The sequence below is a fragment of the Halalkalibacter alkaliphilus genome, assembly GCF_023555415.1.
Lineage (GTDB): Bacteria > Bacillota > Bacilli > Bacillales > Bacillaceae_D > Halalkalibacter > Halalkalibacter alkaliphilus.
Genome location: NZ_JAKRYL010000014.1, coordinates 1 through 57,671 on the forward strand (window position 1 = coordinate 1; position 57,671 = coordinate 57,671).

55 protein-coding genes (1 of these 55 running past the window's edge) are annotated in these 57,671 nt (G+C 37.7%); 43 read left to right on the plus strand and 12 right to left on the minus strand.

Annotated elements, in window-relative coordinates; translation table 11 throughout:
- Positions 1-271: 271 nt before the first annotated feature.
- The 4 genes from deoD to MF646_RS13825 form a co-directional block, all read right to left on the minus strand.
- A complete protein-coding gene (gene deoD / locus MF646_RS13810) occupies positions 272-976 on the minus strand; it encodes a purine-nucleoside phosphorylase (RefSeq protein ID WP_250097095.1) in 705 nt (234 codons plus the stop codon).
- Positions 977-1,142: 166 nt separating this feature from the next.
- Positions 1,143-1,670 (minus strand): carbonic anhydrase, encoded by a 528-nt coding sequence (locus tag MF646_RS13815; protein ID WP_250097096.1) that lies wholly within the window; start codon positions 1,668-1,670, stop codon positions 1,143-1,145.
- Between the two features lie 12 nt (positions 1,671-1,682).
- Positions 1,683-2,699: a sodium-dependent bicarbonate transport family permease gene (locus MF646_RS13820; RefSeq protein ID WP_250097097.1), complete on the minus strand. Its 1,017-nt coding sequence runs from the start codon at positions 2,697-2,699 to the stop codon at positions 1,683-1,685.
- 146 nt (positions 2,700-2,845) lie between these two features.
- A complete protein-coding gene (locus tag MF646_RS13825) occupies positions 2,846-3,211 on the minus strand; it encodes a Na-translocating system protein MpsC family protein (protein WP_250097098.1) in 366 nt (121 codons plus the stop codon).
- Between the two features lie 443 nt (positions 3,212-3,654).
- Here MF646_RS13825 and MF646_RS13830 point away from each other — a divergent pair, with 443 nt between their 5' ends.
- The 5 genes from MF646_RS13830 (at position 3,655) to MF646_RS13850 (ending at position 8,450) form a co-directional block, all read left to right on the plus strand.
- Entirely contained in the window at positions 3,655-4,740 is a 1,086-nt protein-coding gene (locus MF646_RS13830) for an iron-containing alcohol dehydrogenase family protein (protein ID WP_250097099.1), read from the plus strand.
- 22 nt (positions 4,741-4,762) lie between these two features.
- Positions 4,763-5,578, plus strand: coding sequence for a MetQ/NlpA family ABC transporter substrate-binding protein (locus MF646_RS13835; RefSeq protein ID WP_250097100.1), 816 nt, complete (start codon positions 4,763-4,765; stop codon positions 5,576-5,578).
- 61 nt (positions 5,579-5,639) lie between these two features.
- Positions 5,640-6,653 carry a methionine ABC transporter ATP-binding protein gene (locus MF646_RS13840; RefSeq protein WP_250097101.1) on the plus strand — a complete coding sequence of 338 codons (1,014 nt, stop codon included), beginning with the start codon at positions 5,640-5,642 and terminating at the stop codon, positions 6,651-6,653.
- 1 nt (position 6,654) lies between these two features.
- Positions 6,655-7,326: a methionine ABC transporter permease gene (locus MF646_RS13845; protein WP_250097102.1), complete on the plus strand. Its 672-nt coding sequence runs from the start codon at positions 6,655-6,657 to the stop codon at positions 7,324-7,326.
- Between the two features lie 17 nt (positions 7,327-7,343).
- On the plus strand, positions 7,344-8,450 hold the full coding sequence (locus MF646_RS13850) for an alpha-hydroxy-acid oxidizing protein (protein ID WP_250097103.1): 1,107 nt from the start codon (positions 7,344-7,346) through the stop codon (positions 8,448-8,450).
- A 277-nt stretch (positions 8,451-8,727) separates the two neighbouring features.
- Here MF646_RS13850 and MF646_RS13855 read toward each other — a convergent pair whose 3' ends face one another.
- Together MF646_RS13855 and MF646_RS13860 are read right to left on the minus strand one after the other, a co-directional pair.
- Entirely contained in the window at positions 8,728-9,879 is a 1,152-nt protein-coding gene (locus MF646_RS13855; protein ID WP_250097104.1) for an acyl-CoA dehydrogenase family protein, read from the minus strand.
- A 127-nt stretch (positions 9,880-10,006) separates the two neighbouring features.
- On the minus strand, positions 10,007-10,501 hold the full coding sequence (locus tag MF646_RS13860) for a L,D-transpeptidase family protein (RefSeq protein WP_250097105.1): 495 nt from the start codon (positions 10,499-10,501) through the stop codon (positions 10,007-10,009).
- A gap of 150 nt (positions 10,502-10,651) precedes the next feature.
- On the opposite strand from MF646_RS13860, the gene MF646_RS13865 reads away from it, so the two are divergent.
- Positions 10,652-10,798 (plus strand): YycC family protein, encoded by a 147-nt coding sequence (locus MF646_RS13865; protein WP_070808098.1) that lies wholly within the window; start codon positions 10,652-10,654, stop codon positions 10,796-10,798.
- Between the two features lie 57 nt (positions 10,799-10,855).
- Here the strand turns inward: MF646_RS13865 and MF646_RS13870 are convergent, their stop codons facing one another.
- From MF646_RS13870 to MF646_RS13880, 3 genes are all read right to left on the minus strand, one after another.
- The gene (locus MF646_RS13870; RefSeq protein WP_250097106.1) at positions 10,856-12,688 is read right to left on the minus strand and encodes a dihydroorotate dehydrogenase; all 1,833 of its coding nucleotides are present in this window, start codon (positions 12,686-12,688) and stop codon (positions 10,856-10,858) included.
- A 127-nt stretch (positions 12,689-12,815) separates the two neighbouring features.
- Complete coding sequence (locus MF646_RS13875) at positions 12,816-13,781, minus strand: D-2-hydroxyacid dehydrogenase (protein ID WP_250097107.1); 966 nt, start codon at positions 13,779-13,781, stop codon at positions 12,816-12,818.
- A gap of 139 nt (positions 13,782-13,920) precedes the next feature.
- Positions 13,921-14,781 carry an MBL fold metallo-hydrolase gene (locus tag MF646_RS13880; RefSeq protein WP_250097108.1) on the minus strand — a complete coding sequence of 287 codons (861 nt, stop codon included), beginning with the start codon at positions 14,779-14,781 and terminating at the stop codon, positions 13,921-13,923.
- Between the two features lie 191 nt (positions 14,782-14,972).
- Here MF646_RS13880 and gloA2 point away from each other — a divergent pair, with 191 nt between their 5' ends.
- Both gloA2 and MF646_RS13890 read left to right on the plus strand, forming a co-directional pair.
- Positions 14,973-15,371 carry an SMU1112c/YaeR family gloxylase I-like metalloprotein gene (gloA2, locus tag MF646_RS13885; RefSeq protein WP_250097231.1) on the plus strand — a complete coding sequence of 133 codons (399 nt, stop codon included), beginning with the start codon at positions 14,973-14,975 and terminating at the stop codon, positions 15,369-15,371.
- An 84-nt stretch (positions 15,372-15,455) separates the two neighbouring features.
- Positions 15,456-15,662 carry an alpha/beta-type small acid-soluble spore protein gene (locus tag MF646_RS13890; protein ID WP_250097109.1) on the plus strand — a complete coding sequence of 69 codons (207 nt, stop codon included), beginning with the start codon at positions 15,456-15,458 and terminating at the stop codon, positions 15,660-15,662.
- 49 nt (positions 15,663-15,711) lie between these two features.
- Here MF646_RS13890 and MF646_RS13895 read toward each other — a convergent pair whose 3' ends face one another.
- Positions 15,712-16,500, minus strand: a complete 789-nt coding sequence (locus tag MF646_RS13895) for an alpha/beta hydrolase family protein (RefSeq protein ID WP_250097110.1) — start codon at positions 16,498-16,500, stop codon at positions 15,712-15,714.
- Positions 16,501-16,647: 147 nt separating this feature from the next.
- On the minus strand, positions 16,648-17,418 hold the full coding sequence (locus MF646_RS13900) for a hypothetical protein (RefSeq protein ID WP_250097111.1): 771 nt from the start codon (positions 17,416-17,418) through the stop codon (positions 16,648-16,650).
- Between the two features lie 549 nt (positions 17,419-17,967).
- Between MF646_RS13900 and MF646_RS13905 the strand changes: the two genes are divergently transcribed.
- From MF646_RS13905 to MF646_RS14075, 35 genes are all read left to right on the plus strand, one after another.
- Entirely contained in the window at positions 17,968-19,131 is a 1,164-nt protein-coding gene (locus MF646_RS13905; protein WP_250097232.1) for a D-alanyl-D-alanine carboxypeptidase family protein, read from the plus strand.
- Positions 19,132-19,294: 163 nt separating this feature from the next.
- Positions 19,295-19,645: an anti-sigma F factor antagonist gene (gene spoIIAA / locus MF646_RS13910; protein ID WP_250097112.1), complete on the plus strand. Its 351-nt coding sequence runs from the start codon at positions 19,295-19,297 to the stop codon at positions 19,643-19,645.
- 3 nt (positions 19,646-19,648) lie between these two features.
- Positions 19,649-20,089 (plus strand): anti-sigma F factor, encoded by a 441-nt coding sequence (gene spoIIAB, locus MF646_RS13915; RefSeq protein ID WP_250097113.1) that lies wholly within the window; start codon positions 19,649-19,651, stop codon positions 20,087-20,089.
- A gap of 12 nt (positions 20,090-20,101) precedes the next feature.
- Positions 20,102-20,866 carry an RNA polymerase sporulation sigma factor SigF gene (sigF, locus tag MF646_RS13920; RefSeq protein ID WP_250097114.1) on the plus strand — a complete coding sequence of 255 codons (765 nt, stop codon included), beginning with the start codon at positions 20,102-20,104 and terminating at the stop codon, positions 20,864-20,866.
- Between the two features lie 236 nt (positions 20,867-21,102).
- On the plus strand, positions 21,103-23,001 hold the full coding sequence (asnB, locus tag MF646_RS13925) for an asparagine synthase (glutamine-hydrolyzing) (RefSeq protein ID WP_250097115.1): 1,899 nt from the start codon (positions 21,103-21,105) through the stop codon (positions 22,999-23,001).
- Positions 23,002-23,224: 223 nt separating this feature from the next.
- Positions 23,225-23,689 carry a stage V sporulation protein AC gene (gene spoVAC, locus MF646_RS13930; protein ID WP_250097116.1) on the plus strand — a complete coding sequence of 155 codons (465 nt, stop codon included), beginning with the start codon at positions 23,225-23,227 and terminating at the stop codon, positions 23,687-23,689.
- 15 nt (positions 23,690-23,704) lie between these two features.
- Entirely contained in the window at positions 23,705-24,709 is a 1,005-nt protein-coding gene (gene spoVAD, locus MF646_RS13935; RefSeq protein ID WP_250097117.1) for a stage V sporulation protein AD, read from the plus strand.
- Positions 24,710-24,711: 2 nt separating this feature from the next.
- Positions 24,712-25,065 carry a stage V sporulation protein AE gene (gene spoVAE, locus MF646_RS13940; protein ID WP_250097118.1) on the plus strand — a complete coding sequence of 118 codons (354 nt, stop codon included), beginning with the start codon at positions 24,712-24,714 and terminating at the stop codon, positions 25,063-25,065.
- Between the two features lie 7 nt (positions 25,066-25,072).
- Complete coding sequence (spoVAEA, locus tag MF646_RS13945; RefSeq protein ID WP_275980317.1) at positions 25,073-25,648, plus strand: stage V sporulation protein SpoVABEA; 576 nt, start codon at positions 25,073-25,075, stop codon at positions 25,646-25,648.
- Positions 25,632-27,119 (plus strand): spore germination protein, encoded by a 1,488-nt coding sequence (locus tag MF646_RS13950; protein WP_250097119.1) that lies wholly within the window; start codon positions 25,632-25,634, stop codon positions 27,117-27,119. Before spoVAEA ends, MF646_RS13950 begins: the two co-directional genes overlap by 17 nt.
- Positions 27,120-27,412: 293 nt before the next feature.
- A complete protein-coding gene (lysA, locus tag MF646_RS13955; protein ID WP_250097120.1) occupies positions 27,413-28,732 on the plus strand; it encodes a diaminopimelate decarboxylase in 1,320 nt (439 codons plus the stop codon).
- A 141-nt stretch (positions 28,733-28,873) separates the two neighbouring features.
- Complete coding sequence (locus MF646_RS13960) at positions 28,874-29,647, plus strand: DeoR/GlpR family DNA-binding transcription regulator (protein ID WP_250097121.1); 774 nt, start codon at positions 28,874-28,876, stop codon at positions 29,645-29,647.
- A gap of 108 nt (positions 29,648-29,755) precedes the next feature.
- Positions 29,756-30,514: a 2-dehydro-3-deoxy-D-gluconate 5-dehydrogenase KduD gene (gene kduD / locus MF646_RS13965; protein ID WP_250097122.1), complete on the plus strand. Its 759-nt coding sequence runs from the start codon at positions 29,756-29,758 to the stop codon at positions 30,512-30,514.
- 22 nt (positions 30,515-30,536) lie between these two features.
- Entirely contained in the window at positions 30,537-31,367 is an 831-nt protein-coding gene (kduI, locus tag MF646_RS13970; RefSeq protein WP_250097123.1) for a 5-dehydro-4-deoxy-D-glucuronate isomerase, read from the plus strand.
- 54 nt (positions 31,368-31,421) lie between these two features.
- The gene (gene uxaC / locus MF646_RS13975) at positions 31,422-32,825 is read left to right on the plus strand and encodes a glucuronate isomerase (protein ID WP_250097124.1); all 1,404 of its coding nucleotides are present in this window, start codon (positions 31,422-31,424) and stop codon (positions 32,823-32,825) included.
- A 167-nt stretch (positions 32,826-32,992) separates the two neighbouring features.
- A complete protein-coding gene (locus tag MF646_RS13980; RefSeq protein ID WP_250097125.1) occupies positions 32,993-33,733 on the plus strand; it encodes an NAD-dependent epimerase/dehydratase family protein in 741 nt (246 codons plus the stop codon).
- A 206-nt stretch (positions 33,734-33,939) separates the two neighbouring features.
- Entirely contained in the window at positions 33,940-34,611 is a 672-nt protein-coding gene (locus MF646_RS13985) for a rhamnogalacturonan acetylesterase (RefSeq protein WP_250097126.1), read from the plus strand.
- 14 nt (positions 34,612-34,625) lie between these two features.
- Positions 34,626-36,179, plus strand: a complete 1,554-nt coding sequence (locus MF646_RS13990; protein WP_250097127.1) for a glycoside hydrolase family 28 protein — start codon at positions 34,626-34,628, stop codon at positions 36,177-36,179.
- A 33-nt stretch (positions 36,180-36,212) separates the two neighbouring features.
- On the plus strand, positions 36,213-37,049 hold the full coding sequence (locus MF646_RS13995) for a sugar phosphate isomerase/epimerase family protein (RefSeq protein WP_250097128.1): 837 nt from the start codon (positions 36,213-36,215) through the stop codon (positions 37,047-37,049).
- A gap of 303 nt (positions 37,050-37,352) precedes the next feature.
- Positions 37,353-39,656, plus strand: a complete 2,304-nt coding sequence (locus tag MF646_RS14000; protein ID WP_250097129.1) for an AraC family transcriptional regulator — start codon at positions 37,353-37,355, stop codon at positions 39,654-39,656.
- A 422-nt stretch (positions 39,657-40,078) separates the two neighbouring features.
- Positions 40,079-41,617, plus strand: a complete 1,539-nt coding sequence (locus tag MF646_RS14005) for an extracellular solute-binding protein (RefSeq protein ID WP_250097130.1) — start codon at positions 40,079-40,081, stop codon at positions 41,615-41,617.
- Positions 41,618-42,207: 590 nt separating this feature from the next.
- The gene (locus MF646_RS14010) at positions 42,208-43,101 is read left to right on the plus strand and encodes an ABC transporter permease (RefSeq protein ID WP_420842511.1); all 894 of its coding nucleotides are present in this window, start codon (positions 42,208-42,210) and stop codon (positions 43,099-43,101) included.
- Positions 43,102-43,206: 105 nt separating this feature from the next.
- The gene (locus tag MF646_RS14015) at positions 43,207-44,082 is read left to right on the plus strand and encodes a carbohydrate ABC transporter permease (protein ID WP_250097132.1); all 876 of its coding nucleotides are present in this window, start codon (positions 43,207-43,209) and stop codon (positions 44,080-44,082) included.
- A 47-nt stretch (positions 44,083-44,129) separates the two neighbouring features.
- A complete protein-coding gene (locus MF646_RS14020) occupies positions 44,130-45,239 on the plus strand; it encodes a prenyltransferase/squalene oxidase repeat-containing protein (RefSeq protein ID WP_250097133.1) in 1,110 nt (369 codons plus the stop codon).
- A 22-nt stretch (positions 45,240-45,261) separates the two neighbouring features.
- Positions 45,262-46,461 (plus strand): MFS transporter, encoded by a 1,200-nt coding sequence (locus MF646_RS14025; RefSeq protein ID WP_250097134.1) that lies wholly within the window; start codon positions 45,262-45,264, stop codon positions 46,459-46,461.
- Between the two features lie 15 nt (positions 46,462-46,476).
- Complete coding sequence (locus MF646_RS14030; protein WP_250097135.1) at positions 46,477-46,791, plus strand: cupin domain-containing protein; 315 nt, start codon at positions 46,477-46,479, stop codon at positions 46,789-46,791.
- 26 nt (positions 46,792-46,817) lie between these two features.
- Positions 46,818-48,350 (plus strand): glycoside hydrolase family 28 protein, encoded by a 1,533-nt coding sequence (locus MF646_RS14035; RefSeq protein WP_250097136.1) that lies wholly within the window; start codon positions 46,818-46,820, stop codon positions 48,348-48,350.
- Positions 48,351-48,383: 33 nt separating this feature from the next.
- A complete protein-coding gene (locus tag MF646_RS14040; protein ID WP_250097137.1) occupies positions 48,384-49,388 on the plus strand; it encodes a dienelactone hydrolase family protein in 1,005 nt (334 codons plus the stop codon).
- Between the two features lie 13 nt (positions 49,389-49,401).
- Entirely contained in the window at positions 49,402-50,976 is a 1,575-nt protein-coding gene (locus MF646_RS14045) for a glycoside hydrolase family 43 protein (protein WP_250097138.1), read from the plus strand.
- Positions 50,977-52,542 (plus strand): glycoside hydrolase family 43 protein, encoded by a 1,566-nt coding sequence (locus MF646_RS14050; protein ID WP_250097139.1) that lies wholly within the window; start codon positions 50,977-50,979, stop codon positions 52,540-52,542.
- Between the two features lie 30 nt (positions 52,543-52,572).
- Entirely contained in the window at positions 52,573-53,682 is a 1,110-nt protein-coding gene (locus tag MF646_RS14055; protein WP_250097140.1) for a glycoside hydrolase family 88/105 protein, read from the plus strand.
- A 117-nt stretch (positions 53,683-53,799) separates the two neighbouring features.
- Entirely contained in the window at positions 53,800-54,333 is a 534-nt protein-coding gene (locus MF646_RS14060) for a hypothetical protein (RefSeq protein ID WP_250097141.1), read from the plus strand.
- 27 nt (positions 54,334-54,360) lie between these two features.
- The gene (locus MF646_RS14065; protein ID WP_250097142.1) at positions 54,361-55,020 is read left to right on the plus strand and encodes a YesL family protein; all 660 of its coding nucleotides are present in this window, start codon (positions 54,361-54,363) and stop codon (positions 55,018-55,020) included.
- Between the two features lie 77 nt (positions 55,021-55,097).
- Complete coding sequence (locus MF646_RS14070; RefSeq protein WP_250097143.1) at positions 55,098-56,381, plus strand: Gfo/Idh/MocA family protein; 1,284 nt, start codon at positions 55,098-55,100, stop codon at positions 56,379-56,381.
- A gap of 29 nt (positions 56,382-56,410) precedes the next feature.
- The gene (locus tag MF646_RS14075) at positions 56,411-57,364 is read left to right on the plus strand and encodes a sugar kinase (RefSeq protein ID WP_250097144.1); all 954 of its coding nucleotides are present in this window, start codon (positions 56,411-56,413) and stop codon (positions 57,362-57,364) included.
- A 166-nt stretch (positions 57,365-57,530) separates the two neighbouring features.
- On the opposite strand, the gene MF646_RS14080 is transcribed toward MF646_RS14075, so the two are convergent.
- Positions 57,531-57,671 carry the 3' end of a LacI family DNA-binding transcriptional regulator gene (locus tag MF646_RS14080; RefSeq protein ID WP_250097145.1) on the minus strand. 855 nt of this gene lie beyond the right edge of the window, so 141 of the gene's 996 nt are visible here — the last part of the coding sequence; its start codon lies beyond the right edge, outside the window; the stop codon is at positions 57,531-57,533.

A 57,671-nucleotide genomic window follows, 5' to 3' on the forward strand; every position in this document is an offset into this window, starting at 1 on the left:
CTATTTCCTAATTAAGAGAAATTCCTCCGCTTATTTATCAAATTTGCTTTAGTGTCAGCGTCTAATGAACTTGTACAATCGGAAGCTTTAGATTAATAAGTACATTACATTAAAGAAAAAAAGCTTGAGGGCTGTAAAATTCTCTCAAGCTTTTTTGTTGCGGGGAGTATATCTAGCGCGTTGACGTGTAGGAAGAAAGTTACGGCGAGTAACCTTCATAATAATCAAATAGGCATAAAGAGGGAAGCCCGCTTTATGCCTAAGAAATAGATTATTTTTTTGTGACAGCTTCAAGTGCAACTTCCATCATGTCACTAAATGTTGTTTGGCGTTCTTCAGAAGTAGTTTCTTCACCAGTTAAGATATGATCACTTACTGTAAGGACAGAAAGTGCTCTTCTGCCAAATTTAGAAGCAAGGGTGTATAGAGCAGCCGATTCCATCTCAACAGCTAAAATACCGTATTTCGCCCACTTCTCTAACTCTGCATTGTCATTATAAAACATATCTGCAGTAAAGACATTCCCTACTTTTAAATTTAACCCTTTTTCAAGGCCGGCATCATACGCTTGTTTAAGTAAATCAAAATTAGCAGTAGGAGCGAAGTCTACTCCACCAAATGTTAAACGATTCATTTGCGAATCGGTCGAAGCGCTCATTGCTAAAATGACATCCCTTACTTTAACATCCTTTTGAATCGCTCCACAAGTTCCAACACGTACTAAGTTTTGAACATTGTATTCTTGCATAAGTTCATTAATGTATATAGAAATGGAAGGAACACCCATTCCTGTTCCTTGAACCGAGATACGCTCACCTTTATATGTACCGGTAAATCCTAACATGCCTCTTACTTCATTATAGCAAACAGCATCTTCTAAAAATGTTTCAGCTATATATTTCGCTCGTAGTGGATCCCCTGGAAGGAGAATCGTTTCTGCTATTTCACCTTGTTTTGCTCCGATATGTACGCTCATTTTTATGCCTCCTATGACCTCTGGAAGGTAGGTTAGTTTCCTCATTACTATAACATAAACAAGCTCCATCTCAAATTTTAGGATTCGATAAGGAAATCACCTTTTTCTTTTTTGAAATAAAAAAGCCTGCAATTAGGATAGTTCCTAATTGCAGGTACGCGTCGTGTTAACAAATACCTTCTTCCGTCTCAGGAGAAATGGACGTGAAATGTCCAGTATTTGTATTTACTGTAAAAGCTTCAATTTTTACACGCTTAGGGATGAGAGGATGTTTTTTTAGTAATGTAACACTTGCTTTTAACGTTTCTTCTACACACTCTTTTGGTCCCTTAAGCCATGAAAGAATATCTTCATTTAATATACGACTATATTCAATTGTATCTAGGAGGTCCTGGTCAATCTCATCGTTTTTAAACTTGTCAAGTAAGATCTTTTGATTAAAGTTAGGTCTAGTTTGTGCTTCGGGGGCAATCAAATATATATCATCAACCCCTTGCTCATATATAGCTAAAATAATATTCCGTATCAAGCAACCATAAGGCTGAGTTACTGCAGCGCCTTCGCTTGAAAGAACAAGCAATTGACTAGATTCTATGTTGAGCCATTGTGGAAGTCGTTGCGTGAATTCATGTTCACAATGAGCTATAACTAGTACTTTATTGCTTGTAACCTGCCGGTTCAACCTTTTCATCATCTGGATTCCCCCTTAGAAATGAATTAACCACTGAGCAAATTGATAATATAGTGGAATTCCAATGATCAGATTAAATGGAAAAGTAATACCAAGTGCAAGACCTAAATAGACAGAAGGATTGGCTTCGGGTACGGAAGTACGTAAGGCAGCAGGGGCAGCAATATAGGAAGCACTACCAGCAAGGACTCCCATTAAAGTCATTCCACCAAGAGATAATCCGATAACATTTCCAACAAGTACCCCTAAAATTCCACCTACAATCGGCATGATAATTCCAAAAAGAAAAAGCTGTGGACCTTGTTTGCGAACTTCAGGTAACCTTGCACCAGCAGTTAACCCCATGCTAAGGAGAAATAGAATAAGCACACTGCCATATAGATCAATAAACAATGGCTGGACTGTCGGAAGTGCCTGCTCTCCAGCAATGAGACCAATGAGAAGGGCACCGAGCAATAGCAAAATACTTTTTCCAAATAAAGCTTCTTTTAATACTTCTTTATCTATCCAAGCTGTTGCAGGTGAGGCAAAAGCAACAGTTTTTGGTGAATAGCTCTGCGTTTCTGATTTCTTTTGTTCCATCACTTTCAAGAGAATTAATGACACGATAATAGCTGGACTTTCCATTAAAACAACCATGGCATTCATGAATCCTTCATATGTCGTCCCGATTTGATCAAGGAAGGAAATAGCAGCTCCATATGTGACAATACTTACTGAGCCATATGTCGCTGCAAGAGCAATGGCATTCTTTTTATCAATTTTGATTGTTTTCAATAGAAGCAACGTCACAATAGGCAAAGTAGAACCTAGGAATAATGTGCCAATTACAGGTGAGATGACCTCTTCTAATGAATATTTGGATAACTCAATCCCTCCTTTCAACCCAATCGCAACAAGTAAAAAAATGCTTAGTGTTTCACTGAGTGCGCTTGGAAACTTTAAGTCAGACTTAACGAGAGCGGCGAATAAGCCTAGGACAAAGAACAAAACAACAGGTGACAATATGTTTTGAATCATAATTTCATACATCGTTTGAATCCTCCTTTATGACTATTTAAATATAAAAAAACCGCCGATTAGGAAGTCAGTTTCATCCGTTAGACGCTACTGCTTTCATAATTGGCGGTTTATCTTTAACGAGCCATTAACGCTTTTTAAAGATCTCCCTTATTCATTTAAGTTAAAGTTTTCTCTAAGTCGGTTGCTAATTTAAAAACCATTAATCGTTCGCCTGTTTTTGTACTAATATCTGTATGAAGCGTAATGACTTCAATCCCTACAATTTCTTGGATTAGCTCACCTAATGCATCGCGACCAGACTCTACAAGTTCACAGCGGACTTTTTTGATCGATAATCGACCTTCATCTTTTTGACAAAGTGCATATTCAGCAGGGGTTAACACCCCTTTAAGTGTCACGATAATCATGTCACGCAGGATATCGGTTTTTACAGAAACGGATCCTCGTCCTAAGAAATCCTTTTCCCATTGGGTTAGAGATTTTGAGATTGACGCTTCTAATGATCCTTTTGTTCGTATCATTTAAGATACCTCCTAAAATGTGTAGACGAGAATGATACAAAAAAGGCATATTTCTTCATGGGATAAGAAGAAATACGCCGATTTACCATAAATGTTTAAGTTAGAAGTTGTTTCGACTTTTTCATCTTATCGATTACATCAATAAAACGCTAAAGAGAACAAGACTTCTTCACTTCTCCATTTGATCTCTCGGAATCTAATGTTACTTAAATCATAGCTTGATATTAATAAGGTGTCAATTCTTTTTTCTTAAGAAAGGCAGATTTTTCAGAATGTTGCGGGGAAAGAATGACACGATTTCTTTTTGTGAAATATTTTTTTCGAAAAACAATTGTCTAAATAGTAAATATTCATTATAATGATGAACAATGAGTTAAAACCAACTTGTTTTCTTGGTTTTTTCTGCTAAAGAAACGGAATGAATGGATAGGGGGAATCCAACGGTGAAGCAAATTAAAGTACAGGCCTCTCCTAGTTACTATGCTTGTGAAGTAGGAGCATACGACCGCCTACCATCTCTCATGGTTGAGGGAAAAGTAGGGAGAGCTTTGTTGGTTCATGGACAAAGATCATTTGAAGCTGCTAAAAGTTTCTTACCTTCTTTTGATCAGATAGATGTTTATTTCGAACAATACGTTGGTGAATGTTCACTAACGGAAATTGAACGTTTAGCAAAGCTTGGAAACGAAAAAGGCTGTGATGTCATTATCGGGTTAGGCGGCGGAAAAGTGATGGATCTAGCCAAATCCGTAGCGAATGAGATGAATGTGCCAGTCGTTTTGCTTCCTACTCTTGCCTCACAATGTGCAGCTTGGACACCGTTGAGTGTGATCTATACAGATACAGGAGATTATATAAAATATACTACTTTTGTGAAGAATCCATGGGTTGTGCTAGTTGAGCCAACCATTATTGCTTCCTCACCTATCTCATACCTTCGTGCGGGAATAGGGGATACATTAGCCAAGTGGTACGAAGCTAAGGCTCTAACAAAAGAATTAGACTACATGCGAGTACCAGTAAAGTTATCGATTCAAACTGCGAATCTATGCAAAGAGCTAATTTTGATAGAAAGCGAAAAAGCATTACATGCCCTAACGCATAAAGAAGTGACACCATCGTTGCTAACCATTATAGAAACAAATATAATGGCGGGAGGTTTAGTAGGCGGATTGGGTGATGAATTTGGTAGAATAGCTGCAGCGCATTCTATTCATAATGCTCTAACACAATTCGAAGAAACTCATCATTTCCTTCACGGTGAAAAAGTAGCTTATGGTATACTTGTTCAACTTGCACTTGAAGGTGAGCTAGAGGAGATAGAGAAGTTGCTTCCTTTCTATGAAAAAGTTGGCTTGCCAGTTTCCTTAAAGGAATTAGGCTTAAAACTAAATGATGAAGTCTTAGAAGCAATATCAAAAAAAACATTGCATCCAAATGAATCGATTCATTTTATGAGTCAGTCATTCACAACAACTCAGGTTGTTCACGGAATTCAAACCGTTGAAACATATAAAAATAAAAGATAAAAAAAGGGTAGGAGAGAGAAAAATGAAAAAAGTATTAATTTCTGCGTTAACAGCTTTATCGATGATCGGTCTTGCAGCTTGCGGTGGGGGTGGAGACACTGGTACTGGTGAATTAGCTGAAGATCAATTAAAAGTAGGGGTAACTGCTGGTCCTCACGAACAAATTATGGAAAAAGTAATTGAATTAGCAGCTGAAGAAGGTCTTGAGATTGATATGACCGTTTTTACAGAGTATGTAATGCCAAATGTAGCGCTTGATGAAGGTGAATTGGATCTAAACAGCTTCCAACATAAGCCATATCTAGATAACTTTAAGGAAGAGCGTAACCTTGATTTAATTGATGTTGCCACAACAGTTAACTTCCCAATGGGAATCTACTCTATTGCAGTAACTGATGTAGCAGAATTGCAAGAAGGAGATAAAGTTGGATTACCGAATGACCCAACAAATGGAGCTCGTGCGTTAATTTTATTTGAACAAGCTGGTCTACTTACACTTGATCCTGATGCTGGCGTTACTGCAACAGTAAATGATATTACAGATAACCCATATAATTTAGAGTTTATTGAGCTTGAAGCATCACAAATCCCAAGACAATTAGATGAGTTAGCTGCAGCTGCTATTAATACAAACTTTGCAATTGAGCACGGGTATGTACCGACAGAAGATTCTATCTTTATTGAGCCAAGTGATTCTCCTTGGGTAAACGTACTTGCTGTTCGTACAGAGAATGAAAGTGATGCTGTGATTCAAAAATTTATTGAAATTTACCAATCTGAAGAAGTGAAACAATTTATTGAGGAAGAATTTGCCGGTTCAGTTGTAGCTTCATGGTAAGGTAATATATGAGAGTGGGTGACAATTGTCACCCTCTTTTTCTATTAAGGAGTTGACGAATATGATCGAATTAAAGCATGTGTCAAAAACATTTACGTCAAAGAAAACCAACGTTAAGGCACTAGATGACGTTTCTATTCATGTAAAAAAAGGTGAAATATATGGAGTAATTGGATATAGTGGTGCTGGTAAGAGTACACTCATTCGATGTGTAAATTTGCTTGAAAAGCCGAGTGAGGGAGAAATCGTCGTTAATGGGGTGTCAATAACTAATTTATCGACAAATAAACTCCGTGAAGCAAGACAAAACATTGGGATGATCTTTCAAGGATTTAACCTTTTAAAAACAGCTACTGTCTATGATAATATTGCAATTCCATTAAAGTTAACAGGAATACCTAAAGCGGAAATTAATGATAGAGTTAAAAAGTACTTAGCGGTAGTTGGCCTAGAAGCGAAAGCTGATTCATTTCCTAGTCAGTTATCAGGTGGTCAGAAGCAACGTGTAGCAATTGCACGAGCTTTGTCCCATGAACCAGATGTATTGTTAAGTGATGAAGCAACAAGCGCCCTAGACCCAGAAACGACTGAATCAATTTTATCTTTACTATTAAAAATTAATAAAGAGTTTGGAATTACAATCTTATTAATAACTCACGAAATGCATGTCGTTCAAAAGATTTGCGATCGAGTAGCTGTAATGGAGAATGGAAAAGTTATTGAAGAAGGAAAGGTCATTGATATCTTTTCTAAATCGACTACAGATACAACGAAGAAATTCATTAATAGTCTGTTTCCAGAAGATATTCCAACTGAAGTTATTAATTCATTACGTGAACAAGGTCCAGTCATTCGTTTGTCCTTTGTTGGGCAATCAACTGGTAAACCAGCTCTTGCTGAAGTATCTAAGAAATTTGAAGTGTACACAAATATTTTATCTGGAAACATCGTTCAATTGAAAAATGAGCCTTATGGCCGAATGGTTATTCACCTACAAGGAACAAAAGAACAAACAGAGGCGGCCATTACGTATTTAGAAGCAGAGGGTGTACATGTAGAAAGGGTGAATTTGTAGCATGTTTCAAGTAACTGAATTTTTAGATCGTTGGGGAGATCCGATTTGGAAGGCGACCATTGAAACATTTCAGATGGTATCCATCTCATTATTAATATCAATTATCATTGCTTTGCCTTTAGGAACACTACTTGTTTTAACAAGACCAAATAAAAGTTTAGAAAATAAATATGTTTATCAAGTGTTAAATATTGTAATCAATATTACACGTTCAATTCCATTCATTATCTTACTATTCTTTATTTTACCTTTTACAAAATTTATAGTTGGAACGTCAATGGGTGTTAAAGGGGTAATTGTGCCACTAGTTGTTTACACTGCTCCTTACATTGCAAGATTAATGGAATCCGCTCTACTTGAAGTCGATAAAGGGGTACTAGAAGCCTATGAAGCAATGGGAATCAAGACAAGACATATCATTTGGCATGTTATGGTAAGAGAAGCACGTCCTTCTCTTATTCTAGGTTTAACCATTGCAACAATCGGGTTGATTGGTGCAACTGCAATGGCAGGGCTAGTTGGTGCTGGTGGTCTAGGAGACTTAGCATATCGTTTCGGTCATTTACGTTATGAACCAGAAGTTATGTACGCAACAGTCATTATCCTAATTATTCTTGTACAAGGTATTCAATCAATAGGTAATCGCGTGGCAGCTAGATTGAAGAAAGATTAAGAGAGGCAGGGGCAATTATGTCACAAACGATCGGTTTTAGATCTCCTGAGCAGTGGGAGCAAGTTGCAAAAGAACATTTAGATAAAGGTGCCTTTGAATACATTCAAAGTGGCGCTGGTGTGGAAGAAACTCTTCAGGCAAATATCGAAGGATTTAGGAGATTGAAAATTGTTCCTCGCGTTCTACGTGACGTGTCAAAAGTTGACGTGTCAAAAACCATTTTGGGAACTTCTACTCCGGTCCCATTTGCTCTAGCCCCAGTAGGATTTCAAACGATCATCCATCAAGAAGGGGAGCTAGCTGCAGCAAAGGCTGCTGCTGCCCACCAAGTTCCGTTTACAGTTAGTACGGTGTCTACAAGTTCACTGGAAGAAATAGCTGAAGTAATGGGAGACGCTCTACGCTTCTTTCAATTGTATTGGCCAAGTGATGCAGACATTGCTCTAAGCTTTGTAAGACGAGCAGAGCGAAGTGGCTACTCAGCAATTTTTGTTACAGTAGATACTCCGATGCTTGGTTGGAGAGAGCAGGACAAACAAAATCAATACTTTCCATTAAGGGATGGACAAGGTTTAGGAAACTATTTAACGGATCCTGTATTCAATGAGAAGGCAAAGATCATTTCAAGTGTACGAGAAAAAGAAGTGGTTACAGAAGTAGCTGCTCGCTTGTTTAACCCATCATTGACATGGGAAAATCTAAAATGGTTACGAACGAAAACTAATTTACCGATTGTCGTAAAAGGGATCGTTCATCCAGCCGATGCTAAGTTAGCAGTTGATTATGGAATGGATGGGATTGTTGTTTCAAACCATGGGGGAAGGCAATTAGACGGTTCAATAAGCAGTATTGAATCATTACCTATTATTGTTGATGCGGTAAAAGGCCAAATCGAAATCATTTTTGACGGTGGGATTCGTCGAGGTACAGATATAATAAAAGCCCTAGCCTTAGGTGCTGATAGTGTCTTAATTGGTCGGCTGTATGCTTATGGTCTTATAGATGGCCAAGAAGGGGTAGAAACAGTCATTACACAGTTGAAAGCTGAATTACAAACAGCTCTAGCTTTAACAGGTGAAACAGAACTGTCTTATCTACAACAGATAAAATTGATAAAAGTATAAATACAAAAAAAAGATTGCCTTTTTATTAATCAATTAATGACGTGTTGTAAGAGTCATGGTTGAATAGTAAACAGGCACTTTTTTAGGAAATATGAAAGTATTATAATTGTCTAGATTGGTAGTATAATGATATTTTCTGGGGAATAATAAAAAGAGAGTGGAGTCTCACCGAAGTACGGAAAGAAGCTATTTATTGAGGGGGGTGTCTCAAAAGGTCTGTAATTTGATCTTTTGAGACCCCCCTCTTTAGTTTGAAGTCCACTCTCTTAACATGCTATTATTCAGTGCGTTCAAAAGCTTTTGAAGCAAGTGAGACTAGTGTTCGATCATCCATTGGAGGATTATGTAGACCAGCACGAACATCGCGATAATAGCGCTGGATTGGGTTTTCTTTAAATAAACTTTGCGCGCCAACTACTCGCATTGCGCGGTCGACAATGTTTACCGCACTGTTAACAACATGATATTTTACCGAACTTAATTCAGATTGCATCTCGAGGCGTTCATTTTGAGAACTTGTATCCCATTTTTTTGCAACACCATAAAGAAAATACCGCGCCTGAATTAAATCCGCCTCATTTTCTCCTATTTTGACTTGAACGTTGGGGAGATCTTTTATCGCTGATGATAAGCTATTTGGAGAATATGACTTTGCAAAATCAATCGCAAAATTTTGAGCAGCTTGGGCTATTCCTAAATAGCAAGCCGGAATATGCAAAAGCCAGCCAGCTGGACTTTTCTTTCCAGGGTGAATGACCTCAAGAAAATGATCTGCTGGTATACGAACATTTTTTAAATAGAGATCGTGACTTGCTGTTCCTCTCATGGCAATGGAATTCCATGTTTCTTCAATCTTTACTCCTGGGGCCGAACGATGAATTAAAAAATTTCCGACCTGACCGTCTTCCATCGTTGCTGAAACGATAAAATAATCAAGCGCTGGTGCCATAGATGTAAAGCTCTTTCTCCCGTTAATAACCCAGCTATGTTTTTCGTTTTTGGCAGTGGTCGTAGGCTTTCCACCGCGAGTAGGACTGCCTGTTTCAGGCTCTGAAGCTGCGGCATTTAATAACTTCCCTTCATGTAACACCTCATAAAGGACGCGATCTAGAATATTTTCAGGCCATGATCTATTTTCAATAATCTGAGTAATGATTCCCATATGCCAGCCAATTGATAAGGAAGTTGAACCGTCATATGTAGCAATCACTTCTTGTAAAGAAAGCCAGTCAGCTAATGGGAGACCTGCTCCTCCAAATTCTTTTGGTATCGTTAGGGTCGTATAGCCAATTTCTTTAAGTTCTTGAATGTTTTCCATTGGAAATGTATTTTCTTCATCATGTTTTTGTGCACGAGACAAAAAGGCTTGAGCAGTTTGATGAACGATATACTCTCTCTCTTCGTTTGTATTTACGGTTTGTAGTTTCATGAATCCTCCTCCGTTCACTCGGTTTTTACCAGTTTATCACAAAGGAGGTGAGATTAAGAATGAATTGCCCGCAATGGAAATTGTCAAAAAAATAAGAGTCAAGTACAAAAGAACAATCTTTGTCATGTTAAGGCCTGATAAATACAGACGTACCTATTGGAACGGTGTGCGCTAATTCTTCAACATCGTGATTAAACATTCGAATACAGCCCCGTGAGACATAATGTCCAATTGATTGAGGATCGTCTGTACCATGAATTCCATAGTGTTTCTTTGACAAACTCATCCACATTGTACCAAAAGGTCCTCCTGGGTTTGGTGCTTTATTAATGATAATAAAATCCCCAACGGGTGTTTCATGAAGAACACGGCCTACACCAACAGGGTAAACCTTTTGAATCTGATCTTGAACCATTAAAGTCAACGTTCTATTGGTAAGTGAGACATGGATGGAGAAGGGGATCGTTAGGGGAGAGGGAAGGCCTGGTATATTTAGCCTTTGCCCAACAAGTATCAGATCTGGATTTATACCGGGATTGGCTGCAACTAACTCTTGGAAAGGAATTCGATAGTCTTCTGAAATGGAAAACAATGTTTCTCCTGCTTGAACGGTATGAATCATGCACATCCTCCTTTTTACTTTTTATCAACCTATGTAAACTTTCAGTGAATAGAACGTTATAGAAAAGATTACAGAACTAAGGTGATCATTGTATCTCTTTCTATTCATATGGTTTAATAAAGGTAACTGAAAGGAAAGGGAGATTATATTATGAGACCATTGCAAATTTCTGCAGAAACAGCACAGAAGCTTTCAGAGTCATTAAATGTGCCCATTGAACAAATTATGCATATGCCTCAGCACATTTTGTTAGCGAAGCTTGCTGAGTTACAAGAAAGCGAGAAAAAGGATAAATAAAACAAGCTTATTGAAGGGCACTGAAAAAGGTTTGATATTAACCTTTTCGTGCCCTTTCTAGTTGAATTCCCTTTTTGAATGGAAAAAGCGATAAGACAAGCTGAGTCCAATGAGGTAGATAACGAGCGCAAAGTATGCTGGCAGCAAGTGAATGAAGGTTGTATAACCAATTGCAAAATGAACAGAGATCCCACTTGCAAATGCAGGAACTCCTCCAATCAATAACATCCACCATACCCAGCGGCTACCTTGATGATACCCCCATAATGCAACCATTAGTACAAGAAGACCAACACTTAAGAGTGCACTACCAAAACCGGCTCGATCATGAGCAATGACAGGGATGAGTTTTTCATTAAACGATTGTAGCATATCAGCTGGCATGCAAAGGTATAGTAAATCTGTTTGAACAAATACACTCGTAATCCCAATATAGGAAATGATGATACTACCGAGGACGAAAGAAAAGCCGAGTATGACAAAACAAAATTGCCCGTATAAACTATTTTTCCAATGGTGATCGTTGTCTCGATTCGAAGACGAAGGTGTTCCTCTTAGTCTATTTGTTTGAAAATAGCCGATGCAATAAAATGGCAGCAACACGAGCCAAAATAGCATGTGAAGCCAATCAAAATATCCGTAGCCAATAAAAAGAAAAATACCTAAAAATCCAATAATAGCGGCAATGTCCGTTGCCTGTTTCGCCCAAAGCATTCCATTACGAATACCATATCTAGCTAAAAACATATAAATGATCCCGCCTGAGATCATTGTTCCCGCAAGTGTCATTCGATCGTGAGCCATAAAAAATAGGATGCGTTCGTTGAAATAATAAATTGATTCACGAGGCATGCCTAAGAAATACTCATCATAGGGAAGGATAATTGTCGTCATACTAAGAATTAGAGCAAATAACCCTCCGATCATAATAAATAACCCAAAAAGCCAATACCATTCCCAGCCTTGATAAGATACAGGAGCTACGTTAATCTCATCAAGCTGCGCCTCTTTAATTCTCTTTGGCAGTCCCGGACCTGCAAAGACGTAACCGTGAGATAAAAGTAGCATGTCCGCACCTGCATGTAATAGCTTTAATGCATCTCTGGGTTGTACAATCCCTCCAACAGTGATGATTGGCAATGAAAAGTGATGTTCTCGCAAAAATTTTAACGTTTTTACGTGTGAAGAAAGAGTTTCCTCATTTTCTTTTTGATTGCCCTCTTCTAGAACCACCCCTGAAAAATTTTGTTCAATCTCATGCAACGGTAGGTCTTCAACTTGATTTTCTCCGATAGCAAGTAAGGTTGGTTTGCTCGTAGCATGAGATACTGACAGTGTACGAATGTCAGTGTCGATTAGAGAGTGATTTGTCATATCAATAACAAAACCATCAGTAAATGGCGCTAAGCGCTCAGTGATTTCTTCTAAATGCTGATCGTTTTCAGTTATCCTAATAAAAATAGGCTTATTTACATTGTGTTTCCTTAATTTCGTTATAGCTTGCTCTACACTTAACGTTGGAGTGGATTCACTGAAATCAATTCGTTGTTCTAAATGGTGAATGATTGGATTCTTTTGACTTGGGATAGACATTTTGCCTACTGGGCCTACTTCAATAAAGCCAAAGCCTAGATTGGCAAAAGCTTGCGTTCCTGATAAGTTGGGGTCTATTCTACAGGACAGGCCGATTGAATTCTCAAGTTCTATCTGCAGAATGTTTTTCTTAAGAAGGTGGGAAGATTCTTCTCTCCCTAAAAAGTGAATCACTTGTTTCCCACCAGGCGTCGTAGCAATTCGGTTCATCGTTTTATGAATAAATTCCCGCGATATCTTTGCTGGAAGTTTTGATAATACTGGTTTAAATAACACATGATAGGACCAATCCGGCATTCTCGATTCCTCCCATATGAATAGTATTATCATTGTAGCATCTTACTACATAGAAGAGTGACATCTAATAAAATGTATCATATAAAAAAAGAAGTGCCCCCTTTAAGCACTTCTACATTCGATTATTTTAGTAGCCTTTTTTGTAATCAACGAGGTTGACAGAAAACGGTTGATGTCTTACATAATTGTTTAGATTTGGAATGAGAATTTCATCCATTACACGTTTATCGTAATACTCGGTTGAGCCAGCTGTATGCGGAGTAATAATAACATTGTCATGATCCCAAAGCTTCGATTCTTCAGGAAGAGGCTCCTGTTCAAATACATCTAAGCCGGCCCCAGCAATCTCTTGGTTCTCAAGAGCATCTAGTAAATCAGCTTCAACAACAATTTCCCCACGACCAATATTTATCAAAAATGCGCTCCGCTTCATCAATTTAAATTGCTCAGCAGCAAATAGGTGTTGCGTGTCTGTTGTAAGTGGTAGTGTGATGACGACATAGTCGCATCTAGGCAGAATGTCGTTTAAGTGACTTGATGTATAGATTTCATCCACATTAGGGGATGGCTGTCCTGAATGTCGAATGCCAATGACATGCATGCCGAAAGCTTTAGCAATCTTTGCTGTTTCTTGACCAATCGCACCTACCCCTATAATACCAATTGTTTTCCTATGAATTTCAAGCTTCATATGCTCATGGTGCCATGTTTTAGATTGTTGATTTTTTACATAGGTATGTATTTTTCTCGTTAGGCTAAGCATTAATGCAAATATCGTTTCTGAAATAGGATAAGCATGAACTCCGTTTGCGCTGGTGATGTGAACTCCTCTCAATTGTAACTCAGAAAGAGGGAGGTGATTTACACCAGCAGACCAAGTTTGGATCCACGTAAGGGGTGTTTGATCTTCTCGGAAAAGAAGGTCCTTCATTTCGGCTTTCCAGCCTGCTATGATTTCAGCATCTTTAATATGTTCTTCCCAAATCGATCGATCTCTTCCAACAATTACTTCCCATTCAGGTAGGATTACATTTAGTTGTTGTACATAATTGTCTTCAATATTTTGTGTGATAACTAATTTTCTTTTTGTCATCTCATACCTCCTGATACTGTTTCTTTTTATATTATCAGAAAGTTATGTATAAAGAGACGAATGTTCGCTAAAAATTTGAGGATTGTTTAAATAACAAGGGTGACCAATTGTTTTCAGACACCCTAGTTATTTGATTAAATTAATGAATGTTTGAATCGACATAGCGACCGTAGTCAGGAATCGCTACCTTATCAAAATCTGCTGCAAGTTTATCAAGGCTTTTAGTCAGTTCTTCTCCGTACATCGGTAGGCCATGGCCCGTAATAGCAACAGTAGGTTCGAGATGTTTTAAAATACCAACTGACTCCCATGCTGCTTCCCAATCAGTCGTTAAGTACCTAGGAGGACCATTCATCTCTTTTTCTTGTGTGAGTACTTTATAAAGTGAGTCTTGTTTGACAGTCACAAAGGCGTCACCGGCAATTAGCGCATTGTCTTCAATTCTGATGAATGAGCAATGGCCAGGAGTATGACCAGGAGTGTGGATCCAGCGCCAACCAGGCATTTCTGGAATGCGGTGATCTTTAGGTAATTCCTTTAGACGGTTTCCAAGTTGTATCGGACCATTTGGGAATATGGACGACATTTTCGCAATCAGTCCGCCTTCCACGCTCGTATCTGGCTCAGGATAACTTCTTTCACCTGTTAAGTACGGAAATTCTGCTGAATGAGCATAGATTGGGACATCCCATTCCTCAGCTAATTCAACAATTGCTCCAACGTGGTCAAAATGACCGTGAGTTAGAACAATTGCGCGAGGGGGCTGTACTGAACCAAATTTATCTTTTAATGCACTAAGAATGTTATCTGCAGATTTTGGCATGCCTGCATCGACTAATACCCACGCGTTAGCTTTCGTTGGGTCTCCTACAAAACAAACATTAACTACTTGAACAGGCAAACAATAGATTTGTGGGGCTACTTCTTGAATGACACCATCAGTAACAGATGTAATCGGAATAAACTTATTATCTTCGCTATAATGCATTTCCTGATCCACGTAAAGATCCCTCCTATAAAGTTCAGTATGACCGCTTTTAGTTTTTAACCTATTTAAAGTTTTATGTAATGGACAATAAAAAAGCTTATTAGAGCGTGCTCAAAAGAGTCTGTTCAAGAAGGGGAAAAGAACTTCTTTTTGAACAGACTTAACGAATGTTATAATGGAGAATATTTTTCTGGGAGGACGTTATAGTGTTTAAACACATCCATCATGTAGCTATTATTTGTTCGGATTATGAGAAATCAAAGCATTTCTATGTGAATATTTTAGGATTGAAAATTATAAATGAAACTTATCGAAGCGAGCGAAACTCATATAAATTAGACCTTCAAATTGGAAACAGTCAAATTGAATTATTTTCATTTCCGGAGTCTCCGGAAAGACCAAGTTATCCTGAGGCAAGGGGATTAAGGCATCCTGCTTTTGAAGTAGATGATGTTCAAACGTGTAAAAATTGGTTAGAAGAGCAGAGGATAGAAGTAGAGTCTATTCGAATCGATGAAACAACCGGAAAGAAATTCACCTTTTTTTCAGATCCAGATGGATTGCCTCTAGAGCTCTATGAAGCCAATACAATCAATAAGTAAACTTTTCCAACAAAAAAGTTGCATAAGTTGATACGTTTCTCACACAATAGTTACTGAACACGAACAAAGCGAGGTGAACTAAAAATGGCAAGCAACAACAACAGTAGTAACCAACTATTAGTACCTGGGGTTGAACAAGCTCTAGATCAAATGAAGTATGAAATTGCTTCTGAATTTGGTGTACAACTTGGCGCAGATGCAACTGCACGTGCGAACGGTTCTGTTGGCGGCGAGATCACCAAGCGTCTAGTTCAACAAGCTGAGCAACAACTTGGAGGTTCACAGTTTTAATTAAAACTTTACCCTAGCCCACAAATGTTATCATTTTGAAACCCCGTCATCATGACGGGGTTCTTTTCACTACTGTTTGAAGCCAATCAAAGGATTTATTAAAAAGTTCATGTTCCCATTTCGTATTGGAGAATGTATGATCAGCCTCATTAATGAAGCTATATCCGAACTTTTGATGCTCTGTTTCAGAAAGGGCTTGTATATAGCTTTCTGCATGTTCGCAAGGAATATCTTCATCGTTTGTTCCATGAACAACAAAAACGGATCCAGGAAACGATTGTATCGTTTTTAGGGGATGATGATTTTTTAAATCATTAAAAAAAGACTTGCTTAATAAAAAACCTTTATAATCGGAATAACCTTGTATTTGAGCAGTATGTTCCGCTTCTTTCCCTGTAATCGAAGTAATATCAGTATAAGGATTGGCAACAGGTGACCATAGAATAATGTCTTTGATAAGTGGGAATTGATAGGCAGTAAGTGCAGTAAGTGCCCCGCCAAGACTATGTCCAATAATAATGATGTTATTAGGATCTACTTCTATCATTTGTGATACGTAATGAATAGCGGATTTCAATTCCTCAATTTGCTTGGAAACCGTGACGTCTTTATAATCTCCTTCACTTTCCCCGCAACCACTAAAGTCAAATCGAAAGCAAACAAAGCCTTTATTAGAGAAGTAATTAGCTGCTTTCACGAACATTCGATGTTCTCCGACTTTGCTTCCGATAAACCCATGAACAAAGATAATAGCCGGAGAAGGTTGTTGTTGATGATCTGGTTTATGAAGAACAGCCGATAATGTATTTGAATGGAAACGAATTGCTTTAGTCGTCATTTCTGGCACCTCTTTAAAGTCTTATAATTAGTAAGTATAAAGGAAGACGGGGTTGATCTCAATTTAAATATACTAAAGAGATCGGATTTGTATGTATTATTTTGTGAAAAAAGTTTGCCTCAAAAAAATGAGACAAACCGGTAAGACCTAATCTTCAAATTGAACTTCTCCATCTATCGTGTACGTGATATCTTTATAACTTGCCTCTAGTGATGTACTTGTATAGTCCATTTTATCCTTTGGCAAAAAGTAAGTAGACGACTGACCGGTGAGTAACAATACATCTTTAAATACATAGTATGACTGAAGCCTGTTTGGATCAGCTATAACTGTTTCGTCTAACTGAATAGTAAAATGGCTGTCATTTTTACAAATTGTTACTTCGATGTGGTCGACGCATTCATTCTCCTCTAACATGTTGAAATGAGAGTGGAGAGGATATGCATTATAGAGAGCATGTAAAGCCTTTTCAACATGTCCTCTATGTTCTGTTTGGACTTGCTGCTCAAGCGTCAAAAATTCATCGAGCTCCTCGGCACTTGGCAAATATTCAGTACGGAAAAAACGGTCAAAGTAACTTTCTTCTGTATAGAAAAGCAACATTTCTGTTTCAAGTGTCGAATAAGCCAGATCCCATGTAGGTAGCCACGATGAATCCTCTACTTCTGACTCTGGGATGTCTGCGGTTGCCTCGGTGTATGTATCATAAGCGCTTTTTATATCATCAAGAGAACGAACAAATGGATCGGGAAGTAACGAGACGTATATATAAATGTATGTGATCCCTATTAAGAGAACGGTCACATATTTAAGACGATTTTCCTTTTTGCTAATGAAAAACAAACCGATATAGGCAATGACCGATAACAGCAAACTAACAAGAAACATAGGGTATGAAAGATAGGCTTCAAAGAACATGCCTAGCCCTCCAAGGGTAAGCATTGCTAAAAATATAGCGAATTTCCACAATTTTTTGGTGATTGTCACATACCAGAAAATGAGTAAGGCAATTATGATAAAACCAATTTGTAAGTAATGTAAGATAATGAATCAGTCCTTTAATGTAATGTTATAGCCTCTTAATGGAAGAGGCGTTTTCTATTATAAAGGTATCTCCTTCATATTCCCATATAAAAACTCTGAGCTAAAACTTATTAGACTATAAGGTACATAGTAATCATTTTTCGCCATTATGGATAAAAAATTATTTTGAGAATAAAGCAGGGGGCTTATAAAAAAATTAATTATTTACTAAATCTATCCCTTTTTTGGAGTTTCTCCAATTCTCTCATACGCTTTAGTAGTTCACTAGCTTTCAGAAAGTGTCAAGAAAACTTCCAGAAGATGTATAAATACAGCGAGATTGGGAAAAATGGGGGGTAGCCAACTTGGGTGGGGTTTCCTCTATTGGAAATGGAAAATTACGCCTGAGGACGACTATGAATATGAGATGGAGGTCGGATGGAGATGAGGAAAGTTCTATCCAGTATTTTAAGCGTATGCCTTGTTTTAAGTTTGATAGTACCTATGGCAAGCGCTGCAGAAAAACAAGCAAAGTTAGCGGAGAATGCCTCTTCAGCAATTGTCATTGAACGTGATACGGGAGAAGTTATTTTTGACAAAAATAGTCACGAGAAGCTTCCTCCTGCAAGTATGACGAAAATAATGACGATGCTCTTAATTATGGAAGCCATTGATAAGGAAGCAATTGCTTATAAAGATATGGTTCGTACAAGTGAATATGCAGCTTCCATGGGAGGTTCTCAAATCTTCTTAGAACCTGGAGAGGAAATGAGTGTTGAAGATATGCTAAAGGCAATTGCCGTCGCCTCTGCAAACGATGCATCCGTTGCAATGGCTGAACACTTAGCTGGAACCGAAGAAGAATTTGTTACGATGATGAATGACAAAGCGAAAGAGTTAGGACTTGAGAATACAAATTTCATTAATACAAATGGTCTTCCGGCAGAAAATCATTATACAACTGCTTATGATTTAGCGATGATTTCCAAAGAACTCCTAAAGTATGATGAGATAACGAAATTCACAGGCATTTATGAAGATTATTTACGAGCTGATTCAGAAGAAGATAAATTTTGGCTTGTTAATACAAATAAATTAGTTAAGTTCTATCCTGGCGTGGATGGATTAAAAACAGGATATACGCGAGAAGCCATGTATTGTTTAACGGCAACCGCTGAGAAAAATGGGATGCGAGTCATTACGGTTATTATGGGTGCACCATCTCCGAAAGAACGAAATGCTCAAATTACCTCGATGCTTGATTATGCATTCAGTCAGTTTCAAGCACATAAGCTTTATGATCGTGAACACGTATTAGCTGATGTTGAAGTAAGCAAAGGGGATAAAGACCAAATCCCTGTCGTTACATCTGAATCCGTTTCAATCCTAACGAAAAGAGGAGTGAAAATAGACGATGTGACAGAACGTCTAGAAATTGAGGCTAATTTACGTGCACCTGTCAAAAAGGGAGACGAAGTTGGAAAGCTCTTCATTGAGAAAGAAGGGGAAATATTAAGTGAAACGCCTTTAGTTGCGGGTGATGATGTTCTTGAAGCCTCTTGGTGGAAATTGTTTAAACGAACGCTAGCGAAATTTGGAGCAGCATAACTTGTTTTGACAACTTTTTACGAATACAGACTAGTTTTGTCACCTTGCAGGAAGCGCAAAGGGAAAAGGCGAAATTCTCTCTAGCAAAGACCTATAGTGAATTGTAAAAGAACATTCACTATGATAACTCATACTTGTGAGCGAACTAGAGGGAGTGATTGAAATGAGTTTACAAATTGATTTAGAACAAAAAGGTAGTGTGTTACTCGTAAGGTTGCAGGGCGAACTTGACCACCATACGGCAGAGGAATTACGAGGTCAAGTGGAACAAGTACTCGCTGATGGCCAGGTAAAGCATATTGTCTTAAACTTAGAGTTATTATCGTTCATGGATAGTTCTGGTTTAGGTGTTATTTTAGGCAGATATAAACAAGTAAAAGCAAACAGTGGGGAAATGGTTGTTTGTGCGATCTCTCCATCTGTGAAACGCTTGTTTGAAATGTCAGGGTTGTTTAAAATTATCCGCTTAGAAGACAGTGAACAATTTGCTTTACAAACTTTGGGGGTGGCTTAAGCGATGCAAAATGTAATGGATTTAAAGTTTTCAGCCCAGAGCCAAAACGAGTCGTTTGCACGTGTGACAGTGGGAGCGTTTATTGCTCAGCTAGATCCTACTATGGATGAGATGACGGAGATTAAGACGGTTGTATCTGAAGCTGTCACAAACGCGATCATTCATGGATATCATAATCAGCCGGACGGAATGGTCTATATTCATTGTACGCTTAACAATGGAACGATAGAACTCACAATTCGTGATGAGGGGATGGGCATTCAAGATATTGAGGAAGCGCGCCAGCCTCTCTTTACAACAAAGCCAGAGCTTGAACGTTCAGGCATGGGCTTTACAATCATGGAAAATTTCATGGATGAACTGCAAGTGGTATCTGAACCGATGATTGGTACAACTGTCTTTGTAAAAAAAACACTTACAAATAGCAAAGCTATGTGTAATTAAGGAGTTTTGCCTATGGATGTCGAGGTAAAACAACAAAAGAAAAAACAGGCACACTTTTCTGATTCTGAAGTAAAGGCGCTCATTGCTAGGAGTCAGGAAGGGGACCAAGATGCTAGGGATTTAATTGTTAATCGAAACACGAGACTTGTTTGGTCTGTTGTTCAACGTTTTATGAATCGGGGCTATGAAGCTGATGATTTGTTTCAAATTGGCTGCATAGGGCTCATCAAATCAGTTGATAAATTTGATTTGTCTTATGACGTGAAATTTTCAACCTACGCTGTCCCTATGATCATTGGAGAAATTCAACGTTTCCTTCGTGATGATGGAACTGTTAAAGTAAGTCGTTCCATTAAGGAGCTAGGAAATAAAATCCGCAAAATGAAGGATGAAATGACGAAATCATTAGGACGAACGCCGACAGTGAACGAAATTGCTGAGGCATTAGAAATTACACCAGAAGAAGTTGTGTTTGCAGGGGAGGCGAGCAGATCCCTCTCTTCCATTCATGAAACTGTTTATGAAAATGATGGAGATCCAATTACGTTGTTAGACCAAATTGCTGATCAAACGGAGACAAAATGGTTTGATAAGATTGCATTAAAAGAGGCCATCCGTGATCTTGATGAGAGGGAGCGGCTGATCGTTTACCTTCGTTATTACAAAGATCAAACACAATCAGAAGTGGCAACAAGGTTAGGAATATCCCAAGTTCAAGTATCAAGGCTTGAGAAGAAAATTCTTGAGCAAATGAAGCTTGAAATGGGAGATGTGTAGATAGAAAGAGTACCTATTTTAAAAGGGCACAAAAAGGCAAAAACCTTTTCTGTGCCTTTTTTCGTATTGCTTGTTGCAGTGATGATGTATATAGCCTGTATGTATGTCAAAGTGAGAATATATTTATACATATATGAATCCTTACTCCGATAACCTACGTCTAATGAATGAATACGAGTTGTAGTTACTACTCATACTACGAAAAGTACATTTAGAAGAAAAGTAGGTGCAAGTTTATGTGTGGCTTTGTAGCCTGTATTTTTGATGAACCTCAAAAAAGTGATTATAAACTTAAAGAAATGAACAAAATGATTCCTCATCGCGGTCCGGACCAGGAAGGGTATATGAATGGAGACCATGTTCAATTAGGATTCAGCCGCTTAAGTATTATTGATTTAGAAGGTGGCTATCAGCCTCTTTCCTATATGAATGGGCGATATTGGATTGTTTTTAATGGAGAGATTTATAATTATGTTGAATTAAGAAAAGATCTTTTGGCTAAAGGCAAGCATTTTGAGACGGATTCGGATACAGAAGTGATTCTTGCTCTATATAGTAAAGTAGGGGAACAGGTTGTACAGTATTTACGAGGAATGTTTGCTTTTGTTATATGGGATAGTCATGAAAAGAAGGCGTTTGCTGCGCGTGATCATTTTGGAATCAAACCTTTCTTCTATAAAGAAAGTAAAGACCGTTTCATCTGTGCTTCTGAAAAGAAAAGCTTAGAAATTGACGAGAACTCAGAAGTTAGTTCACAGGCTCTTCATCATTATTTGTCCTTTCAGTATGTACCTGAACCTTACTCCCTTACTAAAGATATTTTTAAACTAGAACCTGGACATTATCTTGTTAAGAAAATAGGGCAGAAAGCAATTATAAAATCATATTTTAAACCGATGTTTAGCCCCGTTAATAAAACGGAGGAAGATTGGGTATCGCAAATTAGAGAGACGATGTATGAGTCTGTCGAAAAACATATGCGTAGTGATGTACCAGTTGGCTCATTCCTTTCAGGAGGAATTGATTCCACCATCATCGCTTCCATTGCTAAAGATATTAAACCGGATCTAGAAACATATTCGGTTGGGTTCAGCCAAGATGGCTATAGTGAATTAGATGTGGCAAAAGAAAGTGCAGAAAAGCTTAATATTAAAAATTACAGCAAAGTGATTTCAGCACAAGAGTATTGGCAGGAATTACCTAAGATCATGTGGCACATGGATGATCCGTTAGCTGATCCGGCTTGTGTTCCACTTTACTTTGTTGCCAAGGAAGCAAGTAAAAGGGTGAAAGTCGTCCTTTCTGGTGAAGGAGCAGACGAGCTTTTCGGTGGGTATAATATTTACCGAGAACCGCATAGTCTAGCTTGTTTTCAATATGTTCCAACAGTACTAAAGAAAAAGCTGCGGAAACTAGCAGCAGTTTTGCCAGAAGGTATGAAAGGCAAGAGTTTTCTTGAACGAGGGACAACCCCACTAGAAGAACGATACATTGGCAATGCAAAGATGTTCACAGAATTAGAAAAGGAAAAGCTTCTTCTTGCATACAATCGCATGTTTTCAAATGAATTAATAACGAAAAATATATATGAACATTCCATTCATCAGCATTCTGTAAATCGCATGCAGCATTTAGATCTTTGTACTTGGTTACGTGGAGACATATTAGTAAAAGCTGATAAAATGACAATGGCTCATTCACTCGAATTACGTGTACCATTTTTGGATAAAGAGGTGTTTGAGCTAGCCTCTCACATTCCAGCTGAATGGAAAACGACAAATGGAACAACAAAATATATTTTACGTAAAGCTTTTGAGGGAATTGTACCCGACCATGTATTCATGCGTAAAAAGTTAGGTTTTCCTGTACCTCTCCGCCATTGGTTAAAAAACGAATTGTATGACTATGCTAAGAAGTTAATTTCTGAAAGTGAGACAGATGCTTACTTAGATAAAACGTATGTTCATCATCTCCTTGAAGAACATTGCTTAGATAAAGCGGATCGCAGTCGGAAAATCTGGACTGTCTTATCCTTTATGATTTGGCATCAAGTCTATATAGAACAGAAATATGATTACACAAGTTGGTTAAAAGAGCGAAATAGGGAAGATGAAATAGTGAAGATCAGCATTTAAATGAATGTATGGGGGTGTCTAAAAGGTCAAAAACAAACCTTTTGAGACATCCCCTTTTTATACCATTTCTTAAAAAAGGGCCCATTGCTAGAATGATATGTCGATACAATAGTCATACTAACGTTACAGCAATCAGCTATCTTATTTATACCTTACTAAGATTACTGATTTTTTTTTCGTGTGGTAAGTAAGGTATGGTTGTAATTAGGAGGCGGGATAGGAAATGGCAGTCGACGAGCAACAAAAGAAATTGTATCAAAAAAATATAAAGCTTTATCAACCAAAGAGTCATGTTCTAAGAAATGGCTTAAAAGCTTTTTTAATAGGTGGCTTAATTTGTACGATTGGACAAGGAATTAGCCGAATATATATGACTTTTTTGCCTATTACACAAGAAGAAGCAATGAGTCCGACTTTAGCAACGCTGATTTTATTAGCCGCTTTAGCAACAGGGTTCGGAATTTACGACAAGCTTGGTCAGTTTGCTGGGGCGGGTTCGTTGGTTCCTGTTACTGGATTTTCGAATGCAATGACGAGTGCTGCTCTAGAGCATAAAAGTGAAGGATTAGTGTTTGGGATTGGTGCGAACATGTTCAAATTAACTGGAGCCGTAATTGCATTTGGTGTGCTTTCTGCTTATTTAGTAGGGCTGACTAGGATGCTTGTTGAAATGTTGATTAATTCGTAAAGGACGTGTTTTTAGGTGGAGAGACGAGGGAAGCAAACATGGCATTTTGATCAACCTGTATACATACAGGGGTCTGGAACTGCAGTTGGCCCAGAAGAGTTAAAAGGTCCCCTCGGAAGCTGTTTTGACGTAAGCTACGATAATTTGTATGCAGGGCAAGAAAATTGGGAGCTAGCTGAGCGTCAGCTAATGCAAGATGCAGTAGAGGCTGCATTAAAGGAGTCAGAAAAGAAAAGCGAGGAAATGGATTATTTTTTTGCTGGTGATCTACTCAATCAAATTGTTACATCTAATTATTATGCTAGGGAAGTAGATATTCCCTATTTTGGTTTGTTTGCTGCTTGTGCAACGGTGATGGAAGGAGTAGCACTAGCGGCACTTTTTGTAGATACAGGTACAGCAAATTTAACGTTAACTGCAGTAAGCAGTCATAATGCAACTGCTGAGCGTCAATTTCGTTATCCTACTGAATTTGCAGGGCAACGTCCTGATTCATCTACCTTTACTGTAACGGGAGCAGGTGCTGTCGTCATTGGTAAAAAGCCTTCTTTGATAAAAGTGACAGATGCAACAATTGGGAAGGTGAGAGATTATGGAATTAAACAGCCTTTTGATATGGGCTCAGCAATGGCGCCAGCTGCAGCGGATACTTTAATTACGCATTTAAAAGAGACGGGACGTGATCCATCTTATTATGATGTGATCGTAACAGGTGATCTCTCACGTGTAGGAAGTGGAATATTGCGCAAGCTAGTACAAGATAAGGGATTAACACTTGATCGGTATGAAGATTGCGGTGTGATGATTTATCACCAAGAGCAGCCTGTTTTTTCAGGAGGTAGTGGAGCCGCTTGTCCTGCTGTTGTCACATTTGGACATCTCTTTAAAGAAATGAAAGAAGGCAGGATTAAGCGAATGCTTGTTGTTGCAACAGGAGCGCTTTTAAGTCCTTTAATGATCCAACAAAAAGAATCAATTCCAAGTATCGCTCATGCAGTTGCATTTGAACGGGAGGAGTAGGCATGTTTGAGTATCTTGCAGCCTTTGTCGTAGGAGGGTTTATTTGTTTTCTTGGACAGATGCTGATGGATATTGGCAAGTTGTCCCCGACTCATACATTAAGCACGCTAGTAGTAGCGGGAGCTTTGCTTGATGGATTTCATTTATATGATCGATTGATTGACTTTGCTGGAGCTGGTGCAACGGTTCCTATTACTAGCTTTGGACATGCTCTTGTTCATGGAGCGATGTCAGAAGGGGATCGCTATGGATTTTTTGGAATTGGGATGGGTGTTTTTGAGGTTACATCAGTCGGAATTTCCTCAACGATTTTGTTCAGTTTTTTAGTAGCAATCTTCTTTAAACCAAAGGGGTGATCAAATAATGGAGAGACGAAAAGTGATACTGATTACAGATGGAGATGAACACGCCAAGCAAGCTGTTGAATTTGTAGCTAAAGAAATAGGCGGGAGATGTATAAGTTACTCATATGGGAATCCTACCCCTATTAGCGGGGAAGAGATCGTCTCTCTCATTATGAAAACTCCTTATGATCCTGTTCTTGTTATGTTTGATGATTGTGGCCAGAGAGATGAGGGAGTCGGAGAAAAGGCGATGCACTTTGTAGCAACTCATCCACAAATAGAAGTACTCGGAGCCATTGCCGTAGCTTCTTCAACCCACTCTAGTGAGTGGACTCATGTAGATGTCAGTATAGATAGGTATGGTCATTTAACAGAATTTGGAGTAGATAAGGAAGGAATACCAGATTTAGAAATAGGAAGAATAAATGGCGATACGGTTTATATTTTGGATGAATTAGATATTCCTGTTGTGGTTGGTGTAGGGGACATTGGGAAGATGGCCGGATTTGATTCGTTAAAAAAAGGAGCCCCTATTACAAAGCAAGCAGTGGAAATCATTTTGGAACGGAGCGGATATCATGAGTCAAGCACATGAGAAGAAAGAGACCCCGATATCACGAAACATAGTTGAAAATGAAGCGGAATTGAAAAAAAGACTTGGTTTTGGTACGTCATTTGATGTTGGGGTGCGGACATTAACCATTCTTGATAAGCATATTCAAATGTATTTTGTTAATGGATTGTGTGACATTCAGTTCATTATTGAGCAGCTTAGGGAATTGATGCTGTTAGAGTCCCGAGAGAGAGTAAGTGAATCAACGAATGTTCTACAAGCAATTATTAATCATTTACCGCATGTACAAGTGGAATTCGTTGATAACTTAGAAGATGCAACGACTCAAATGCTTTCCGGTCTTGTATTTATTTTAGTGGAAGGTGAAGACCGGGCAATTGTCATTGATGTTAGAAGTTACCCAACACGTGGACCAGAAGAACCTGATACAGAGCGAGTTGTACGTGGGTCTCGTGACGGATATACGGAGAACATTATTATTAATACAGCTCTTACTCGTCGCCGTATTCGAGACGATCGACTAAGAAATGAAATTATGCGAGTCAGTCAACGATCACAAACGGATATATGTATTTCCTATATTGATGGGGTAGCGGATCCGAAAATGGTTGAAATTCTAAAAAAAGAGTTAAAAGCAATTAACATTGATGGTTTGACAATGTCAGATAAAGTAGTTGAAGAATATATTGTGAAACAAGGATTTAATCCATTTCCTCTCGTTAGATATACAGAGCGACCTGATGTTGCGGCGAATCATTTACTTGAGGGGCATGTACTTATCATGGTCGATACGTCACCAAGTGTAATTATTACACCAACAACATTCTTTCACCATGTTCAACATGCTGAAGAGTATCGCCAAGCACCATTTATAGGGACAGCACTACGATGGACACGGTTTATTGGGATTATGTTTTCGTTACTTATTTTACCATTTTGGCTGTTGCTTACGATGAATCCTGATCTATTGCCACCAGCTTTAGATTTTATCGGTCCAAATGAAACGACCAACATTCCTGTATTTTTGCAAATACTATTTGCAGAACTTGGAATTGAACTACTGAGGATGGCAGCCATTCATACACCTTCTCCATTAGCTACAGCTCTTGGTTTAGTGGCAGCTCTTTTAATTGGTGAAATCGCGATTGAGGTTGGCTATTTCACACCAGAAGTTATTTTGTATGTAGCGATAGGTGCCATTGGTATGTTTGCAACACCAAGTTATGAATTAGGGGTTGCCTTACGTGCTATTCGAGTGTTCCTGCTTGTTGCCGTTGCCGCCTTTAAAGCACCTGGCTTTATAATTGGGATGACCATATTTGTTCTATTCTTAGCATCAATTAAAACATTTGCAAAACCATATTTGTGGCCATTCCTGCCATTTGACCCAGTCTCTGCTTGGCACATACTTGTTCGCTCATCAGTACCATCGATGAGGTTTCGACCTACTTTTCTTCACCCACAAGACCCAATCAAGCAAAAATCAGAATAATATACACAGACCCCGCTTTAGTAAGATAAAGCGGGGTCTGACCCCTACCTAAGGGGGGTATATAGATAGTCTTGATCAAAACTCGTTATTATGATAAAGTATATACATTCATTTTAAATTTTTATGACTTTTAAGTAATATATATCACTGCAACTGTAGTGGAGAATGATTGTCATGTAAGCAGCTAGTGTAGTAGCATTAGCTGTTTTTTTATAGGACTAAGGGTTGGTGGGGAAGCTGCCATTTTCAGCGTGAGTCAACTCTGTTGAAATAGATAAAAGGAGAGACCATGGATGTATACACACGGAACGAGTCAAATTAGTGAACAAGGCCATTTAGTAATAGGCGGTGTTAATACAGTTGAACTTGCAAAGCAATATGGAACACCATTATTCGTTTATGATGTTGCACTTATTCGTGAACGCGCTTTGCAATTTCAAGAAGCATTTAAAAAGGAAAATGTCCCATACCAAGTAGCTTATGCGAGTAAAGCATTCAGCTGTATGGCGATGTTCCAGCTTGCTGATGAGTTGGGATTAAGCTTGGATGTCGTTTCTGGAGGAGAACTATTTACAGCGATTGAAGCTGGTTTTCCAATGGAGCGTGTACATTTTCACGGCAATAACAAAAGTTTAGAAGAGCTCGAAATGGCTGTTGAAGCTCAAATTGGTTGTGTCGTAGTTGATAATTTTTATGAACTAGCTGAATTAAGTCGTATCAGTAAAGAAAAGAACTACAAAATGAATATATTACTTCGAATCACACCAGGGGTCGAAGCTCATACGCATGATTACATTTCAACAGGACAAGAAGATTCAAAGTTTGGCTTTGATCTCGTAAGTGGTCAAGTGCATGAAGCTGTTCAAACTGCGTTTGAAGATGAGTGGTTGAACCTGTTGGGTGTGCACAGTCATATCGGTTCTCAAATTTTTGAAACAACGGGCTTTGTCATGGCCGTTGAGAAAATGTTTGAACTAGTAGTTGAGTGGAAAGAGCGCTTTGGCTTTATCCCAACCGTTTTAAATTTAGGCGGTGGCTTTGGAATTCGTTATATTGAAGGAGATACTCCGCTTCCAGCCGGTGAATATGTGACAAAGATGATTGAAGTTGTTAAGCAAAAAGCTACAGAAGCTGACCTTACGATGCCAGAAATTTGGATTGAACCAGGTCGTTCACTTGTTGGGGATGCGGGGACGACGCTCTATTCGATTGGTTCTAAAAAACATATTCCAAATGTTCGGGATTACCTTGCCGTTGATGGTGGAATGAGTGATAACCTTCGTCCAGCATTGTATCAGGCAGAGTATGAAGGAGTTCTAGCTAATCGAGCAAATGAAGAAGCGACTGAAACATTTTCCATTGCAGGTAAATGTTGTGAAAGTGGCGACATGTTAATTTGGGATTTACCTTTGCCAAAAGCAAACCATGAAGATATTTTAGCTGTATTTTGTACAGGCGCTTATGGTTATGCAATGGCTAATAATTACAACCGAATTCCTCGTCCTGCTGTTGTGTTTGTTGAGGACGGAGAGGCGTTTGAAGTGATTAGACGTGAGCGTTATGAAGATTTAATTCGTTTAGATTTACCACTTGTAAAAAAAGTAGCAAAATAGCTGACTTTATTTAAGGAGACTGCCAACTTTACAGGTTGACAGTCTTCTTTTTGTACATTCTTTTTTACAGAATTACATGTTTACAATTGTTCGTTTTTGTTCGATAATTAAAAGAGACATGATGGACAAAGGAGGTAAGATATGCTTTCAGTAGAACGTTACGAAAAAATACTTGATGAACTAGATAAGAACAAAGCAGTTAAGGTCTCAGAACTAAGCAGCTTTTTAGGTGTTACGGAAAAAACAATAAGACTAGATTTAGAAGCGCTTGAAAAAAAGGGGCTGCTTAGAAGAATCCATGGCGGAGCTGTATTGTTAGAGGAAAAAGAAGATAGAATCTTTCCGATTGCTGAAAGGCAGTCAACGAATAATGAACGTAAAATGGCAATCGCCTATGAGGCGATTAATGGGATAAAAAATAATGATACGATATTACTTGATGGGGGAAGCACAACCTTACAAATGGCTAAGTTATTAGGTGATTTTCCTATAAGTGTAATCACAAATGATATTAAAATTGCTCATGAATTGATAGGAAAAGAAAAAGTTCAGCTAATGGTGTTAGGTGGTTCACGTATTGGAACCTCATCTTCTTTATATGGGGGGCAAGCCACCGACTTATTAAACCGAATACGAGTAAACCAATTATTCTTTGGGGCAACGGGCGTCTCCATCGAACACGGACTTACTGTACTTAACAGCTTCCATGTCGAATGGAAGAGAAAGATAATTGAATGCGCTGACCGTGTTACTCTTCTTGCAGATTCAACTAAGTTTGAAAAAGTAGGTTTGATGCAATTTGCTACAATAGCTGATGTGGATTCTATTATTACGGATGATAAATTAGATAACGAAATACAATCGAAACTACAAAGTAAGGGGATTGCTATAATCATTAGCAAAATGAAAAGTTAATTTTTTTCAAAAGATATATTGCCACTAACTCCAACTGGTGCTATACTCGAACTGTAACGAACATAAACGAACATTTATAATGTAAATGAACGTAAAAGGAGGTCAGCAATGACAAAAGATCTTTACTCATTACATGGCAAAGTGGCACTAGTCACAGGTGCAAGCCGAGGGCTAGGTCAAGGAATGGCTGTCGGACTTGCTGAAGCAGGAGCGGACGTAATTGGTGCTGGAATAAGTGATATGAGTGAAACTAGAAGACAAATCGAAAAGCTAGGTAGGAAATTTTATGAATTGAAAGCTGATTTGTCTGAGCCAGATGCAGCTAAACAATTAGTATTAAATGCTGTTATAGAAGCTGGCAAGATTGATATTCTAGTAAATAATGCTGGGATCATTCGCCGTTCTGATGCTGAGAAGTTCTCAGATGAAGATTGGAATGCTGTCATAAATGTTAACTTAAATTCTGTTTTTCAGCTTTGTAGAGAAGTAGGCAATCATATGCTTGAAAATGGATCTGGAAAGATTATTAATATCGCATCAATGCTATCATTTCAAGGAGGTTTACGAGTCCCAGCTTACACAGCTAGTAAGCATGCGGTAGCCGGACTAACCAAATCACTAGCAAATGAGTGGGTAAGCAGGGGAGTAAATGTAAACGCTATCGCTCCGGGGTATATGGAAACAGACAATACAGAGGCATTGCGTGCAAATGAAGAAAGGAATGCTTTTATTACTTCACGAATACCAAAAGGAGAGTGGGGGAAGCCGGAAGACTTGAAAGGACCAGTTGTGTTCTTAGCGTCTGAAGCATCGAGTTATGTAAATGGACATGTATTATGTGTTGATGGTGGATGGATGAGTTCTTAATTTAGAAAGGGGAAGATGAAAAATGGAAATAAGACATGCAACAAGTCCAGTGGGAATTAAACAAAATACGACGGAGCAATTAAGAAATGAGTTTTTAATTGAATCTCTTTTTGTAGCTGGAGAAATCAATATGGTTTATTCACATTATGACAGAGTGATCGTTGGTGGAGCTATTCCTACAACACAAGCGTTAACATTAGATGCAGGAGATGCATTAAAAACAGATTACTTCCTTGAGAGAAGAGAAATTGGTATTGTAAATATTGGACCAAAAGGAAAAGTGATCGTTGATGGTGAAGAGTTCGAATTAAACAAACGTGATTGTCTTTATGTAGGTTTAGGAAAAAAAGAAGTGACGTTTCATAGCGAAGACCAAACTAATCCTGCACGCTTTTACTTAGTATCAGCAACGGCACACAAAGAGTATCCAACGAAAGTTCTTCCGATTGCAGATGCTGAACCAACGAAGTTAGGGTCAGATAGTGAATCAAATAACCGTACCATTTATAAATACATTCATGATGGTGGATTGCAAAGCTGTCAATTAATGATGGGAATGACTTTGCTAGAACCAAATAATATGTGGAACACGATGCCTGCACATGTTCATGATCGCCGCATGGAAGTATATTTGTATTTTGATATGGATGAGGAATCAAGAGTTTTTCATTTCATGGGTGAACCAAGTGAAACACGTCATCTCGTTGTGAAAAATGAAGATGCTGTTATTTCTCCTCCTTGGTCGATCCATTCAGGTGTTGGGACAAAAAACTATACATTTATTTGGGCAATGGCTGGTGAAAATTATACGTTTAAGGATATGGATTTTGTAAAGATGGAAGATTTAAAATGATTTTTTAATAATGAAAAATAACAACGTTGTTATATAGTTGAGTAGGAGGATTTCATGTCTAAACCATTTATTCATGATGATTTTATCTTAAATAGTGAAGCAGCAAAAACTCTTTATCACGATTACGCAAAAGCAATGCCAATCTACGATTATCATTGCCATATTAGTCCAAAAGAAATTGCGGAAAATCGTGCATATACTAACCTATCTGAGATTTGGTTACATGGTGACCATTATAAGTGGAGAGCGATGCGAACGCTTGGGATAGATGAGCGCTTTATAACAGGAGACGCTGATGATAAAGAAAAATTTCAAGCATGGGCAAAAGCTGTTCCACAAACAATCGGAAACCCGCTTTATCACTGGACTCATATGGAATTGAAACGCTATTTTGATGTTGATGTTTTATTAAATGAGGAAACTAGTGAGGACATCTGGAACCATTGTAATCAAATTCTACAAAATGGATTAACGACTCAAAAAATTTTAGAAAAGTTCAATGTAAAGGTTGTTTGTACAACAGATGACCCGGTTGATTCATTAGAGCATCATCAAACTATTAAACAAAACGTAGCGATTCAGACAAAGGTGTTACCGGCATTTAGACCAGATAAAGCAGTAGAACTAACAAGGCCTGAATTTAATGAGTATGTTACTAGATTAGCAGAGGTTTCAGAAATAGAGATTACGACGTTTGAAAATCTACTAAAAGCAATAGAGAAAAGAGCTCATTATTTCCATGAGCATGGCTGCCGCCTTTCTGACCATGGCATTGAGACATTGCCATTTGAGCCAGCTTCTTATGAAGAGGCATCTCAAATATTTACTAAAGCTAGGGCAGGGGAGTCTATTAATTCAGTAGAAGAGAAAAAGTATAAGACATATACCCTTTTGTTTTTAGGTAGGCTGTACCGTTCCCTCGGTTGGACGATGCAATTACACATTGGTGCGATCAGGAACAATAATGAGAGAATGTTTACGAAGCTCGGTCCAGATACTGGATTTGATTCCATTCATGATTTCGATTTGGCAAGACCGCTTAATTCATTCTTAAATGAGTTAGATAGAGATAATGAATTACCTAAAACAATCATCTATAATTTAAACCCTATTCATAACTATGTAATCGCAACAGCTATTGGAAACTTCCAATCGAGTGAAGCAAATGGCAAGATTCAATTTGGATCTGGCTGGTGGTTTAATGATCAAAAAGACGGGATGCTAAAGCAGATGACGGATCTGGCAAATCTAGGATTATTAAGTAGTTTTGTAGGTATGTTAACAGATTCAAGAAGCTTCCTTTCTTATCCTCGTCATGAATACTTTAGAAGAGTTCTTTGTGATTTAGTAGGTGGATGGGTAGAAACAGGCGAAGCTCCACGAGATTATAAGTTGTTAGGAAATATGATTCAAAATATAAGCTATCGCAATGCTGATCATTATTTTGAAATGAAATAACATATGGAGGTCCCAACTCTTGGAGTTCAGAGAGTGGGGCTTTTTTATTGCAAAATAAATGTATTGTAGTCACTTAAAAGAGGACACTCCCTCACATTTAGATACATAAATTTTCGTTAAAAGTAGAACGTTATGTGTAGAACTCATAGTGAAGGGACTACAAACACATGAAAAATATCGTCATTATAGGTGGTGCTGGTACTGTTGGAAAGCATTTAGTCAAAGGATTACGAAAACACCATCAAATCACGGTTGTTGATCAACAGAATGCTTTTGATTCAGAAATTAATTTCATTCAAGCTGATGCTACTAATTTACAAGAACTCTTGGAAAAAGTACCGAAAGCAGATGTGCTTATTAACTTACTGAATACAGAAACAAAGCATGCTCTTGAAGATGTGAATACTTTTGAAAAGATGACAAGTATCTTTTTTAAGTCTACATATTACATTTTATATACAGCAAATCAAAAAGATATACAAAAGGTAATCTTTGCTAGTACCAATCATGTAACTGATTGTTATGAGGACGAAGGTAAGTCAATTTTAGGCAGAGAAATAACAGTGAAAGACTACCCATGCTCTAAAAGTTTATATGGAGTTTTAAAATTTGCTTCAGAGCAAGTAGGAGCTTTATTTTCCAAGGAGAAAGGGATGTCGGTGATCAATATACGAATTGGTTCTGTGCCAAAAGATGTGACAAAAGAGGATATTGAGAAGAATGATAGATTAAAGAATACGTTGTTAACAGATACTGATCTCATTGCTTTGTTTCAGGCTGCAATAAAATCAGATGTTACTGGTACGTATTATGGTGTATCGGATAACGTTGGTAAACCTTGGGATATGGCAAATACGAAAAGGGAGTTAGGGTATAAATCAGAAGAAAATACGAGCGATATATTGTAGTGGACATAGAACAAAATAAAAATCAATCAATTCCTTAAAACTGTTGAGACACCTTAACAGTTTTTTTTTGTATTCTGATCTAATGATTATGCACCGAAGTAAGCGTTAACAAGTTGTTTGAGAACCTAATGTAATGATTATGTACGTACTGTAAGATTCCTTTTATAATCAAGAAAAATACCTGCTATGGGAGGTCATATTTTTCAATGGTAACGATATATTTAGCAGGAGATTCAACCGTTTCTAATTATGAGAAGAATAGAGCACCAAGAGCCGGTTGGGGACAAGTATTACAAAGCTTTATGAAGGAAGAAATAGTTGTACAAAATGAAGCAGCATCAGGAAGAAGTTCAAAGAGTTTTATTGATGAAGGTCGATTAGACATAATTGACCGAACAATTACAGAAGGAGACTATTTATTCATTCAGTTTGGTCATAACGACTCAAAGGTAGATAAAGAAAGGTATACAGAGCCATCTACTTCATTTAAATCTTACTTATCTTTATATATTGAAGTTGCAAAAAAAAATCATGCCTATCCGTTACTCATTACACCCGTACAAAGAAGAATGTTTAATGAAAGAGGTGAACTCCAAGAAACTCACGGAATCTACCCTGAAGCAATGAGAGAATTAGCGAAAACACTTGAAGTTCCTTTGATTGATTTAACTGAAAAAAGCAAAGAGTTATTTGAACAACTAGGACCCGAACGAACGAAAGAGTTTTTTCTATGGCTTGAACCAGGCAATCATGTGAATTACATAGATGGGGTTCAAGATGACACTCATTTTTCTGAAGTAGGAGCAAAAAAAATAGCTGAGCTTGTAGTGGAAGGGATCATTGAACTCAATTTACCTTTAGCTAAATACACGAAATAAGCAGGAGGGACATTATGTCGACAACAATAAATGAACTTGATATTGCATTGCCACAAATTCCAAATAGACAATTTTTTATTACGGATTTTGGTGCAGTTGGTGACGGTACTTTTGATAATACAGAGGCAATTGCCAATACCATTAACGCTTGCAAAAACGCGGGAGGCGGAAAAGTCATCATTCCCCCTGGTGTGTGGTTAACCGGCCCCATTCAGTTCATTAACCACTTAAACTTACATATTGAAGCGGGTGCAATCTTACTTTTTACGAAGGATTTCAACTCTTATCCTCTTATCTTATCAAGTTTTGAAGGAGAAGAAACCATCAGGTGTCAATCTCCTATAGATGGTGAGTATTTACATGATATTGCGATTACGGGAAAAGGAGTCATCGATGGATCTGGTGGGGCTTGGAGGCCGGTTAAGAAATTTAAAATGACCGAAATTCAATGGAGAAAGCTGCTAGAATCGGGAGGAATTGTTGATGAAGAAGGAGAGATATGGTGGCCAACCGAGCAAGCTTTAGAAGGGGTTAGCGTGATACAGGATCTCCGGAACAGTGGTTCTAAAAGTGTTGAAGATTATGAGCCAATAAGAGATTTTCTTCGCCCAAACTTAGTAAGTTTAAGAAACTGTCAAACGATTTTAATAGACGGGCCGACATTTCAAAACTCACCGGCTTGGTGTGTTCATCCGTGGGTATGTAAACATATTACGATAAAAAATGTTACAGTACGAAATCCTTGGTATTCGCAAAACGGGGATGGTTTAGATGTTGAATCATGCCAGTTTGGGCTAGTAGAAAATTGTGTGTTTGATGTTGGGGATGATGCCATTTGTATTAAGTCAGGGAAAGATGAGGCGGGAAGGGAACTTGGCAAACGCTGTGAGGATATTATAATCCGTGGGTGCCAAGTATATAGTGGTCATGGTGGATTTGTTATTGGAAGTGAGATGTCGGGTGGTGTTAAAAATATAACAGTGAGTGACTGTTCTTTTTTTGGAACAGATGTTGGATTACGGTTTAAAAGCAAGAGGGGGAGAGGAGGGATCGTTGAAAACATTTCAATAGAGAACATTCGAATGACCGATATATCCGGAGAAGCGATTGTTTTTCATATGTATTATGAACTTGCAGGGGATGAAGAGAGTTTAAAAGAGAAAGAAGTTTCTATAGAAACACCAATTTTCCGTAATATTGAAATGAAAAACATTATATGTATGGGCTCTAAACATGCGATTGTACTAAAAGGTCTTCCAGAATTGCCTCTGGCTAACATTACGTTTGAAGATATCACGATTACATCAAAATATGGAATGACTAGTTCCGAATGTGAAGGCATTCAATTAACTAACGTATCGTTGGATGTTGAAAAAGGGCCTTTATTAACATTAACAAACAGTATAAATGTTGACCTTATTAATTTACAAAGCAAAAGCCATGAAGAAACGTATGTAGAAGTATCAGGAGAGAAAACCAAAAATGTAAAGTGTGTGTTTGGATTACCGAATGCAAAGGACTTAGTTCAAGTAGGAGAGGAAGTAGACGAGAATCAAGTCATAGTGTAAAGAGACAAAATTTGAATAACAGGGGGAGTAACGATGTCCATTGGTGTTTTAGCTCATTTAGTTGGAAAGGGCTCTTACCATGAACTTGCAGAAAAAGTAGCTTCATATGGTTTTGGCCATGTTCAATTAGCTTTATGGAAAGCGATCAACAATCATGACTTTAGCAAAGCAGGAACATTAAGTCCTGGTTTAGTAAAAGATATTTATCATGAATTTCAAAAACGTGGTGTTTCTATTTCTGTATTGGCATGTTATCTTCATTTATTTGATAGAAATGAAGATAAACGAAGAGAAAATGTAGCAAGATTTAAGGAACTCATTAAATATGCTTCTTTGTTTCATGCTCCAATTGTTGCTTGTGAAGTAGGGAAAATTCAAGATAGTTCTGCGACAGACGAGGATTGGAAAGCATTAAAGGCCTCTCTCTCTGAATTAATTGAAGAAGCGGAAAAATGGGGAGTAATCATTGGGATTGAGCCTGCGAATGAGCATTTAATAGGTACAGCTAGACAGTTGAAATGTATAATAGATGAGTTCCCATCTAGTCACATTGGAGTTGTTTTAGATCCTGGAAATTTGCTTACAAAAGAAAATTTCCATGAGCAAGACATAATAATAGAAGAAGCGTTTGAATTATTAGGGGAACGTATCGTGGCCTGTCATGCTAAAGATCGTATCATAGACGAAAATGGAGAAATTAAGACGGTAAGGCCTGGAAAGGGAAAGCTAAATTATCCGCTCTATTTTAAATTACTCCATGAATATAAGCCACATTGTGAAATAATTTTAGAAGCAACAAAGCCAGATGAGATGGTTGAGACGAAAGAGGAACTTGAAGAAATAAGAGAGAGTGTTTTAACTGTAAAATGAGGAGACTGAGCCTAATTTCCTAGTGTGTTTATGCTAAGGAATTAGGCTTTTTAGCTATATAAACATAACTTGAATTTTTATGAACAAAGTTTGTCCTATTATGTTATAATGACTTACATATTGTTTTAGATTTTTTACAATTGTATGACTTTTATGTTACATGAGCTGAGTAGATTTTTTTAATAATATGCAAGTTTTGTTTGTTTTTATTTGTGTAAGCCTTTTCAGTGAGTTGTTCTAGTAACCGAAGTGATGAAATTAACAAACTAGTTGGTCGGCTATCTACTATAGGGGAGGATTCAAATGAAGAATCAAAGTTTGCTTACGAAATTAATTGTATTTGCTAGTATTATAAGTATTATCCCCGTAGTGATCGTCGGCGTGTTTTCCTATGTTCAATCTTCAAAGCATATACAAGAAAAAGTTAATCATGAAAAGGTTCAAATAATCAGACAGGTACATTCCAATATTGAACAAGTATTAATGACAATTCATCATAGTGTCACAAATACGATTGAATCACCTCTTATGGATGATGTAATTAGGAGACCTTTATTTGCAGAAGACTTTTCAATTTACAGAGAGTTAAGACAAAATTTAAGTAATCTTAGATCTTATGACACAAAAGTAGAAGAAGTAATCTTGTTAAATTTTCAACAGAATTGGATAGTTAATAACTCAGGATTGTCACGGTTAAGTGATTACGAAGATCGTGAGGCTTATCTTTCTTATTTAAATGCTGAAAATGATTCGACATGGTTATTACTGAACAACCAAGAATTTTCAAAGCCAATGGCATACGGAAGCTGTGAGAATACGATTAGTTTAGTGCAAAAGCTACCAGCAAGATACAGTGAGAAATTTGGGTTAGCTTTTACGAACATACCTACATGTAGTTTAGCTGATATGATTAATGTCAATGGGCTTTCAGATGAAGTGGTTATAACAGATGAGAACTACCGAATCATTGTTCATCGCAATGAGGAATTGATCGGAACATCACTTGTAGATGCTGGTTACGTCAGCTCTCTAGATGCTTTTACAGAAAAATCAGGTCAATTTAATACGGACTCTAGGGATAATTCATATACGGTGACATATCACAAATCTGATTTTAATAATTGGAACTATATCTCATTTAATTCAATTGATATGCTTACTGCTGAAAGCAAGAAAATTGGTTGGATTACCTTTTTTATGATTACCTTTATTGTCATAACTTGTAGTTTGTATATTTGGATTATTAGTAAGAAACTATATTCACCTGTAAATAAACTAGTGAATTATATTGATGGTAATTGGCCAGATCAAGATAGAAAAAAGAAAAATGAGTTAGAGATTATCGAGGAACACATTAATGATCTCTTTTCTTCAAAATCCAATTTAGAAATTGAATTGAGAGAGCATACACAACAAGTGAAATCGCTCTTTATCCATAACTTATTTACTGGAAATTATAAGACAACTGAAATTGAAGAAAAGCTTGAGTATTTCCAATTACATTCAGTAGTTAACCAGTGGAAAAACATGGTTGTGTTTACGTTGCACATTGATTCACTAGATAGATCAAATTATGAATCAGCTAATGTTGAAAAAGTAGCATTTGCAGTAAAAAGCATGGTGGAAGATACAATTAATAAAGAAGATCAATTACAATCTGTTTGGGTTGATAAAACGTTAGTCACTCTTATCGGTTTTTCTGAACAAACCCCAGACAACATTCAGGATACAATATATGAGTTAACTGAAACCATCCAAAGCAAAATTAAAAATGCCTTAAATGTTTCCGTTAGTATTGGCATAAGCCTGCCTTTCGATGAACTAAAAGAAGCTAAAAGAGGTTATATAGAAGGCATGGAGGCATTAAAGCATCGGATGAAGCTCGGAAAAGGAGTCATCATCCATTTTAGCAGTATTAATTCTGGGAAACATACGGTCATATTTGACTATCCGAAGCGAACGGAAGAAGAATTACTTGTCGCTGTGAAGTTAGCTGATAAGGAAAAAGCGTTAGAACAGCTGCAAATATGGATGGAAAAAGCCTTTAAAAACACGCAATCACCTAGAGAGTATCAAATATCGATGATGCGGCTATTAAATAATTTATTAACGCTTAAACAAGAAGGCGGAGTGAGCTTTCAGCAAATTGAGGTGTTTCACGCATCGCTTTACGAAGAGTTGTTGAAGTTACAAATGAAAGAGGAAATTGAACAATGGTTCCAGGAGCGACTAATCATACCGTTAATTAAAGTTTTTAGTGATCGCCGTGATTCTCAGTTCCAAAATTTATCGGAGAAAATTATTGACCTTATTCACCACAATTTTGACTCAGATATTACATTAGAGGAATGCGCTGAAAAACTCCATTATAATGCTAATTATTTGAGCAGTGTGTTTAAACAAGAAACAAATTATACATTTAGTGAGTATTTGGCCATGTATCGATTTAAAAAAGCAAAACAGTGGTTAACTGAAACGAATATGACGGTTAAGGAAATAGCTGATCACTTACGCTACAAAAACTCACAGAATTTTATCCGATCATTTAAAAAACAAGAAGAAATGACACCAGGGCAATATCGAGAAAAGTATAAAAAAACATCGTAGGAACATATGGAGACATCACTAATAATGGTGAGAGAAGATTGTATACTCCCATTTGCAGGATGTCTTCATTTTTTGTTCTAAAACAGATAATCATTATATCAGGTATAGGCAAAAACCTTGGTAATAGGGTGTGTAAGGGCTTACAAAATGATCTTTTGATTATGTACTTCCCCTATCATTTCGCTTAGTATCAATGGTAACAACTTCATATCAGTTCAATGGATTACAACGTTGTTATATAGTGAGTAATGGAGGTGATTCATGATAGGCAGAAAGAATTCGAGACCATTTAATGATGAAAAAAGAATTGAGCTAGATCATGAGTAGAAGGGTTGTTTTACTAAAGACGCTTTTGAAAGAGGTAGGCTGCTTCTATTATTACCAGGTATCATTATAACGAAGAATAAATTGGGGGTTTGTACATGTTTAAGTCTAATAAGTTGTTTATTTTAGGTTGTATGTTTGCTTTCATTCTTGTACTCCTTTCTGCTTGTAATAAAAATGAAAGCGCTTCTAGTACTGAACCTGCTCCTGCAGAAGGAACCGATGCAGTTGAGACAGAAGAGCCTTTCGAATTTTCTATTATGACTAACTTACACACACCAGAAACACCTGCTCCAAAAATTCAAGAATTAATTGAAGAAAAAACAAACTATAAGTTAGACATTCAATGGGTTCCTGATAGCAGTTATGAGGAAAGGTTAAACACAGCATTTGCAACAGGATCATTTCCTGATGCAGTTCGTGTTAGTTTTGCACAATTGAACCAGTTTAAAGATGCGATTAGAAATGATCAGTTTTGGGAAATTGGTCCTTATCTAGATCAGTTTGAATATTTAAGCAATTTAAACGAAGATATTTTAGCTAACTCAGCAGTTGATGGGAAGCTTTATGGCGTTTATCAAGGTAGACCATTATCTCGTCAAGGTATTATTTATCGTAAAGATTGGGCTGATAATCTAGGACTTGAAGCTCCAACTACAACGGAAGAATTTATGGAAATGGTTAGAGCATTTACAGAAGATGATCCAAACGGAACGGGAAGAAACGATACAATTGGTCTTGCTGACCGTAGTGATTTAATCTACGGTGGATTTAAAACAATTGCTTCTTGGTTTGGCACTCCAAATGAGTGGGGATTAAAAGATGGTGAGCTTCTTCCTGAATTTATGTTCCCTGAATATATGGAATCGTTAAAATTTTATCGTGAAATGCACTCAAACGGTTATATTAACCAAGATTTCCCTGTTACAAGTAAAGGAGATCAAACAGCGCTATTAACAAATGGTACAGCTGGTGTCTATGTTGGTTCTATGGAAGATGTAACAAGTTTAAACAATGATGCAGTTGCTTTAAATCCAGATGTAGAGTTTGATGTTCAAAACTATGTTGAAGGACCTCATGGAGAATTTGGAGTTTGGGCAATTCCTGGATTTGGTGAATTAATGATGTTCCCTAAATCGTCTGTTGAATCAGAAGAGAAGCTTCTTAAAATTTTAGGTTTCTATGATCAACTAATGAATCCTGAGATTGCAAACATTTTGTACTGGGGTATTGAAGGGGAGCACTACGAAGTAAAAGATGGAAGAGCTGCAGCTATTACGGATGATCAACAAAAGATCGACAGAGAAATTCGACCTTATTTAACAATGGAAGTTGGAGAACCAGCTACGAGTGGCCGTTACTCTATTTACACAGACTATGAAGTGAGACAAAAAGCAGATCAAATGGTATTAGAGAACAATGACTATCTTATCCATAACCTAGCACTTACATTAGATTCACCAACCTATATTCGTGATGGTGATAGACTGAAACAAATGATTGATGATGCAACAGTTCGTTATATTCTAGGCCAATCAGACGAAGCTGGCTTTGAAGCTGTAGTTGAGAGTTGGAGATCTCAAGGTGGAGATGCAATTATTGAAGAGTTCAATGCATCTTACCAAGAATTAAACTAACAACATAAAAAAGAGGTTGTCTCAAGGGGGAAGATCCTATGTGACAACCTCTTTTTTGCTCGTATATCCATTCTAGCTTAAGGGCTTTAACACATGGTTTTTGAAGAAGAAATATGTACACCTGATCTATTAATAAGGTGTTTGGTATATAGAAGAGAAATATGTACACGAGATTCAGTAGTGCTGGAATTAATGTATATAGAAGAGAAAGAAGTACACGAGAAACAATAGTAAACGATTTGATGTATGTAACAAACAGAGAGAAATGAGTATAAGAGATCCAGTAGTAAGAGGGTTTGATATATGCAAAGAGGAGCTTCCACAAACTTAGTTCAGTGACAATTTTTCGTCTTTGTTCACGAATAATCAAAATCTCCGGTTCTTATAAAAAACCTTATAAAACCAGTGTTTTCAGTCATTTATAACGTGATGATTATAGCTGTAATCATATGTATCCATGTAGTATGTAAATTAGAAAGCGGTTACATTAAACAATTTACAAGTGAGAAAGGAAGTTGAATATGGAGAATAATGTAGCGTTGGAAAAATCAAAAACGCCATTACCAAAGCCTGACAAACGGGCTGAGTTAATGAAACGGATCAAAAAGAATAAGTGGATTTATTTAATGATTACACCGGGGATTTTATATTTCTTTATTTACAAGTACATTCCAATGTATGGATTGATTATTGCCTTCCAAGATTATAAACCGTATTTAGGGATTAGCGGAAGTGAATGGGTAGGGTTTCAACATTTTGAGCGATTGTTTACAAGTCCAGATTTTTGGATGATCTTTAGGAACACGTTGGCATTATTCGGATTACAAATACTTGTGTTTTTCCCAATACCTATTATTATCGCTTTAATGTTAAATGAAGTCAGAAATCAAATGTTTAAACGTAGTGTTCAAACATTAATTTATATCCCGCACTTTATGTCTTGGGTTGTTATTGTTTCTATCAGCTTTGTTATGTTGACGTTAGACGGTGGTATTATTAATAGTTTGTTAGAAATGATGGGCTTTCAAAAAATTAATTTCCTAATGAATCCTGATACGTTCAGACCAATGTATATTCTTCAAGTAATTTGGCGGGAAGCAGGTTGGGGGACAATTATTTTCTTAGCCGCCATAGCAGCAGTAGATCCTCAACTATATGAAGCGGCGAAAATGGACGGGGCAAATCGCCTGCGTCAAGCTTGGCATATCACGCTTCCAGCAATTAGAAGTGTTATCGTCGTTCTATTAATCTTAAAAATTGGTGATGTTTTAGAGCTTGGTTTTGAACACGTTTACTTATTATTAAATGCTTCAAATCGTGAAGTAGGGGAGATCTTTGATACGTATGTCTATACTGCGGGTTTAAAACAAGGTCAATTTAGTTATGCAACGGCAGTAGGATTTTTCAAGGGTATCGTCGGGTTAATTCTTGTAATGTTTGCTAACTGGCTAGCGAAGAGAGCTGGCGAGGAAGGTGTTTATTAATATTTAGTGTAGTGAGAAAATCACTGCATGTCTAAAATACGCGGGGAATAAGCAAGAAAATTACTTCGCGTATTCACATTAATGTGACATTGAGGAGGAACGATCATGGTCGGAGACAAGTCATTAGGCAGTCGCTTATTTAACATTACTAATATCACACTTCTTGCGATTATTGCTTTGCTTTGTGTTTTACCTTTTATCCATGTTTTAGCAGCATCATTTACGACAAGTGCAGAATTAGCAGAGAAGAGGTTCGTTTTAATTCCAACAGTTTGGAGTCTTGATGCATATCGTTACATCTTTTCTACTGATACAGTGATGCGCGCAATGATGATTTCAATTGGAGTAACCGTTGGAGGAACAATCTTTAGTATGTTTCTCTCAACATTAACTGCTTATGGTCTTTCACGTAAAGATTTAGTAGGAAGACGATTTATCATGTTCTTTATCGTATTTACGATGCTATTTAATGGTGGGATGATCCCAACGTTCTTAGTAGTACAGCAAACGGGTTTACTAAACTCACTTGCAGCACTAGTTGTTCCAGTTGCTATTAATGCCTTTAACATGATTATCTTAAAGAGCTTCTTCCAAAATCTCCCGGATGGGTTGGAAGAATCAGCGAAAATTGATGGGTGTAGTGATTTTGGAATCTTATTCCGGATAGTAATTCCTTGTTCGATGCCTGCGATTGCCACGATTTCATTGTTCTATGCTGTAACATATTGGAACACATATATGCACGCAATTTTATATTTAAGTGACTCGTCGAAATGGCCAGTTCAAGTACTATTACGACAAATTGTTGTACTTGCAAGTGGACTTAATTATGACGGAGCGGAATTTACAGATATTCCACCGCCAGAGATCACAATTAAAATGGCTGTTATCGTAGTAGCAACTATTCCGGTATTAATGGTTTATCCATTCTTACAAAAGTATTTTGCTAAAGGCGCATTAATTGGTTCAATGAAAGGATAACCATGCAAACGTTAGAGTAGAAATATATTCATAGAGTAGGTGAATGAATGATTCAAAATACGAAGGACTTTGCTAGTGTTTTAGAAAAGTTGGATGATCAGTATCAAGGGCTTTTTCATTGGCTTGTAGGACAGTATGATCCCGCAACAGGAGGATTTTATTACGCAAGAAGTTCTATAAACGATCATTATTTTAGTCCTGATATTGAATCAACAGCACAAGCGTTAAACATGTTAATACGGAATAATCTGATCGATGACATGCCGCAACCAATGCGGATGCAGATGATTCGTTTTTTTCAGTCGAAGCAAAAGGAAGATTCGGGATTTTTTTACGATGACCATCCAGCAATGGCAAAAGATGAAGTCATGGTTCATCGAGCGATAAATTATTCGATCAATTCGTTAAAGAGACTAGGTGGTAACGCGCTGTATTCGTTACCACTAGAAGCAAAAAGTGCACCAGATTATGTTAAATCACCTGAAGACTATCTAGAGAAATGGCGGAGTATTGACTTAAGCAATAGTTGGAGAGGCTGTGACTTACTGGCGACATCATGTGTGTATTTAGGAGAAATGACGGAAGAGGAACGAGTACCATTTTTACAGGCAGCTGAAAATTATTTAGCTTCCATTCAAGATCCAAAAACAGGACTATGGGGCGAAGGAAGTCTGTACGTTCGTATTTCTGGAACATTTAAACTTCATACGTTTTACAGTAAGTTCCAAATTCCAATGCCGAATCCAGATCGAATCTATCAAAGTATTCTTACATGCTTAAAAACAGAAGAAGCTGTCGATATGTGTTATATCCGAAACCCAATTGATTTGCTCTCCTATATGGATATCTCGATACCAAGGCACGAATTGCTCGAGATACTGGAAATCACAGCGGCCAATATTAGTAAATTAAAGAGAGAAGATGGCGGATTTTCAAGGGAAATGGAGCATTCGCCACCTGCTCCTAATGTGGCCCAAGTAAAAAAGGGAGAATACTATCCGGACATGCCTGAGGCTGTTTGTTTAGGAAAGGGTTTGTATGAAGGCGATATGAATGCAAGTACACAAGCAACTTTGATTCGACTGAAATGTTATAGTCTAGCAGGACTCAAAGCTCAACCAATTAAAGGTTATCAGGAATTTTATAAACTTCTATAAATGAGAGAAGTGTTGCAAGAAAATGAAATTACTAAAAATGCCTAAAGAAAAACGGCTATCGGAGCAAGCTATAATTACGCTTGTAAACCATACGATTTTTCAGTTTGGCAATTCGTTATCACTTATTTTTATTAATCTGTATTTATGGCGACTAACCGAAAGCCTGCTGATTAATGGACTGTTTAATTTAACAGCTATTCTCTCTCAAGCAATCGCGACGATACTTATTGGTAAGATAGCCAAACAAAAAGGACATTTAGTAATTTATCGTTATGGGATTTTTTTAACGGCTTTCTTTTACCTCTGTATCGTTGTCACACAAGAAAATATGGTTCAGTACTTTTACTTATTTGCTTTAGTTAGAGGGATTTCTCAGGCCGCTTATTGGCTAAGTTACTTTACATTAGCACATGAAGTATCGAACAATTTAAATCGGCATCGATATCTTGGTTGGAACCAAATGTTAATGGGGCTAGCTAATCTAGTAGGTCCGGCTGCTGCTGGATTTGTTATTACTTTGTATACAGAATTAACCGGCTATATCATTGTTTTTACCATTGCCTTTTTAATGTTTATCATTGCAACGATTGGAAGCTTTCAAATTAAGAAGGTGCAATCTCACCATAAAGAGTATTACATGAAGTACTTAAAGTTATTAATAAAGAAAAAGCCCAACTTTCAAAAAGCTCTATTTGGCTGGTTTATTATTGGATTCCCCCAAGGGATTCTGATGTATATTCCACCGATTTTACTCTTTACGATTTTTCCAGATGAGAGTTTTGTAGGGTACATGAATGTTTTGTTTTTAAGCTTGTCGATTGCAGCTAGTTATGCGATTTCTCGTTTTGCAAACATTGAATCTACGAAAATGTATTTATTTATTGCAGCAATAGGGATGCTTATCTCAGCTACTTTCTTAATTTGGGAGATTTCTATTTGGACCGTTGTTTTATTTATGGCAATTAGTTCTATTTTTAAGCCACTCCAAGGAAACACATATGCTGCGTACTATTTTACTTGGCTAGATAAAATACCTTTAAAAGAAAACTTCCGTGTGGAATCAGTTGTGTTGCGGGAAGCGATCATTAATATTGGCAGGGGACTAGGGATTGTGATCTTTATGATCTTTTCAACAGAGATCAACCCAGCAACTATTCCTTGGATACTAGTCTTTGTTATGGCTATTCAATTAATCATTCCTCTATTAGCAAAAGATCAATAGAAAGGGGCGTTTCAGGTGGCAAAAATTGGAGAGTGGGAAGTAGTCGATGCGAAGATTAAGAGAAAGATTCATCAACCAGGAAAACAAATCATGATGATGGAAGTAGAGTTTGAACAAGGAGGGGTAGGTGCTGAACATAGTCATCCACATGAGCAATTTACGTATGTTTTAGCAGGAACATTTGATTTTCATGTTGATGGGAAAAGAGTGTTAGTGAAAGAGGGAGAAACACTTTATATACCGAGTAATGCTGTTCATGGTGTAACCGCACTTGAGGCAGGGACTTTGTTAGATACATTTACTCCACTGAGGGAAGACTTATTGAAATAATCGTTAGTGAAGGAGGCTATGTTTGCATGAGAGCATATGACATTACAGAATATGGCGCCAAAGGTGATGGTGTCACGGATAATACGAAGGCAATTGCTGCAACAATCGCGGCTTGCTCTGAAGATGGGGGAGGGACAGTCAGAATTCCAGCTGGAACGTACCTTACAGGACCGATTGTACTAAGAAGCAATATGACCTTATTTGTAGAAGCAGGTGCCCTCGTATTATTTCGGAATGAATTTGATGCGTATTATCCGGTAGAAACAAGGTGGTCTGGATATGAATGTTACGGATTTTCACCACTTATCTATGGGAGTGGTCTTGAAAATGTTTCGATAAGAGGAGAAGGTTGTTTTGATGGGCAAGGAACAGCTTGGTGGGACATTTATCATTTAATTAAAAAAGGAAAGTCGTATGAAACAACTGTAACGAAAAAGCTCGCAACATTAAATGCAGAAAAGCTACACATGAAAACAAACTTAGTTGAGTGGAACACGCAATTTTTACGACCACCATTGTTGCAGCTCTACAATTGCCATGGTGTAACACTTGAAGGTATTACGTTGCAAAATTCACCATTTTGGAACACACATCTCGTTTATTGTGATCATGTAAACGTACGCGGGGTAACGTTTAAAAATCCTTCTAATACGCCAAATGGTGATGGCTTTGATATTGATTCTTGTTCCAATGTTCGTGTGTCTGACTGTCATTTTGATGTTGGGGATGACTGCTTATGTTTGAAATCTGGAATTAACGAAGATGGTAGAAGAGTAGGAAGACCGACAGAGAATGTAACTGTAACTAACTGTACGATGTCACGCGGTCATGGCGGTGTTGTATTTGGAAGTGAAAACTCTGGTGGAATACGGAATGTAACGGTTTCTAACTGTGTATTTATCGGAACAGACCGTGGCATTAGGATTAAAACGAATAGGGCTAGAGGTGCTTACATTGAGAACATTCTAGTTAATAACATATATATGCAAGATGTCTTTTGTCCACTAGCTATTAATTCTTTTTATCGGTATGGCATTGATGAGGATGATCCACTAATGACTTGTGCTGAAGCAATCCCTGTGACAGAAAAAACACCAAGAGTAAAAAATATTCAAATTAGTAATGTAACGGCAAAAAATTGTTTGGCTGCTGCCGGTTTCATTTACGGACTACCTGAATTGCCAATTGAAGATGTTTCAATACGACATATGAAAGTTGAAATGACAACTGATGCAAACGAGGTAGGTGGTGAACCGGATATGGTGAAAGAAGAAGTAATCATGGCTGGGGAAGGGATTTTTTGCAAACATGTTCGTGGAATTGAATTTCATCAAGTACAAGTAGAGACACGTCAAGGACCTGCTGTAATTGTTGAACAAGGAGAAGATGTTGAGCTTAATCATGTTGGGATGAAAAAGCCGCATGCTAACACACCTGTAGTCAAATTGACTAAGGTGGATGATGTATATATATTCGGACGTCAAGCAGTGAAGATGAAAGAAGCTTATGCAGATTTTGTAGATAGCAACAGTGACGAAGTGACGTTTGCAGGTAACTAATATTCATAGCTTACTTTGTTGGAGGTAGTGGTGATGTGGTCTCCTAATCCATTTTTACAGAAGCTATACGAAGATACAGTACAAACACATGTTGTAGATACGAGAAGAAATAGAGAACATATAAAGGACTGTTTGATAGAGGCGTTAGGTGATTTTACGAGCCTTGAAGGAGAGTTGCAACCACAGATCATTGAGAGGGTTGAATACGATACCTATGAGAGAATACGTCTTGAAATGCAAACTTGTCAATCTCTAAAAATGCCTGTATATGTGCTAATACCTAAAATGAGATCGGAATCTCCACTTCCCGCAGTTCTTGCTATTCATGGTCATGGCTATGGAAGCAAGGAAGTTGTAGGACTGCATCCAGGCGGGCTTCCTAATTTAGGGGTTCCAGGTATTCATAAAAATTTTGCAATTGAGTTAGTCCAAAGAGGAGTGATTGTCGTTGCTCCAGAGCTATTAGGATTTGGTGATAGAAAGCTTGCCGCCACGGATTCAACTACTGATAACTCATGCTTTGAACTAGCAAGTCAACTCCTACTACATGGAAAAACACTCGCAGGACTTAGAGTATATGAGTGTACGAGAGTATTAGATTACCTAAATGGATTGCCCGACATTGATAACGACCAAATTGGATGCATGGGGTTTTCCGGTGGGGGACTGATTGCAGCATTTACTGCTGCAATCGATGAGAGGATCAAAGCTACGGTGATTAGTGGATATGCAAACACGTTCAAAGACAGCATTATTGCTAGGAGACATTGTCTTGATAATTATTTACCTGGCATATTACAAAACGCCGAACTGCCAGATTTAATTGGCTTAATTGCACCAAGGTCGTTATGTATTGAGTCTGGTATCAATGATCACCTCTTCCCGTTTCATGGAGTACAGGAAGCGGTACACAAACTTAAAAAAATCTATAAATCACAAAATGCAAAAGATGCTTTTACTTATGATGTTTTTGAAGGTGGCCATGAAGTAAGTGGAAGCAAATCATTTAATTGGTTAGTAGATTCCTTAGCTGTGTAAGAGGAGGAGAAAAATGAACGGCAATATAAAAGCAAATCAAAAGCAAGTCTGGTCACCTGACTTACGAAATGGCTACTACCAAAACCCGGTCATTCATGCAGATTATTCAGATCCAGATGTCGTTCGGGTAGGAGAAGACTTTTTTATGGTGGCATCTAGCTTTAACATGTCCCCTTGCTTGCCAGTCCTTCACTCAAAGGATTTAGTAAATTGGAAAATTGTTAATCATGTCTTTGAAAAGCTCCCTTATTCCTATTACGATAAACCACGGCAAAGTGAAGGGGTATGGGCACCGAGTATCAGATACCATGATGGAAAGCTTTGGGTGTTTTTTGCAACACCTGATGACGGGATATTTATGAGTACGACAGAAGATCCGTTTGGCAAGTGGTCTCCTTTGCATTTAGTGAAGGAAACAAAAGGATGGATAGATCCATGTCCTTTTTGGGATGACGATGGCAACGCATATCTTGTTCATGCCTTTGCCAAGAGTCGAATTGGCTTTAAAAGCGTCTTAAACATTTGCAAAATGAAGCAAGATGGAACCGCTTTACTTGATGAAGGATTAAGAGTGTTTGATGGCCACTTGCACCATCCAACGATTGAAGGACCGAAGATGTATAAACGGAATGGCTATTATTATATTTTTGCACCGGCTGGGGGAGTAACAAATGGATGGCAAACGGTCCTAAGATCAAAGAATATCTATGGCCCTTATGAAGATAAAGTTGTACTTCATCAAGGAAGTACGCTTGTAAATGGCCCACACCAAGGAGCATGGGTCGAACTAGAGACAAGTGAATCCTGGTTTATTCACTTTCAAGATAAGGGGCCTTATGGTCGAATTACTCATTTACAGCCAATGAGATGGGCGGATGATTGGCCAGTAATAGGAAACAATGTCAATGCTGAAGGAGTCGGTGAACCTGTAATGAGTTGGAAAAAGCCAACTACAGCATTTGTTGGGGAAGAATGTACTCCTCAAACAAGTGATATATTTGAAGGCAGCTCATTAGGTCTCCAATGGCAGTGGAGAGCAAATATACAGAGAGAGTGGTATGACCTGAGAGAAGGTGGCCTCAGGTTACATGCACACAAGCGAACAGAAGAAACAGATACATTTTATGATACTGCTCAAATTTTAACTCAGAAATTTCCTGCATTAGCATTTACAGTGACAACTCACCTTACTTTTTCTGCAGATAGTGAAGGAGATACAGCAGGCTTAATGGTGTTTGGCCATGATTATGCAGGGATAAAACTAAAAAAATCACCTTCTGGAATGTCTTTAATTAAGTTTATTGGTCAACAAAGAGATGAAAGAACTGTTGAACAAGAGCAATTCGTTTTAGAAGTAGATACGAGTACATTATATTTCCGTATTGAAGTAAAAGAAGGTGCAAGGTGTGAGTTTAGCTTTAGTATAGATGGTGATAACTTTCAATCAATTGATTTCCCTTTTCAAGCAAAAGATGGAGGCTGGAGTGGAGCGCAACTCGGTATTTTTTGTCTAAATGAGGGGGGAGAACATTCTGTTGGATATGCAGATTATCATTCATTTTATATTGAGGCAAAGGAAGGAGGATAAATGGATACGTTTAAAAACCCGATTCTACCAGGCTTTTATCCTGACCCTTCTATTTGCAGAGTAGGCAATGACTATTACTTAGTTACATCAAGCTTTGAGTATTTTCCTGGTGTACCAATTTTTCATAGTAGGGATCTGGTAAACTGGTGTCAAATTGGCCATGTGCTTGACCGTCCTTCCCAATTGAATTTGGATGAGACTCCTTGCTCTAAGGGCATCTATGCTCCAACCATTCGCTATCACAAAGGATTGTTCTATTTGATTACAACCTTTGTCGTTAGTAAAACGGGAGCCCGGAAAAACTTTTATGTAACAGCAACAGATCCAAAAGGTCCATGGTCTGATCCGTATTGGCTTGATGATGCGCCTGGTATCGATCCATCTTTATTTTTTGATGATGATGGAAAAGTATATTTTATGGCAAATCGTATTCCACCAAATGGACAGCAATACGAAAAGCATATGGAAATTTACCTCCAACAGTTAGATTTGGATACAAAACAACTGATTGGACCGAAAATTAGTTTATGGGATGGGGCTTTAAAACAAATTCATGCACAGGAAGGTCCGCATCTATATAAAATACGGGGCATGTATTATTTAATAATTGCAGAAGGTGGAACAGGATTCACTCACTCGGTCACGATTGCTAGAAGTGAGGAGCTAACGGGTCCATATGAAGTTTGTAAAACGAATCCCATTTTAACGCATCGTCATTTGGGAAGGGACGCTCCTATTGTTAATGTAGGTCACGCGGATATTGTCCAAACTCAAACAGGAGAATGGTGGATGGTTTGTCTCGGATCAAGACCGTACGGAGGAGAATTTAGTAATCTTGGAAGAGAGACCTTTCTTGTGCCGTTTATATGGGAAGATGGTTGGCCAGTAGTCAATCCAGGGAAAGGGATCATCGAAGAAGAATTGACTAGGCCCAATCTAACTTTGCATAGTTGGTCAAGTTTACCAGCGTGCGACCATTTCGATTCAAAGAAATTAAACGATCAATGGAATTTCATTCGCACACCTAGAGACCAGATTTACTCTCTTACAGAAAGGGCAGGGCATTTACGTTTGAAAGTTAGGGCTCAAGTGATTACCAAAGAAGTGAACCCAAGCTTTATAGGCAGACGTCAGCAGCATGTTGAATTTGCGGTCAGAACTGTTATGGATTTTTATCCTGAAGAAGATAGTGAATCAGCTGGCCTTGTTTTGCTTCAAAATTGTGATTTTCAAATTAGGATGGAATATACACGAATGAATGACAGGGCTGTAATACGTTTACTAAAAAGAGTAGCAGGTGAGGATCAGACTTGGTCCATTCAAGAAGTAGAAACAAAGCGAATGTTTCTCAAGATTGAGGGTCATGGACAGAGTTATAATTTCTATTATGCTTTAGAGCCTGAAGAGTGGCATGTATTATATGAAAATGTTGATGGGCGAATTTTAAGTACGGAAGTTGCAGGTGGATTTACAGGTTCGTACATTGGGATGTATGCAAGCAGCAATGGAAGAGAAAGCCAAAACGTTGCTGACTTTGATTATTTTGAATATGTAAGTCTTTCTTGAATAATAAACAAAATTTAGGAGGAATGAACAATGGCAAATCAAGTAGCAGTTAATGGAAAGAGTGCATTAGAATGGGCACAAAGAGCAAGTGAAAGTTTAATGAGTCAATATGAACCGATCAAGCTTCCACCAGCGGATAGATGGCATTATCATCAAGGAGTTTTCTTGTGTGGTGTTCATAGTGTTTGGCAAGAAACGAGGAATGAAGAATACTTTTATTATTTCAAGGAATATGTTGATAAGCTTGTAGATGAACAAGGGAACTTTTTCTTTGCTAGAGATGAGCTAGATGCAATTCAACCGGGATTACTACTCCTACCTTTATATAATCAAACGGGAGAAGAGCGTTATAAAGTAGCAGCTACTAAGCTTCGTAATCTACTAAATACGATTAACAAAACAAAAGAAGGCGGCTTTTGGCATAAAGATAAGTACCCTTATCAAATGTGGCTTGATGGACTCTACATGGCAGGACCTTTTACACTTCAATATGGTCAGCAATTTGGAGAACCGGAATTAGTAGATTTAGTTTTATATCAAGAATCACTCATGAGAAAGAATACTAAAGATGAGAAAACAGGACTTTATTTCCATGGATGGGATGAAAGTGGTCAGACACCTTGGCATGTCCCTGGTACAAATACAGCTCCTGAAATTTGGGGGCGCTCGTTAGGCTGGTATGGATTAGCTGTTGTAGACATAATTGGAATGCTTCCTGATGATCATCCGAAGAAAAAAGAGTTAATTGGTGTGATTCAAAATCTAATTGAGAACTTGGTTCGTTATCAAGATGAGAAGACAGGGTTGTGGTATCAAGTCATAGATAAAGGCCACCTTGAAGATAACTGGTTAGAAAGTTCTTGCTCGAGCTTGTTTGTATATACAATCGCTAAAGCTGTAAATCAAGGCTATATCGATGCAAAGTATTTTGAATATGCGAAAAAAGGATATGAAGGAATCATTAATCACTGTATTGAAGTAGATGATAAGGATCAAGTTACGCTAACTGGTATTTGTATCGGTACCTCAATCGGGGTTTATGATTATTATGTTGGGCGCCAAACGAGTGAAAATGACTTGCACGGAGTAGGAGCATTTATCCTAGCGAGTATGCAAATGTACCACAATGAATCAAAATAGCAAATCAGTACCTTTCTTCTAATCCGTTACTAGTAGAGAGCATTAAAAATAGCTCTCTACTAGTAGATTAATAATGATATAGTTAAGATAGCTCTTTAAGGAAGGAAGGAAAATGAAATGAAAGTTCTAGGGAAGATTCTTTTTTTTGTATTTTGTTTGTTGATGATCGTTGGTTGCAATAACAATGATGAAAAATATACATTACTCTTTTTCTCAGAAATACCGGAATCGGCACAGGATGAAATAGAGGCGGTCGTTAAAGAGGCTATCAATATTGAGGAGACTGATTTTGAACTAAACATGTTTCCGGTAACTTATGAAAGATTAGTTGTTGAAATTGCAGGACATAACGGTGATATTTTATTTTTGAAGGAAGAGCTTATGTCAGCCGCGTATGATCCAGTTGGACTCATTCCATTAGATGAAGTGATTGATCAAGCTACGTTTGATCAGATTCCAAATGATTATAAAAATGTTCATGATGAAACAGGGAAAACGCATGTTCATGCATTACCAATCGATAATGAATCTCCGTTTTTAAAGAGATTAGGAGTAACACTAGACGAGCCTTTGGTGGCTATTATACCCATTTACAGTGAAAATAAAGCGTTTTCAAAAGAGCTGCTTCGATATATAATAGAGACAAACTAGTTTGCTAGAAAGAAAGGAGGAAACATGATGGAAATGAATGGATTTATGGGTAGCTTTTATCGAGCGAGCGTATTTATTTCGAAGCTGGCCTATATTAATATACTCTGGATCATGTTTACCTTAATGGGATTAGTTATTTTTGGATTTATGCCAGCAACAGTTGCAATGTTTGCTGTTACGAGAAAATGGATCAATGGATCAGGAGATTTTCCGCTTTTTAAGACGTTTTGGGGTTACTATAAATCAGAACTTGTTAAATCGAATATATTTGGAATCTTCTTCGTTTTTATCGGTTATATTCTTTATATGAATTTTATCCTCGTGCCGGAACAGGTGCTTTGGATGACAGTATTAAGATATATTTTCCTTGTTATTAGCATAGTATATCTCATTACGTTGCTTACTTTTTTCCCAACGTACGTTCAACTTAATTTAAAAGGGACTAATTATTTAAAAACATCGCTATTGCTCGGTTTGGCTTATCCTCAATATGTCGTTTTGATGGTTGCTGGAATTGTTGGTATTCAGTATTTAATGATGTTTTTACCAGGGTTAATACTATTTTTCGCAGCTAGTTTAATCTGTTATGTAATGACATGGGTTATGAGAATAGTCTTTAAAAATGTTGAAAAAAAGAACCAACAGTTTGAAGAAGAGCAAGCAGCAAGAGAAGTAGAGGTCATGTAGTTTGATTAGGGTGAATCATGTAATAGATTCACCCTCTATAAAAAAGAATAATAACAACGTTGTTAAGGAGTGGCAGAATGAAAAGAATTGTTGTTTGCGGACTAAGTAATCGAGCCATGCAAATGTTTATTAAACCAATCTTAACAAAGTTCTCACAGGAAAACGAGATTGTTGGTTTATTAGATCAAGATGAGAGACGAGGGGATCTCATTTATGAGAGGTTTCCAGAGTTAAGGGACGTTCCTTACTATAGCCCTGAGGCATTTTCTGAAATGATTTCTAAAACTAGGCCGACAACTGTTATTGTCACGAGTCGAGATGATACACATGTTGATTATATATTACAAGGTCTCAAATATGATTTGGATATCATTTGTGAAAAGCCAATGGTCATTACAAGCCAAGATGCAAGAAGAGTGATGGAAGCTGAAGAGAGTAGCAAAGGGAAAGTAACTGTAGCTTTTAATTATCGATACAATCCATTTCACCGAAAAATAAAAGAAATAATTCTAGAAGGGAAGATCGGAAAAATTACGTCTATTGATTTGAATTGGTATATCGATACGTACCATGGATCGAGCTATTTTAAACGATGGAACCGAATGAGGAAGCACTCCGGAGGGTTATCCGTTCATAAATCTACGCATCATTTTGATTTAGTGAATTGGTGGATTGATCAAAAGCCAGTTGAGGTCTTTGCGTACGGTGATTTACATTATTACGGTAAACATGGGGAAGAAAATCCAAGTCAGATCGATAACCGCTACTGTGGTACATGTACGGAGAAGTTATTATGCAATTACTATTCTCGCTGGAACAATCGTACAAATTCAGAAGTAGTGAAAGATGATCATGTAAAAGCAGAAGTGGAACAGAATTATACGAATTACCGGCCTGATGCATGTATTTTCGATCATGAAATTGAGATTGAAGATACATATGTTGCAACAGTGAAATACAATCAAGGTGCCTTGTTAAGCTACTCAATCAATTTTTCGTTGCCTTATGAAGGGTATCGACTTGCGATTAATGGAACAAAGGGAAGGATCGAAACCCAAGAATTTCATGAACTCAGCCGTATTCCTTTTCCAGTTCCTGAACAAACAATTGACTATTTTCCGTTGTTTGGGTCAAAAGAAATCATTCATGTTGTCCAAAATGAGGGCGGTCATGGAGGTGGAGATCCATTGATTCAAGAAGATCTCTTTTTAGGAATAGATTCTAGTAGAAAATATGAAATTTTAGCAGGATCACGCGCTGGTGCTTATTCAATTGCTGTTGGAGAAGGAGTCTGGAAATCTAGCAAGGAGAATAAACCAATTCGGATCGATCAATTATTAGAGAACTATATATATGAATAATTTACAAAATTCAAACTGGAGGGGTTAAGATGGATGTTGTAACAATTGGAGAGTCAATGGCTGTGTTTAGTCCTGAGTCATCGCCGTTAATGAGATATGCAGCAACGTATTCGCGTAAATTTGGTGGAGCTGAATCAAATGTAGCGATTGGCTTAACGAGGCTTGGTCATGAAGTAGGATGGATAAGCAAAGTAGGAAACGATGAATTAGGAAAGGGCTTGCTCTCTTTTATTCGTGGAGAGGGAATTGATGTTAGTCAGGTGAAGGTAGATGGGAGGGCCCCAACAGGTTTGTATTTTAAGGAAGTAAGAAATGCAAGCAATGTAAAGGTTGAATATTATCGCAAAGGTTCAGCAGCAAGTCAATTACATGTTACGGATTTAGATGAACAGTATATTGCAAATGCAAAATATATTCACATAACAGGGATTACTCCAGCTCTTAGCGAGAGCTGCTATGAGACCGTTATGAAAATGATTCAGATCGCTAAAGACAACGGCGTAAAGATTGTATTCGACCCTAATTTACGAAAAAAACTGTGGTCTGAAGAACGCGCGAGAGAAGTATTACTTGAAATTGCTTCAAAATCAGATATTGTCATGCCAGGAATTTCCGAAGGGGAGTTTATGTTTGGAGAAAGAGATGTAGAATCATTAGGTCAGACGTTTTTAGAACATGGAGCTTCACTAGTAGTTATGAAAGTCGGTGAAAAGGGAGCCTATTACTTTACAAAAGAACAAAGTGAGCTTGTACCTGGTTTCCCTGTCGATCAAGTAGTTGATCCTGTTGGAGCCGGAGATGGCTTTGCTGCAGGAGTGATCTCTGGTTTATTAGATCAATTACCTTTGTATCAAGCGGTTGAACGTGGAAACGCAGTTGGAGCGATGGCTGTACAAATTCCGGGTGATTTTGAAGGATTGCCAAGTAGAGAAGAAATTCATCAGTTTCTCTACGGGGCAGAATTAGAGGATATTAGCAGATAAAAAAGAGGCTGTAACAAATGTCCGGAACAAAAGCGGAAATGGCGCCGTTCGCTACTCAGCTTGCGAGAAAGGCCTAATCCTTACAAGGGAGTGAGACTCCGATTATTGCTTAGGGGGTGCCAAAAAGTCTGTTTTTGACTTTTGACACCCCCTAATACTCGTTTAATCAGTCATACCACCCAAAAGGAGCACAAGAGTTAGCAATATTTAATTCAGGATCTAAAATAATGGAGTCTTGAATGTCATTCCCTTCTATGATAGATAGAAGGGCTTCATTAATTTGCTTGGCAATTCTAGTTACAGGTAC

What these genes read in the sequence shown, in the direction of transcription:
- deoD (WP_250097095.1), bottom strand. Translation starts at nt 976, where the DNA reads ATGAGCGTACATATCGGAGCAAAACAAGGTGAAATAGCAGAAACGATT.
- MF646_RS13815 (WP_250097096.1), bottom strand. Translation starts at nt 1,670, where the DNA reads ATGATGAAAAGGTTGAACCGGCAGGTTACAAGCAATAAAGTACTAGTT.
- MF646_RS13820 (WP_250097097.1), bottom strand. Translation starts at nt 2,699, where the DNA reads ATGTATGAAATTATGATTCAAAACATATTGTCACCTGTTGTTTTGTTC.
- MF646_RS13825 (WP_250097098.1), bottom strand. Translation starts at nt 3,211, where the DNA reads ATGATACGAACAAAAGGATCATTAGAAGCGTCAATCTCAAAATCTCTA.
- MF646_RS13835 (WP_250097100.1), top strand. Translation starts at nt 4,763, where the DNA reads ATGAAAAAAGTATTAATTTCTGCGTTAACAGCTTTATCGATGATCGGT.
- MF646_RS13840 (WP_250097101.1), top strand. Translation starts at nt 5,640, where the DNA reads ATGATCGAATTAAAGCATGTGTCAAAAACATTTACGTCAAAGAAAACC.
- MF646_RS13845 (WP_250097102.1), top strand. Translation starts at nt 6,655, where the DNA reads ATGTTTCAAGTAACTGAATTTTTAGATCGTTGGGGAGATCCGATTTGG.
- MF646_RS13850 (WP_250097103.1), top strand. Translation starts at nt 7,344, where the DNA reads ATGTCACAAACGATCGGTTTTAGATCTCCTGAGCAGTGGGAGCAAGTT.
- MF646_RS13855 (WP_250097104.1), bottom strand. Translation starts at nt 9,879, where the DNA reads ATGAAACTACAAACCGTAAATACAAACGAAGAGAGAGAGTATATCGTT.
- MF646_RS13860 (WP_250097105.1), bottom strand. Translation starts at nt 10,501, where the DNA reads ATGATTCATACCGTTCAAGCAGGAGAAACATTGTTTTCCATTTCAGAA.
- MF646_RS13865 (WP_070808098.1), top strand. Translation starts at nt 10,652, where the DNA reads ATGAGACCATTGCAAATTTCTGCAGAAACAGCACAGAAGCTTTCAGAG.
- MF646_RS13870 (WP_250097106.1), bottom strand. Translation starts at nt 12,688, where the DNA reads ATGCCGGATTGGTCCTATCATGTGTTATTTAAACCAGTATTATCAAAA.
- MF646_RS13875 (WP_250097107.1), bottom strand. Translation starts at nt 13,781, where the DNA reads ATGACAAAAAGAAAATTAGTTATCACACAAAATATTGAAGACAATTAT.
- MF646_RS13890 (WP_250097109.1), top strand. Translation starts at nt 15,456, where the DNA reads ATGGCAAGCAACAACAACAGTAGTAACCAACTATTAGTACCTGGGGTT.
- MF646_RS13895 (WP_250097110.1), bottom strand. Translation starts at nt 16,500, where the DNA reads ATGACGACTAAAGCAATTCGTTTCCATTCAAATACATTATCGGCTGTT.
- MF646_RS13900 (WP_250097111.1), bottom strand. Translation starts at nt 17,418, where the DNA reads ATGTTCTTTGAAGCCTATCTTTCATACCCTATGTTTCTTGTTAGTTTG.
- MF646_RS13905 (WP_250097232.1), top strand. Translation starts at nt 17,968, where the DNA reads ATGAGGAAAGTTCTATCCAGTATTTTAAGCGTATGCCTTGTTTTAAGT.
- spoIIAA (WP_250097112.1), top strand. Translation starts at nt 19,295, where the DNA reads ATGAGTTTACAAATTGATTTAGAACAAAAAGGTAGTGTGTTACTCGTA.
- spoIIAB (WP_250097113.1), top strand. Translation starts at nt 19,649, where the DNA reads ATGCAAAATGTAATGGATTTAAAGTTTTCAGCCCAGAGCCAAAACGAG.
- sigF (WP_250097114.1), top strand. Translation starts at nt 20,102, where the DNA reads ATGGATGTCGAGGTAAAACAACAAAAGAAAAAACAGGCACACTTTTCT.
- asnB (WP_250097115.1), top strand. Translation starts at nt 21,103, where the DNA reads ATGTGTGGCTTTGTAGCCTGTATTTTTGATGAACCTCAAAAAAGTGAT.
- spoVAC (WP_250097116.1), top strand. Translation starts at nt 23,225, where the DNA reads ATGGCAGTCGACGAGCAACAAAAGAAATTGTATCAAAAAAATATAAAG.
- spoVAE (WP_250097118.1), top strand. Translation starts at nt 24,712, where the DNA reads ATGTTTGAGTATCTTGCAGCCTTTGTCGTAGGAGGGTTTATTTGTTTT.
- spoVAEA (WP_275980317.1), top strand. Translation starts at nt 25,073, where the DNA reads ATGGAGAGACGAAAAGTGATACTGATTACAGATGGAGATGAACACGCC.
- MF646_RS13950 (WP_250097119.1), top strand. Translation starts at nt 25,632, where the DNA reads ATGAGTCAAGCACATGAGAAGAAAGAGACCCCGATATCACGAAACATA.
- lysA (WP_250097120.1), top strand. Translation starts at nt 27,413, where the DNA reads ATGTATACACACGGAACGAGTCAAATTAGTGAACAAGGCCATTTAGTA.
- MF646_RS13960 (WP_250097121.1), top strand. Translation starts at nt 28,874, where the DNA reads ATGCTTTCAGTAGAACGTTACGAAAAAATACTTGATGAACTAGATAAG.
- kduD (WP_250097122.1), top strand. Translation starts at nt 29,756, where the DNA reads ATGACAAAAGATCTTTACTCATTACATGGCAAAGTGGCACTAGTCACA.
- kduI (WP_250097123.1), top strand. Translation starts at nt 30,537, where the DNA reads ATGGAAATAAGACATGCAACAAGTCCAGTGGGAATTAAACAAAATACG.
- uxaC (WP_250097124.1), top strand. Translation starts at nt 31,422, where the DNA reads ATGTCTAAACCATTTATTCATGATGATTTTATCTTAAATAGTGAAGCA.
- MF646_RS13980 (WP_250097125.1), top strand. Translation starts at nt 32,993, where the DNA reads ATGAAAAATATCGTCATTATAGGTGGTGCTGGTACTGTTGGAAAGCAT.
- MF646_RS13985 (WP_250097126.1), top strand. Translation starts at nt 33,940, where the DNA reads ATGGTAACGATATATTTAGCAGGAGATTCAACCGTTTCTAATTATGAG.
- MF646_RS13990 (WP_250097127.1), top strand. Translation starts at nt 34,626, where the DNA reads ATGTCGACAACAATAAATGAACTTGATATTGCATTGCCACAAATTCCA.
- MF646_RS13995 (WP_250097128.1), top strand. Translation starts at nt 36,213, where the DNA reads ATGTCCATTGGTGTTTTAGCTCATTTAGTTGGAAAGGGCTCTTACCAT.
- MF646_RS14000 (WP_250097129.1), top strand. Translation starts at nt 37,353, where the DNA reads ATGAAGAATCAAAGTTTGCTTACGAAATTAATTGTATTTGCTAGTATT.
- MF646_RS14005 (WP_250097130.1), top strand. Translation starts at nt 40,079, where the DNA reads ATGTTTAAGTCTAATAAGTTGTTTATTTTAGGTTGTATGTTTGCTTTC.
- MF646_RS14010 (WP_420842511.1), top strand. Translation starts at nt 42,208, where the DNA reads ATGAAACGGATCAAAAAGAATAAGTGGATTTATTTAATGATTACACCG.
- MF646_RS14015 (WP_250097132.1), top strand. Translation starts at nt 43,207, where the DNA reads ATGGTCGGAGACAAGTCATTAGGCAGTCGCTTATTTAACATTACTAAT.
- MF646_RS14020 (WP_250097133.1), top strand. Translation starts at nt 44,130, where the DNA reads ATGATTCAAAATACGAAGGACTTTGCTAGTGTTTTAGAAAAGTTGGAT.
- MF646_RS14025 (WP_250097134.1), top strand. Translation starts at nt 45,262, where the DNA reads ATGAAATTACTAAAAATGCCTAAAGAAAAACGGCTATCGGAGCAAGCT.
- MF646_RS14035 (WP_250097136.1), top strand. Translation starts at nt 46,818, where the DNA reads ATGAGAGCATATGACATTACAGAATATGGCGCCAAAGGTGATGGTGTC.
- MF646_RS14040 (WP_250097137.1), top strand. Translation starts at nt 48,384, where the DNA reads ATGTGGTCTCCTAATCCATTTTTACAGAAGCTATACGAAGATACAGTA.
- MF646_RS14045 (WP_250097138.1), top strand. Translation starts at nt 49,402, where the DNA reads ATGAACGGCAATATAAAAGCAAATCAAAAGCAAGTCTGGTCACCTGAC.
- MF646_RS14050 (WP_250097139.1), top strand. Translation starts at nt 50,977, where the DNA reads ATGGATACGTTTAAAAACCCGATTCTACCAGGCTTTTATCCTGACCCT.
- MF646_RS14055 (WP_250097140.1), top strand. Translation starts at nt 52,573, where the DNA reads ATGGCAAATCAAGTAGCAGTTAATGGAAAGAGTGCATTAGAATGGGCA.
- MF646_RS14060 (WP_250097141.1), top strand. Translation starts at nt 53,800, where the DNA reads ATGAAAGTTCTAGGGAAGATTCTTTTTTTTGTATTTTGTTTGTTGATG.
- MF646_RS14065 (WP_250097142.1), top strand. Translation starts at nt 54,361, where the DNA reads ATGGAAATGAATGGATTTATGGGTAGCTTTTATCGAGCGAGCGTATTT.
- MF646_RS14070 (WP_250097143.1), top strand. Translation starts at nt 55,098, where the DNA reads ATGAAAAGAATTGTTGTTTGCGGACTAAGTAATCGAGCCATGCAAATG.
- MF646_RS14075 (WP_250097144.1), top strand. Translation starts at nt 56,411, where the DNA reads ATGGATGTTGTAACAATTGGAGAGTCAATGGCTGTGTTTAGTCCTGAG.